The sequence below is a fragment of the Paenarthrobacter sp. C1 genome (assembly GCF_049315185.1).
Lineage (GTDB): Bacteria > Actinomycetota > Actinomycetes > Actinomycetales > Micrococcaceae > Arthrobacter > Arthrobacter nicotinovorans.
Genome location: NZ_CP186052.1, coordinates 3,891,957 through 3,948,874, shown reverse-complemented (window position 1 = coordinate 3,948,874; position 56,918 = coordinate 3,891,957). Strand labels below are relative to the sequence as shown.

The following is a 56,918-nucleotide window of genomic DNA, read 5'->3' as shown; positions in this document are numbered from 1 at the left end:
CCTCGGGGCGGCCCTGTGAAAGCCGGGACTCGTTAAGCACGTTGGTGACGTACTGCTGCGTCAGCGTGGAGGCCCCCTGCTTGGTTCCTTTGGTCAGGTTGGAGGTCAGCGCCCGCATGATTCCGTGCGCATCCACACCCGGATGCTCGTAGAAACGGCTGTCTTCGATGGCTACGATTGCTTCGCGGATGAACGGCGACATGTCCTCGAGAGGAACCTTGACCCTGTTCTCGGCGAAAAACGTGGCGATGAGTTGGCCGTCAGCGGTGACCACCTTGCTGGAAAGGGAAGGTGACTCCACGTCGAGCTGGCTGGGAAGACTCTCGTAGAAACCTATGGACCCACCCACGGTTGTGCTGGTGAGGGCAACCACCGGGACCACGAAGCCGGAGATCAACACCCCGCAGAGCAGGCTCACGAAGAAGAACCCGAAGATCCTTAACAGGACCTTGCCCAGACCCAGTGGTCCTCTGTTGTTCCGCGCCATTTTCGTGCCAATCCGTAGGGATGCCAGGCTGAAAAGTAGCTACAGAATACGTCCGGAACGTCAGTTGTTCCATGGCTCAGGTACCCAATAAAGGTCCCAAATCGGACTCAATCCAGCGGCAGTGTCACCCGGACACTGGTGCCCCGCCCAACCGCGGAGTCGATGTCGACTGTCCCGCCGGCGTCGTGAACGGCGATCGACATCAACAGCAATCCAAAACCATGCCTGCGGCCGCTGGGCGCAGCGTGGATCTCGAAGCCGTCGCCGTCGTCCGTGATGGTGAGCTGGATGCCATGGTAGACAGCGTTGAGGCGGATGGTGAGTTCACTGGCGTTGGCGTAGTTCAACGTGTTGCTGAACGCTTCCTGCGCCACGTGGTACAGGAGCCCTGCGGCGGAGGATGAGATCTCGATGCCGTGGTGGGGAGTATGCCAGTGGACCGTGACACCGGCGCGGCGAAGCGGCGCGGCAAGGCGGTCGATGCACCCTGCGACACCCAACGCGTAGAAATCCACGGGGTTCTGGTCCTGGATGATGCCCTTCACGGCCACCACCTCGTCGACTGCTGCTGACTGTTCCACTGGTTCCCCCACATCGTTGTGCTTCATACCGGAAATTCGTTGTCGGAATGCCTTTGTATTGGTATTCCGGCTGATTCCAGCGTGGCGCCGCTACATCAAGGAACCTTTTCGATTGGCTCAAGTTCGCATCAAGTTTGCGGGCGAGGCTTGCGGCGGGGACGCGCCTCGTGCAGTCACAACCTGACGGCGGCCCTTGCGGACCGCCGTCAGGTTGTGACTGGCGTGTGGTCAGCTGTCCTTCGGCAGCAAGGTGAGCAACAGCCGGCAGGCGCTGGGCACCGGCTGGATGATGGCGACGGAGGTGGACTCGGCAAGTCGCCGGGCGGTGGCACTGAGTGGGCCACCGGCGATGATCACAGCGTCCGCACCATCCATTTCCGATGCCGCAGACACAGCATGGGCCAGTTCCCGGTACTGTCTTTCGGGGTCGGCCGCCAGGACCAGGGGCTCGGACTCCGTCAAGCGAACACCGGCAAAGGACCCTTGGAACCCGTGGGCTGCTACCAGTTTGCCCAGTGCCTCCACCAGCAACGGTGTGCTCGTTGCCATGGCGAAACGGCGAAGGTGCCCGTCGGGGTGGTGGGCGGCGGCATGGAGGGAACCCTGCCCGATCCCGACCACGGGAATCTCCAGCTCCCGGTCCAGTTGCTCACGCCCGGGATCGCCGATTGCCGCCACGATCACTGCGGCGACCCTGCCGCCGTCGGGTCCTGAAAGGTAGCCGTGGGCTGCGTCCCTGACGTGTTCCGCTGACTCGGCCAGACTCTTCGGGTCCACGATCATGGAGGGGCCGGCGGCTGCGGTGATTCCGGTGACCCGGAGGCCGTGTGACGCGAGAGCCTCCGCGGCGAGGTCCACCATCATGGCGGTGGTGTTGCTGTTGGTGTTCGGATTGATCAGCAGGACTGTTTTGTCCCTCGGTGCGTGACTGTCAGTGCCCATAGATGGCAGACTCCTCGTCCTCGTTCGGTTCGGCGTCTTCTTCCAGGGGCTTGCCGAAGGTTTCCGGTGGGAACTGGACCACGACGGCCAGGACAATGAACAACACTGCCAGTGTGGTGAACATCCCCGGCAGTCCGGCCGAATCGAAGACAGCCCCTGAAATGAGCGGGAACAAGCCGCCGGAAAGGGAACCCGCGGCCAGGATGATGGACGTTCCGAACCCGCGGGTGCGGGTGGGGTAGAGCTCCGGAGCGAACAGCCAAATAGTGGTGTTCAGGATGATCACGGAGAAGTTGAAGAGCACCCCGAAGATCACAATGAGCACGATGTCGCTGGCCAGGAAAGCCATGGACAGCCCGGACAGGCAGCCCAGGATCGCAGCCGATGTCAGGACCCTTTTTCGGGGCAGCCGGCTGGCGAGGTATGCGGCAGTGCAGGCGCCCAGCAAGGAACCTGATTGCATGATCAGCGTGAACCACAGGCTGGTGTTCACGGCGTAACCCCGGGACACCAGGATGGTTGGCATGAGCGTCAGCATGGAGATCTGGGCGGCGTAGGACATGCAGACGGCGACGCACAGCAGGACCGTACGCTTGAGGAGCTTGCCGCGGAGTGCGTCCTTCCAATGTCCGGACGTCTTCACCACCACGGGGTCGGGGACTGCGGTGATATAGGTTTCGGGATCGGTGACGGGGCCGGAGAGCTTGTTGCGTGCCAGCCGGGTGATGACCAGGTTCGCTTCGTCGATCTTTCCTTGCGAGGCCAGGAAGCGGGGCGTTTCCGGAACGTAGCGACGGAAGAACATCACCAGCAGTGCGGGGATGAACAGAAGGCCGAAGACCCAGCGCCACTTGTCCGGGCCGTCGAAGAGGGTGAAGACGAGGATGCCGAAGGCCGGTGCCAGCATGTTGCCTAAGCCTGCAGCGGTGACGTTGATCAGGCCAACCGCCGTGCCACGGTGTTTGGCAGCGAAGAACTCCGCCATCATGATCACGGCTACCGCGATTTCGCCGCCCAATCCGAAGCCGACGATGAAGCGTCCGACCGCCAGGATGGGATAGTTGGGGGCCACAGCGCAGAGCAACGAGCCTCCGGCGAAGATGATGAGGTTGATAACCAGCATGTGGCGCCGGCCGTATTTGTCGACGATCAGGCCCGTCGCCAGCCGTCCGAGTGCGGTTGCCGTAAACGTCATTGTGTTCAGCAAGCCGATTTCGGTGGCGCCCAATCCCCAGGACTGGCGAAGGATGGGGCCGGTGATGCCTACGGCATTTTGTTCAAGGGCGTCGAAGAAGACACCCAGCAGGATCATGAAGACGATCTGGCGGTGCGCGCCGGTCACCCCGATCCGCTGATACGCGCCTTCGATTTGTTGTGCCAGGGATCCGGTCCGCGGTGTTGCAGCCTCCTGGGCGAGGTCTTTTTCCACAGTGCGCTCCTTACTGAGCTCTGAAGGGGTTCCGTCATACGGAATGCGAATATCGCATGAGGGAATGTGATGGAGATTACACTTTGGGATACCAGAAGGCCATAGCTGCTGTGTAAACAAAATGTGACCGGATCCTCAGCGCGGGCTTTGATGTGTGGACCATTGACCCCCGTTGGATGACCCGCACATCAAATTCATCCAAAAAGGGTTGATTTAGGGACCTCCAGTGGTCGAAAGAGAGCAGTAAGGCTCACTCCGGACGCTACTCAGGCTCACCAAGGGGCTGTCCTGATCCGAGGACCGATCACAGCGTTGTATGCCATCGCGGACCAGTAGCCCGACTCAGTGCGTCCCGTTTTCTGCTGGATCATTCGCTTGTTCCCTCTGAAGATCCCCGGATTACCGGGGACCGCGTCGGGGCGATGACGAATGATCCAGCAGAATTGCACCTGCCACGAAGCTCAGCGGCGGCCGCCACCACCGCCGCCGGGACCTTGCGCCTGGGTGTACTGGCCCGCGGTCACGGTGCCCTGTTGCTTGGCGCCGTCGATGGATCCCGTCGTGAGGCCGGCTGTGGCATCGGCGGTGCCGCCCGTGTACACCGTGTACGTGGCACCGTCGGCGATCGCGGAAGAGGAGAACACCAGGGATGCGATGGTCTTGGTGGTCACGAACGTCGCCACCACGGCTCCCGACGAGTCGACGATGTGAACCGGGGTGCCCGCAGATACGGAGGAACTGAACGTGATCTGCACGCCGGACTGTGTGGAGGAGGTCCCGGGGGTTACGGCCATCCCGGCGCTTCCCGCAGCAGCCACGGTGCCTCCGGAAACGGCAAGCTCGCCGTTGACATCAAGTGCTCCGTTGCCGTCGTTGGTGGGCCCGTTGACCATGACGGTCCCGCCGGAAATGCTGGCGTTTCCGTTCGAGTCCAAACCGTCACCCTGCGCATTGATGGTCAGTGTCCCGCCGGAGACGTCAACGCTGTAATCGCCGACGGTCTCGCCGCCGCCCATCCCGCCACCCATGCCGCCGCCGTCGGCAGTGCTGGAGGAGGCTCCGCCCGAGGCGTTCACGCCGTCATCGTTGGAAGTGACTGTCACGTCCCCGCCGGAGATGGCGATGTGCTGCGCCTCCAGCCCTTCTTCGGACTTGGCTACGTTCACTGTGCCGCCGGAAACAGTCAAGGTGTTGAACGCCTTCACGCCGTCATCTCCCGCGGTCACGGAGAGGGAACCACCGCTGACCAGCAGCCAGCCCCGCCCCTCGTCCGTCTCGTTGTCGGCCTTCACCCCGTCGCCGCCCGCGGTCACCTGGTAGGCGCCGTCCAGGAGCACGGTGTAGTCCTTCCCCCGGATGCCGTCGTCTGCTGCCTCGACGGTGACTTTGCCCGATGCCAGGACCAGGCCGTCCTTGGAGACGATGCCGTCGTTGTACTTTCCGGTGACCTTCAGGGAACCGGGCCCGGCAATAGTCAGGTCCGCCATGGAGAAGAGGGCCGCGTTGGGTGCGTCGTCGCCTTGGTCCGCGTAGCTTGCGGCATCCGTTACGGTGTTGGTGCTGCCGTCCTCCAGGTACAGGATCGCTTCATCGGCGCTTTGCACCACGAGCGGGGAACCGCTGGAGTTACCAAGCTGCACCCCGTCCAGGATGATCCTCACCGTGTCTGAATCGCCCGCGGCCACCATGATCTTTCCGTCAGTCAGCGAGCCGCTGAGGCGGTAGGTTCCGGCGGCACTGATGGTGACGGTATTGCCGTCCACCGCCACGCCGGTGGAGGACGACGACGTCACTTTGCTGCCGCCGTCGGCCAGGCTGATTGCCACCTCCGTTGAGGCGTCCCAGCTGAGGTCGTCGCCGTCGTAGTGGGTGTCTTCTTCGATGGTGGCGGCGGTGACTGCCTGCTGGGTGGTGGTTGTTGTGGCCGTGCCGGAGGTGCCTGAGGACGTGGAACCGGTGGTTGCGGCGGAGCAGCCGGCCAGGGAGATCGCCAGCGCGACGGCGGCAATGGACAGGGAGGTGCGGAATGAGCGCATGGTTGATTCCTTAGCTTTGGGGGAGTTGGTTGAGGGGGCGCAGCGGCATCCTGCGCCGAAGGGTTTGATTCCACCGGTTTGCGGGCAGTTCCGGGTGGAGTGCGGCCATGCCGGTGGCGAACTTGGAGATGCGGCACGGCCGGACGCCGTTGGCCCAGAGGTGCCGGTCCAAGGGGCCCGGGGCGGAGCCGGACTTGGTCTCCACCACCACCGCGTCGTCCAGGACCCAGGGCTGCCCGTCCGGCCGCTGCCAGGTGACGTCGGAATCGATGGTGGCGCGGCTTCCCGACTCAGGCAGGAACAGCGTGGTGCGGTTGTACTGCGTGGACAGGACAGGGGACAAGGGGCCGAACGTGACGTCCCCGATGGCCGCGGAAAGGGTCTCGTTGACATAGAGAAGGCCTTCGTCAGTCAGCCGGTCGCGGTCGCTAAGTTCGTACGGGATGCGTTCCTTGACGGTGGCTTCACGTGCTCCTTCGGTCTTGACTTCAAGGAAGCTGACGGCGCTGTCCACGTAGGTCCGGGTGCGGATCTTGAAGCGCCGGCGCCGCCCGTGGGCTGCCAGCATGTAGCTGTCCAGTGCCGGGGTGTCGAAGTACACGGAGTCGTAGGCGAAGGTCCGGGCCTCGTCCATTTCCAGGACACGGGCGTGGGTGGTGAAAGTGGAGAGGACGCGTCGGGCTGCTGCCGAGGGAACCAGGTACTTGCGGTCAACACGGGTCAGCAGCGCGGCTTCAGCAGTGAGTTCTTCAAGCCCGACGGCGGGAAGCCGGCCCAGGTGGGGCATGACCCCTGGAGCTTCGGGCCGGCTCATGCGACACCCGCAGAGGTGGGCATGGACGGCTGGGGCGACGGCTGGGCAGGCAGTTCCTGCGGCGCCTCTGTCAGCGCGCCCGCTGGATGGTTGACGGTGAGCCGGGCGGGGCGGACCGCGTAGCGGACATCCACGATCGTCTTGTCATTCACCAGGTCCAGCTCCTGGATGGTGGCCGAGTGGACGGTACCGTTGAGGACTTCTTCCAGCCGGACGTAGAGTTCGGCTTCGTCGTTGATGGCCCGGTCCAGCACCACCGTCTGGTGGCGGTAGGAGGGCAGGACCTTCGGGTTGTCACCAATGAACATCACCAGCAGGACCAACGACATGAGGGACAACGTCAACCACAGAGGCTCGACGCCGATGCCCGAGATCAGGCCCAGCGCCAGTGCCGAGAAGTAGTAGGCAACCTCGTGCTGGGCAAGTTCGGTGGAGCGGAGCCGGATGATCGAGAGCACACCGAACAGCCCCAGGCCCAAACCGACGCCGGCAGCAGAACCGGACAGTGCGGTGGCGACTGCGAGGACTCCCACGTTCATGCCGAGGTAGGACACCACCAGGTCACGGCGCCTGTGGCGGCGGAGGTACAGGGCCAGCGTGAGGATGGAAATGGCAGCGAGGTCTGCCGCTATGAGGATGAGGGTGTTCATCGGTTACTCCGGAATCTCTGGGGGAATTGATGTCCACTTTTCAGGGCCACGCTGTGCTGGAACTGTGCCGGGACCAAGGGTGGGGTATGCGTTTCCTTCTGCGCGGCACGGCCTTTGCGGGTGAACAGGAAACGGTGCTGCACTACGAAACTGATGCCCAGCAGCGCGGCCTCCGTGAGGATCTTTGCGGGCAGGTCCGGGACGGAAACGGACGTCAGCGCCAGGATCGAGGCGTAGTTGGCCGCCAGCAACACCAGCACCAAGGCCACATAGCCGGCCGCGGCCACCCGCAGTGGCCGGTCTTTGCCGTGCTCGAACACCAGGCGCCGGTTGACCAGGAAGTTCACTGTGGCGCTGACCAGCCGGGCACCTAGCACGGCAATGAGCAGGGAATCAGTGACGCCGATGAGCACCAGGAACATCACCATGTCCACCACGAAAGCGGAAAGGGACGAGCCCAGGAACTTCAGCAGGGGGGCGTAGATCCTGATCGAGTCTGCGACAGGCCGGAAGTGCGAGCCTGCGTTGTCGTTCAGATACACGGTGGCGATCCCCACGCTGCTGATGCCGTAGCCCGCATGCTTCGCTTCGAGCAGCAGGTTCAGTTCGTACTCGTACCGCTGTCCGCGGACCGTCAGCAACCAAGGGAGCATGTCCGCTTTGTAGCCCCGCAGGCCCGTCTGGGTGTCCGTGATCCGCTGGCCCGTCGCTAGCCTGAACAGGCCGCGGGTCACGGTGTTGCCGAACCGGCTCCGGGCCGGGACATTCCCGGTGAAGTTCCGGGAGCCCAGGACCATGGCCGCGGTGACGTGCCGGACCCGGTCGGCGACGGCCAGGATATCCGCCACGCCATGCTGCCCATCGCTGTCGGCGCACACCACGTCATGTCCCGGAAAACGCTCAGCGATGAAGGCGAAGCCGCTCTTGAGGGCGTGACCTTTCCCGCCGTTCACGGCGTAACCAAGCACATGGCACCCAAGCTGGGCGGCGGCGTCGAACGTGTCCTTGTACTCGGGGCCGGAACCGTCGTCCACCACCACGATGCTGATCCACGGCTCTGCTTCCTGGAGGTTTCGGACAAGGGTGATGAGCTGGTGGTCCGGCTCGTAGGCCGGTATCAGGATGATCATGACCGGGCGATGTAGAGGATGTCCGAGGTGCCGCGCTCTTTGTTCTCGCCGAGCGGGTTGTTCACCAGGGATCCGTTGAAGTACATGGTGGAGGAGCCGCCGCCGTCGATGTTGTACGCGGTGGTGGCGCCCAGGTCCTTCATGATCTGCGCCAGGCCCGTCATGGTGACGCCGGCGGAGTAGCCGGGGCTGCGCCCATCCACCACCACGAACACCAGATGGTTCTGGTCGATGACGCCCACCGCCGTGCGCGGCTGTTCGCCCTGGATGGAGTGGTTACCGAAATTTGTATCAACTTCCACGTCCTCGATGCCCGAGGCAATCTCGCCGTTGTCCAGCAGCGACGGGCCAAACGAGAGGGTGTTCCAAACGCCATCCGCGATGAGTTGGTCAGCGGTGGTGGTGGTCTCGTCGTACACCTTGACGGTGCCGTCCTTGTAGAAGGCCAGGCCCTGCCGTGCGCCCTTATCCCGATACACCACACCGTTGCGGATCACGATGCCGGTGTCCCGGAAACCGTAGTAGTCGCCGTTGACGGCGAAGATCGCGTTGTGGTCCTGGGCGATCGCGGAGGTGTTTTCAGTGATGTTGCCGCCGTACGTGTCCTCCGCGAATGCCGACTTCAGCGTGGTGGCCGCATCAAGCACGACGTCGGCAACGTAGTAGGTGACGGTGTCGTCGCCGCTGCCGGTAGTTACCTTGCTGATGCTGATACCGGTGTCACCCGAGGTGTAGCCAGTATCAGTGACCACAGCGCTCGCGGAGGAATCAGCGGCGCTGCTGTCCGTCGTCGTGGTTTCGGTGGTGCCGGCCTGGCTGGCTTCGTATTCCGAGACGTTGGTGATTTCGGCGTGCGGAATGACGAAGCGGTCCAGGGCCCAGGCTGTTGCACCCCCGGCAGAGAGAGTGACCGCCAGGACGGCGGAGACGATCGCTCGCCGTGTCCGGCGGCCTTTGCGGTTTTCGGTCTGTGGAGGAGTCATGCCTCATTTCTACGGAGGCAGGCTACGCCTGAGGTTTGCCTCGCATATGCGGCGGCTGTGAAGGTCTCCCCGTGGCTGTGAAAGTCAGCGCCCGTCGGCTTCCAACGCTGCCTGTTCTATGCGCCGGCGGTGTGCGGCCAGTTCTTCTGCGGTCCGTTGAGGGATGTTGGGATCATTCGCGCGCTGGCCGGCTTGGCCGTCGATGAGTTCCCGGATGATGTCCGCATGGCCTGCGTGGCGGGCCGTTTCGACGCACATGTGGACCAGGATCTGGTGCAGGGTGACGTTCTTTTTCTCTTCGGACCACCACGGCACTACGCCCGGCGCGTCCAGGGGGAGGGACTCGATGGTTTCGTCGCTGTGTTTGGCGGAGAAGTGGTGCAACTCGATGATCTCTTCGCGGCTCTGGGTGGCAGGCACCCACATGTCGGCGTCGGGTTCGGCGGTGGCCTCGTACCAGGGGAGTTCCCGTCCGTTCGGTCGCCCGAACGTTTCGCCGAAGTATCCCAGCTCCACACCGGCAACGTGTTTCACAAGGCCCAGCAGGTTGGTTCCGGTGGGGGTCATGGGCCTGCGGACATCGTATTCGCCGAGGCCGTCCAGTTTGTCCAGCAGGTCCTGCCGGCGGGTACGGAGATAGTTGAGCAACGTTGCTTTGTCATCCATGGTGAGCACTCTACCGAAGGGGTGCTGCAGCGAGATCGCCGCGAACCCGGGGCAGTCCGCGACAGTCGGGACGAAGCTCTCTTCATCAGTACCATTCTGGTACCATTGATGCATGGCCATGAACCTGCGCGTACCTGAAGACCTGGATCGACGGCTGGAGAAGTTGGCCGCCGAGGAACACACATCCAAGTCCGCGCTCCTGCTACAGGGGGCAGAGCTGGTTCTGCAGCGCCATGCGCGCCGACGCGAAATCAGCGAGGGCCTTGATTTCGTCATGAGTCATGATGCTGAGCTCCTGACGCGCCTTGAAGACGCGTGACAGCATACCTGGACATCGAGGATGCCCTTCAAGTCGTTGATCGGTACGGCTTCCATATCCGCGATGTCGGCCTGCTCGCCTCGGCTTTGGCCAGGCCGGCTACAACCGTCTTGGGCACAGATGCCTATCCCGACCTTGCACTGAAGGCGGCTGCGCTGTTGGAGTCCGTCGCCCGGTTCCACCCACTCATTGATGGCAACAAGCGAACCGCATGGACACTCATGGTGCTGCTGCTTTGGGTCAACGGATATCAGCATGACTTCACCACAGATAAGGGCTTCAAGCTTGTCGTCGGTGTCGCCAGCGGCACCATCGAACTGCGGGATTCTGCCGCCGAAATCTCCCAACACCTGGTGCCACGTTAGTCGTACCGGGAATCAGCCGCCCGTACAGTCTCCTAAGCGACGCTCCGTAGGCAAAGCAGTGCAGAAAGCCCAACTGTTCGCCGCAGCCGGGGCCCGGGAGGTCTCGACGGCGGTCCCGCACGTTTCCGGCGACGTGACGTGACCAGGTACTGCTTTATTCCTCTCTTCGGCATCGCGTTGACTTCAACCCAAGCCAGTGGCGGACCCGGCGAAGGACGCCGGACCCCGTCCCGCCACGAGTGTTAGGAGCAACTCCTTGTCACTTCAATTCCCCCGCAGGACCCTGCTCCAGGGTGCCGGCGCACTTTCCCTGGCGGCAGTGGTCAGCTCGATGTTCGCGCAGAACGCCTGGGCCGAGGCAGAACCGGGCGCCGCGGAGTTCGCAGCGCTGCGAAACCGTTGGGTGGACCAAATCACGGGCCGCAACGTCATCCAGGCCGGCGACCCCGATTTCGCCAAAGCCATCACCGCACTGAACAACAAAGCCGCAGACTCTCTGGCCAAGCTCAACACGTCGTCGGGCCGAACCTCGGTGTTCACGGACCTGTCCTTGGCCAAGGACGCAGAAATGGTCACCACCTACACCCGCCTGTCCCAACTGGCCACGGCCTGGGCCACCCCCACAGCGGCCGTGTTCGGGGACGCCGCGGTCCTTGCCGCCATCAAGGCCGGCCTGGCTGATGCCAACACCCTTTGCTACAACGACAGAAAGGAAGAGGTAGGAAACTGGTGGTCCTGGGAGATCGGCGTGCCCCGGGCACTCGCCGACGCCATGGTGCTCCTGCATGCCGAATTGTCGGCCGCGGAACGCACTGCCTACTGCGCGGCCATCGACCATTTCGTGCCCGACCCGTGGCTGCAGTTCCCGCCCAAGCGCGGCAAGATCACCTCCGTTGGCGCCAACCGCGTGGACCTGTGCCAGGGCATCATCATCCGTTCCCTGGCAGGAGAGGACCCGGCCAAACTCAACCATGCTGTGGCCGGACTCAGCCAGGTGTGGCAGTACGTCACCAGCGGAGACGGCATTTTCCGCGACGGCTCGTTCATCCAACACAGCACTACTCCGTACACCGGTTCCTACGGGGTTGTCCTGCTCACCGGGCTGTCCAAATTGTTCTCCTTGCTGGGAGGTACGGCGTTCGAGGTTTCCGACCCAACGCGCAGCATCTTCTTCGACGCCGTGGAGGGCTCGTTTGCGCCCGTCATGATCAACGGGGCCATGGCCGATGCCGTCCGCGGCAGGAGCATCAGCCGTGAGGCCAACACCGGCTATGACCTGGGGGCGTCGGCGATCGAGGCCATCCTGCTCCTGGCACGGGCCATGGATCCAGCGACGGCGGCCCGATGGCGGGGTTTGTGCGCTGGCTGGATTGCGCGCAATACCTATCGACCGATCCTCAACAGTGCGAGCGTGCCCAGGACGGCACTGGTCAAGGAGCTCCAAGCTACTGGTGTTGCCCCCGTGGCAGAAGCTACCGGCCACAAGCTCTTCCCCGCTATGGACCGCACCATGCACCGCGGACCCGGCTGGGCATTGTCGCTCGCCCTGTCCAGCAACCGCATTGCTTGGTACGAATGCGGCAACGGCGAGAACAACCGCGGCTATCACACTGGCTCCGGCATGACCTACTTCTACACGTCCGACCTCGGCCAGTACGACGACGCGTTCTGGGCCACGGCCAACTACAACCGCCTCCCCGGCATCACGGTGGACACAACCCCCTTGCCGGACAAGGTGGAGGGGGAGTGGGGCGCTGCCGTTCCCGCGAATGAGTGGAGCGGAGCCACCGCGCTGGGCGACGTGGCCGCCGTCGGACAGCATCTGGTGGGGCCGGGCCGCACGGGCCTGACCGCGCGGAAGTCCTGGTTTGTCAGCGGCGACGTCACCGTTTGCCTCGGCGCGGACATCAGCACTGCTTCGGGCGCCAGGGTGGAAACCATCGTCGACCACCGAAACCTCCACCAAGGCAGCAATACACTCACGACGGCGGCGGGCACCATCGCTGGAACGGCAGGCAACGTTGAGGTGCTGGGCGATGGGCGCTGGGTGCACCTGGAGGGATTCGGCGGGTACGCGATGCTCGATGATTCACCGCTCCACGTGTTGCGGGAAACCCGGTCCGGCAGCTGGTCCGGGGTCAACATCAACGGCAGCGCCACGGTGCAGCAGCGCAATTTCGCCACCCTCTACGTGGACCACGGGGTCCGGCCTGTCGCCGGCAGTTATGCGTATATTGTGGCGCCGGGAGCATCGGTGGACCTGACCCGGAAACTGTTGCAGGGAAACAAGTACAGCGTGATCCGCAACGATGCTACGGCCCAGTCCGTGGAGTTCATGACCGCGAAGACCACGGCCGCAACGTTCTGGAAGCCCGGAATGGCGGGGGATCTTGGCGCATCGGGTCCTGCCTGCGTGGTGTTCTCCAGGCATGGGAATGAGCTGAGCCTGGCCGTCAGTGAGCCGACGCAGAAGGCTGCCGGCCTCACGCTGACCTTGCCGGAGGGAACGTGGTCCAGCGTCCTGGAGGGCGCGGGCACCCTGGGGACGGACGCCGACGGGCGGAGCACCCTGACGCTTGACACCACTGGGCTCAGCGGCCAGACAAAGCTCATCAAGCTCCGCCGCTAGAGCCTCGTTGTGAGGCCCGCTCTGCGCGCCATTTAGCCCCCGGAGACCGCAGAGCGGGCCTCACAACGCTTCGCCCCGCAGGAGTCACGGACCACAATGCGTGGCCGCAACCGGATCTGGTAGAGCGGACAGGCGTCGCCTTCGGTGAGCCGACGCAGCAGGACATCGGCGGCCATGACGCCCAGCCTGTGCTTGGCCGGCGAAACCGCCGTGAGCGGTATCCGGGCGAGGTCAGCCATTTCGTCGTCATAGGAGACGAGGGCGAGGTCCTCGGGAACCCGAACCCCGTGCCTGGACGCGGCGCCTTCCAGCAGAGCGGCTTCCCGGTCTCCGAAGACCAACGCCGCCGTGGCACCACTGCCAGCCAGCAGCCCGAACATGTGCTCGGCCTGGTCGGCTTCCCACTCCGGCTTGGTTGCGCTGAACGCCATGTGCCCATCGTTCTCCAACCCCAACGCCGTGATGGCAGCCGTATACCCTGCGATGACCGCAGCCTGCGTGGGATTACTGCTGCGAGCGGCCTCGTTCGCGCGCGTGAGTAGCCCGATCTTTCGGTGACCCAAGCGGTGGAGGTGCATGACGGCGTCGTACGCTCCGCCTTGGTGATCCGAGCAGACGTGTTCCGTGCGGTCGCCGGGCCCCAGATCGTCCAGGCTCCGCTCCAGGAGGACAACCGGCACGGGAAGGGCCATGAGCTCGGCGACGCGCTGCTGGGGATCGGCCAAGCCGGTCAGCGTCGGCACCAGGATGAGGCCGTCCACTCCGGCATCCAGAAGGAACTGGATGCCGGCGTTCTCGCGCGTGAAGTCGTAGTGGTACGTGGACAATTGCAGGCTCGCGCCCCGGGCCGAGAGGTGTTCCTCGATCCCCTGGAGGACGCGCGGGTAGTACAGCTGCGTGTCCGGGAGCAGGACGCCGATGACGAACCTCGAGCGTTTCTGCGTGCGCTGGGGGGCAGCGACGAAGCTGCCGGCGCCCTGCCGCCTGACCACCAGCCCTTTGCCTACAAGGTCCTCGAAGGCCCTCCGCACCGTGGTCAGGGAAAGGCCGGTCTCTGCCGCGAGTTGCTGCTCGGTGGGGAGCTTGGTCCCCACGGCCCACGTCCCGGCGAGGATGTCCCTGCGGAGGTCGTCGCTCAAGTCCTGGAACTTCAAGTTGGCCTTTGCAGTGTCGCGAAGGGGTGCGCCACCGGAGTCCGGTTCCTGTTTCCTCTTTGGCATGATCCATCTCCAGCTGTGGACAGACGATTTCTCTCATCATGCACCACAATTTAGAGAGTATTTGAGGAGTAATTGTCAGATCCCCGGAGTATTTTCACGCCAACCGGGAATGCTCATTGATTCCTTGCCTTGAGGCTCAGTAGCAATGGGAGGGTGTCCAACAAGAAGCCAAACATCCTTTTCATCCTCAGCGACGACCAAGGCGCCTGGGCGCTGGGTTGCGCCGGAAACCCCGAAATCCACACGCCAAATCTGGACGGCCTCGCTGCCCGCGGCACGCGGCTGGAGAACTTCTTCTGCGCCTCACCGGTCTGCTCCCCGGCGCGCGCCAGCCTGATGACCGGGAACATCCCGTCGCGCCACGGCGTCCACGATTACCTGGCGGGCGTCGAAACCGGACCCCAGGCCATCGACTACCTGCAGGGGCAGCGGTTGTTCACGGATGACCTCGCCGATGCCGGCTACCGCCTGGGCCTGTCCGGCAAATGGCACCTTGGCGCCAACGATGCTCCCCGGAAGGGCTTCAGCCACTGGTTCGCCCTGGAAGGAGGCGGCAGCCCGTATGACCGCTCGGTCATGTACAGGTTCGACGGCGGCACCAGCCACCGGGAAACGGTCACCGAGTATTTGACGGACGCGATCACCGGGGATGCCCTGGACTTCATCAACGGTGCCTCGCAAGAGCCCGAACCCTTCTTCCTGGCCCTCAACTACACAGCTCCCCACAAGCCCTGGAAGGGGCAACATCCGCCGGAATTTGAGGATCTCTACAGCGACTGCGGATTTTCCAGCTGCCCGCAGGAAGCCATGCACCCGTGGACTCCCACCGTGGACGGGGTGCCGATCGGCGGCGAGGCGGACGTCCACGCTGCGCTGGTGGGGTACTTTGCCGCCGTCAGTGCCATGGACGCCGGGATCGGGACGGTCCTCAGCCGGCTGGAGGAACTCGGCATCCAAGACAACACCTTGGTGGTCTTCAGCAGCGACAACGGTTTCAATTGCGGCCACCACGGCATTTGGGGGAAGGGCAACGGGACGTTTCCGCAGAACGTCTACGATTCCTCCGTCAAAGTGCCGGCGATCTTCGCGCTCCCGGGCAGGATCCGGCAGGGCGCGGTAGTGACGGAACTGTTGTCCGCCTACGACGTGGCGGCCACCATCCTGGAGCTGGCGGGGGTAAACCACTGCCCCTTCGAAGACGGGCCGGGACAGTCTTTCGCGGAGCTTTTAGGCGGGCTGCCACCGGCGGCCGGGGACCGCGCCGTCGTGGTCTTTGACGAATACGGTCCCGTCCGGATGATCCGCAGCACCGACTGGAAGTACGTGCACCGCTATCCGCACGGTCCGCATGAACTCTACGATCTCCTGGCCGACCCGGACGAGCGAGTCAACCTCGTGGACCAGCCGGCGCACGCGGCACGGGTGTCCGCCATGCGTTCCCGGCTTCAGGAATGGTTCCAGCTGCACGCCGTCTCTGGCCTCGACGGGAGTTGGCTTCCCGTGGCCGGGGCGGGCCAGACTGCGTCCGTGCTGGATGATCCCCTGGGGGCATTCACCCCACCCAACTGGGATGGCACGGACGCAGCCGGAGGGTCGTCCTAACCGGCGTCCGTGAGGGCGAGTCCGGTACTGAGCTCCTGGGCACTGAGCTCTTGGGCACTGAGCTCCTGGGTACTGTCCAGGAGAACCACGGCCTGGCCGCTTCCAGCAGCCGCGTAGGAAGCCAGGACAACCTCCACGATGTGGCGGGCGTGCTCAACACTGACTTTGGGGACACCGCCGTCGAGCACTGTGATGAAATCCTGCAATTGCAGGAAGAAACCCTCCTGGATGTCCTCGGGCCGCGGTTCCCATACCGTGCGTGTCACGCCGTCGCGCCGGACCAAGGTTCCATGGTGGGGGCTGCAGGACAGGGTGCCGTACTCACACACGATCAGGACCTCGTCCAAGCGCTGCACGGCGTCGGACACCACGGAGATGCTGACATGCACCCCGTTCCTGAGGGTCAACGCAATGGCACCGTCGGTTTCCACGGGAACGCCGAAGCGCTTGAGGGTAGAGGCGCTCACGGACTCAACGGGTGCGCCACCGAACCAGATGGAGCGGTCAAGGCAATGGCCGCCGATGTTCATCAGTGCACCCCCGCCTGCCATGGCCTCGCTGAAGAACCAATCCGGCCGCGTTCCCGGACGGTAATCGGTGGTCCGGTAGTCGCGGATCATCAGGACCCGTCCGAGTTCGCCGCTTGCCAGTACGTCCTCGGCGGCCAGTTTCTCCGGAAGGAAATGCTGGATCTGCCCGATCACCAAGGACACCCCGGCCTTCCGGCACGCTTGAATCATGCGATCGCAGTCGGCCACGGTGGTGGCCATGGGCTTTTCCACCAGCACGTGCAATCCGTGGTCGGCTGCGGCCAGCACCATCTCCAGGTGCAGGGCGTGCGGGGTATTGATGATGACGGCGTTCAAGCCGGCCTCGCGGTACATGGCCAGGTAGTCCCCAAAGACGGAAGCCCCCCATGGCGATGCGACCCTCTCTGCGGCTTCAGGCCGCAGGTCGCAGACGGCGGCCAACTCCACGTTGCTGATCCGCGCTGCGGATGCTGCATGGAAATGTGCCACGGCGCCCGCGCCAATGATTCCAAGTCGTATCAATGTCCCTCTTTAGCTCGGAGCCGGAGCGCGGGCTCGTTCGATCGGAACGCCGCGCAGGTCTCCTCGATTGTTGGGCAGCCGGAAAAGAGGAATAAATGCCTAATTGGGTCCCACCGCCCACGGGCTGCCAGGCAGGTGGAGAAACTTTCCAAAATACTCATTGAATCCTGCTTTCCGAGGCTGTGAGAGTCGTCTCACTGAACCGCATCCGGCTGGTTCCCCCTCACTCGAAAGGTGATTCCCATGGGCAAAACAGCCCGTCATCTTCGCCCGCTGGCCGCCCTGTTGGGTGCAGCGCTTGCCTTGTCCACCACTGCCTGCGGCGGAGCCACCGATGCCTCCCCGGCCGCCGAAGCCGTGGATATTTCCGGGTCCATTTCCGGCCAGACCATCAACTATTGGTCGATGTGGAAGGACGGCGAACCTCAGCAAAAGGTCATCGCCACTGCCATCGCGGACTTCGAAAAAGAAACCGGCGCCAAAGTCAGCGTCCAATGGCAGGGACGCAGCAACACCGAAAAGCTCGTCCCTGCGCTGAACACCAACAACGTCCCGGACCTGGTGGACGGAACGCTCGCCAAGCTCGCTCCGGTGATCGGCGAAACCGGGCAGGCAAGCCCCCTGACGTCCGTCTACGCGTACGAGCTGGACGGGAAGACCGTCAGTTCAGTGATTCCGGAGAAGTTCACCAGCAACGGCGTCTTCAAGGGAGAGGACGGACAGCCTTGGATGGTGCCCTACAGCATCAGCTCGGACGGCATCTGGTTCGATGCTGCCAAGCACCCGGAGCTCAAAGCAAAGCCGCCAGCCACCTGGGATGAATTCATTGCAGTCCTGGACAAGCTGAAGGCCGGCGGAACAGCCCCCATTGCCGCCGACGGTGATATCGCAGGCTATAACTCCACCTGGTTCGTTACCTCGCTGCTCCGGCTCAAAGGCGCCGGCAGCTTCAAAGCCCTCGCAGAAGACAAATCAGGCGCAGGATGGGATGACCCTGCCGTCCTTGAAGCAGCACAAAAGGTGGAAACCCTGGTCAAGGGCGGATACCTCAACAGTGGCTACAACGCCAGCAAGTTCCCCGCCCAACAGCAGCTCTGGGCAAACGGTGACGCCGCCCTGATCCTCAACGGCTCGTGGACACCCACCGAAACCGGTTCATACGCCGCCCCGGGCTTCGAATACTCCTCGTTCCAGTTCCCGGCCATCGGCGACAAGCCGGCCAGCGCCCGCGTGGACTTCATCGGCTTCGCTGTTCCGGCAAAATCCAAGAACCAGGTTCCTGCCCAGCGGCTTGCGGCGTACCTGCTGGGCGCCAAGTACCAGGACGCCCTCGGAACGGACGCCAAGGTGCTGCCGGTGAGGCAGGACGCACCGGTGGATCCCGCCGTCGCAAGCGTCAAAGCCGCTATCGACGCCGCTCCGGCCACGCACCTGCAGAACGACGGCGTGACGTTCCCCGGCTACACAGAGAAAGTCTTCTTCCCCAGGGACGATGAACTGTTCCTTGGAAAGACCACAGCCGCAGAGTTCGTGGCCAAGATGAAGGAAGCCCAGATCCAGTACTGGAAGGACAACGGCTGATGTCCGTCGGCCTGAAAGAACCCCGCGCCGGTAAAGCGGCACTGCAGAATCCCGAGTCCCGGAAACCGGTGACCAGGAAGGCCTCAGCTCAGGGCCGCCAACCGGGAAGCTCCATCGATGTGCAGCGCAAGAAGCTGCTGGTTCCCTTCGTCGGGCCGGCGTTCGTCCTGTACACGGTCCTGTTCATCGTTCCCGCCCTTGGTGCAGTGTGGATCAGCCTCCACAAATGGGCCGGCTCCGGACCCATGAAATTCGTGGGCCTGGACAACTACGGCCGGATCTTCCGGGACCCGCTGTTCCTGTCATCGTTCGGCAACACCCTGCTGCTGCTGTTCGTGGTGGGAGCCGCAATCTTCATTCTCGCTTTCGCCATGACGCTCGTACTCCGGGACATGGCAGGGAAGAAGGTGGTCCGTAACGTCATCTTCTTCCCGCACCTCATCAACGCGCTCGTTTTCGGTGTCCTGGCCGGCTTCATCTTCAACCCCGGCGGAATGGTCAACAGCCTCCTTGCGCCCCTTGGAGTGACAGACCCGCCCAAGTGGCTGGCACAGGACAACATCTTCCCACTCATCATGGTCACCCTGGTCTGCACAACCACCGGTTACTTCACCACCATCCTGATGGCCGGCGTCGACCGTATTCCGCCCTACTACTACGAGGACTGTGCGCTGGCAGGAGCCTCCGCGTTCCAGCGGCTGCGGTACGTCATCCTCCCGCTGACCTGGGATGTCTTCGGCACTTGTGCCGTGCTGTGGACCATCTCGTCGGTGAAGATCTTCGAAATCGTGTGGGTATTCGGCGGTAGCTCCGGGGCAGGGGTGCCGCCCACCCAAAGCTGGACGGCAGCCGTCTACACCTACGTCAACGCCTTCTCCGGACAGTCAACGCCTGCCTATGGAGCAGCAACGGCTTCCGCCGTGTTGTCGCTGGCCCTGATCTCCGTCCTGGTTGTCCTGCTGCGCCGCGCCATGCGTCGCGACGCCGTCGAGTTCTAAAGGAAATGACATGAGCGAATACAAACTGCTGGCTCCCTTGACCGCCCGCAGGCGGGGACGCCGCGGTGTAAGTCCCGCCCTGCGCGGGGAACGCAGCGTAGTCCGGGGCATCGGTGTGGGGTTGCTGTGGCTGGTGGTTGCGATCAGTATCGCGGCGCTGGTGTGGATGGTGGCGCAGGCCTTCCGGGATACACGGGCCATTCTTGACGACCCCTGGGGCGTGCCGGCCTCCCTGGACTTCGGCAACTTCGTTCGGGCCTGGACCGTGGGAGACTTCGCGGTGGCCACGTGGAACAGCCTGCTGACCACAGTGGTGTCGTCGGTCCTTACCGTCGCCATCGCCGCGCCGTGCGCCTACTACCTGAGCCGGGTGGACAACAGGCTCACCCGCGGCCTGAGCCTGTACTTCATCCTGGGCCTCGGCATCCCGGCGCAGGTCATCCTGATTCCGTTGTTCGTGATGCTGAACAAGGTGTACCTCACGGACAGCATCATCGGATTGAACCTCGTCTACATTGGGGTTTCCATGCCGTTCACGGTCTTCCTGCTGACCGCCTTCTTCCGTTCCCTTCCCCTGGAAATGGAGGAAGCCGCAGCCCTCGACGGGACCACGGCCTTCGGAACCTTCTGGCGCATCACCCTGCCTTTGGCCAAGGGAGGCATCCTCACCGCCTTCATCCTCCAGGTCATCTCGCACTGGAACGAGACCCTTCTGGCCTTGACCCTGCTGCAATCCACTGAGAAGTACACGCTCCCGGTAGCGCTGATTTCGTTCGTCCAACAGCAGACCTACTCCGGCGCTGACTGGGGTGGACTGTTCGCAGGCTTGGTGATGGTGGTGTTGCCCATGCTGGTCATCTACGTGTGGCTGGGCCGGCGGCTTACCGAGGGACTCACGCTCGGGATGGGCAAATAGACCCTCGACGCCGGCGCTACCGCAGCCGGCCCAGCCTAACTGCGGGTTGCCCGCGATGTCTTGTCCTCGGAGGATCGCCAATGCCACAGTGAACCATGGCCACCGAAGAGGACGTCAGGAGGATCTGCCTGGAGATGCCGGGTGTCAGCGAACGCTTGAGCTGGGGTCAACCCGCTTGGTTCGCCAAGACGCTTATGGCACGTATCTGGGAAGACGGGGTTGTCACGGTCAAGACCGATGAACGTGAAGCGCTCGCAGCCATGGAACCGGACACCTATTTCTGGACACCTCATCACGACCAATCCCCGAAGCTGCTCCTGGTCCGACTGGAGGGGATCGACGTGGACGAGCTCGACGAACTGCTGCAGGAGTCGTACAGGATCGCCGGCGGCCGGGCAGGTTAGACTCGGCCGCATGGGGGACAACAACACGCCTGGGGAACACCACTCACCGCAGCCCGCCCGGAAACTGGCGGTCGTCGTCGTGCCTTTGCTGGGCCTGGTTGCCGCGATCGTTGGGCTGATCGTGGCGTGGAACGGAACCAACGAACCGATTGGTTGGTTTGCCTACGCGCCGCTGAGCGACAACGTCTTCCAACCGAGCGGGGGGAGCTTTGTCAGCCGCGGAAGCCAGCTGGGGCTGGCCGTGGCGGGGGTTGGCCTGCTGGTCCTCGCGTTCTGCGCCGGGCTGGCCATCGGCCGCCGCCAAGTTCGCCGCTGACTTCGCCGCAAGAACGCGAAATCGCCGCAGGAACGCGAAATCGCCGGACAGCTCCAGCGAACTGGCAGCTTTCCGGCGATCTCGGCGCAAGGAGAAGACTAGGTGAGCTTCACCTGGCGGTTCATGTCCTTGTACAGCAGGTAGCGGAACTCGCCCGGTCCACCGGCGTAGCAAGCCTGCGGGCAGAACGCGCGCAGCCACATGAAGTCGCCGGCTTCCACCTCAACCCAGTCGTTGTTGAGCAAGTACATGGCCTTGCCTTCCAGGACGTACAGGCCGTGCTCCATGACGTGGGTTTCCGGGAAGGGGATCACGCCGCCGGGCTGGAAGGTCACGATGTTGACCTGCATGTCGTGGGCGAGGTCGCTGGAGTCCGTGAAGCGAGTGGTCTTCCAGACGTCGTTGGTGTCCGGCATGGAGGTGGGCTCCACGTCCTTCTCGTTGGTGACGAAGGACTTGGCCTCGAAGCCTTCAAGGCGCTCGTAGGCTTTGCGGATCCAGTGGAAGGAGACGATGTCGTCCGAGACGTTCTCCAGGCCCCACTCAGAGCCGGCAGCCAGGTAGGCGTAGCCGCCCTCCTCGAGGTGGTGCAGTTCGCCGTCGAGCGTCAGGTTGACCTGGCCCTTGGTCACGAAGATGACGCCTTCAACGCCGGCCTCGAACTCTGCCTTGGGTGCCCCGCCGCCCGGTGCGATCTCGACGATCAGCTGGGAGAACGTGGTGGCGAAGCCGGAAATCGGCCGCGCGATGATCCAGGAACGCGTGTTGGAGAAGCCCGGGAGGTTGCTGGTGACGATGTCCGTCATCACGCCCTTGGGGATCACCGTGTAAGCCTCGGTGACGATCGCCCGTTCCGTGGTCAGATGTGTCTGGGGCGGCAGTCCGCCCTGCGGGTAGTAGTAGTTGCCCATGCGGGAAGCTCCTATCAGTGGGAAGTCGGTTGTGCGAGCCGCGGGTGCGCAAGCGCGGTCAGCTGTGAAAGTTCGACGCCGGCAAGCGCCTTGACCTCGTCGGTCCCCACTGCGCCGCACTGGACGCCGCGGAGGACGAAGCCTGCGAGGGCACGGGCCGTGGCCGGCTCGTCCATGACGCCGCCTTCGGTGCGTTCCACGTAGTTGCGCAGGCGCAGTGCCGCGGCGGGAAGGCCTTCGCGGTAGAACGCATACGACGCCGAGAAGCGGCTGGGCAGCTGGGCGGCGTGGAGATCCCAGCCTTGGTAGTAGCCGTTCTCCAGGGAACGGCGGACCAGCCGGCCGTGCAGCTTCCAGGCATCTTCCACGGCGTCACCGACGGGGATGATGTTGGTGGAACCGTCGGAGAGACGGATTCCCGTGCCGGCAACAGCGAGCTGCATGACTTCCTTGGCGAAGTCGGCCACGGGGTGCTCCATGGACTGGTACTCGGCGGAGATACCCAGCGAGGCGCTGTAGTCGTAGGTCCCGTAGTGCAGGGCGCTGATACGGCCCGGAACAACGTGGGGGAGCTGGGCTACTGGAGAGGTCCCGTCGGCACCGATGATGAGCTGCGGCGTTTCCACCTGCACCTCGAAGCGGAGCCGGCCTGCGGGGAGTCCGTGCACCTCTTCCAACCGCGACACTGCGAAGTCCATGGCCTGCACCTGTGCCACCGTGGTGACCTTGGGCAGGGTGAGGATCAGCCCGGCAGGGAGTTCCCCGGCCTGGGCCAGGGTGGAGACGAACAGGTCCAGGGTCTTCAGGCCGCGGGCACGCGTCGGTGCTTCGAAGCACTTGAAGCGGATGCCGATGAACGGCGGGGCCGTTCCGGCGGCAACTGCTGCGGCAACTGCGTTGGCGGCAGCAACGGCGTCGGCGTCTTCTGCCTCATCGCCGCGGTCGCCGTAGCCGTCCTCGAAGTCCAGACGGAGGTCCTCGATCGGCTCGGAAGCGAGCTTCGCGGCGACGCGCTCGGCAACAGCGGCAGCCAGGTGCGGTTCCTGGCCCAACAGCTGACCGAGCTTTTCGAGGCCACCGTGGGCTTCCGCCGTCGCCAGTGCCTGGGCGCCCCAATCTGCCACGAAGGTGGGCGTGAAGCGGTCGGCGGGGATGTAGACGGTGTGGATGGGCTGGCGTGAGCCGTCGTCGCCGGGGTAGTTGCGGTCAAGCAACTGGTCCGTTGCCTCCAGCTGCGACTCAATGTGTGCCAGGTCGGATGCAGAGAATGAACCCATCTCAGCCCACCAGCTCATACGCGGGCGTGGTGAGGAAGTCCGTGTAATCGTCGGAGAGACAGATGTCCTCGATCAGCTTGGACGCCGGCTCGTAGTACTTGGTGAAGTTCTCGTCGCCGAACTCGATCCGCAGGCGCTCGGTCTCTTCGCCCAGGATGCGGGTGACCAGTTCGCGGGTCACGGTGTTGCCCGTGTCCGCGAGGACGGACTTGTTGCGGATCTGCTGCCACACCTGCGAGCGGGAGATTTCCGCGGTCGCGGCGTCTTCCATGAGGTTGTGGATGGCTACCGCGCCGCTGCCGGAGATCCAGACGCCCGTGTAGGCGACGGCGACGTACAGATTCAGCCGCAGGCCGGCTTCCGTGACGGTTCCGCCGGCGGACGCGACGTCGATCAGCTGCTCAGCGGTGACGTTCACCTCCGGGCGCTGCTTGTCCAACTGGTTCTTCTTACCGCCGTTGGCAGGGTCACCGAGCACGGAGTCGAAGACTTCGCGGCAGGTGGGAACGAGGTCCGGGTGGGCAACCCATGAACCGTCGAAGCCGTCGTTCGCCTCACGGGTCTTGTCGGCGCGGACCTTGTCGAAGGCGGCGGCGGTGACGTCGGGCTGCTTGCGGTTGGGGATGACGGCGGCCATGCCACCCATGGCGAAAGCGCCGCGCTTGTGGCAGGTCTTGACCAGGAGTTCGGTGTAGGCGCGCATGAACGGAGCCGTCATGGCAACGGTGGCGCGGTCCGGGAGGACGAACTCTTCGCCTGCATCACGGAAGTACTTGATGATGCTGAAGAGGTAGTCCCAGCGGCCGGCGTTCAGGCCAGAGGCGTGGTCACGGAGTTCGTAGAGGATCTCGTCCATTTCGAACGCGGCCGGGATGGTCTCGATCAGCACGGTGGCGCGGACGCTGCCCTGCGGGATGCCGAGGAAGTCCTGGGCGAAGACAAAGACTTCGTTCCAGAGGCGTGCCTCCAGGTGGCTCTCCATCTTGGGCAGGTAGTAGTACGGGCCGTGGCCGTTGAGCAGAAGCTGCTTGGCGATGTGGAAGAAGTGCAGGCCGAAGTCCACCAGCGCACCCACGGCGGGTTCGCCATCGATCAGCAGGTGGCTCTCTTCCATGTGCCAGCCGCGGGGACGGGCAACCACAACGGCCAGGGGAGCGTCCGTGCGGAGACGGTATTCCTTGCCTTCGGGGGAGGTGTAGCTCAGGGTTCCCTGGGCGGCGTCGCGGAGGTTGAGGATGGCGTCGATGACGTTGGGCCAGGTGGGCGTGCTGGCGTCTTCGAGGTCAGCCAACCACACCTTGGCGCCGGAGTTGAGGGCGTTGATGGCCATCTTGGCCGGGGTCGCGGGGCCGGTCATCTCAACGCGGCGGTCCTGCAAAGCTGCGGGTGCCTCGGCAACCTTCCAGTCGCCGTCGCGGATTTCGCGGGTCTCCGGAAGGAAGTCCAGGCGGCTGGTTTCGGCGACCTTTTGGCGCTTGGCCTTGCGGGCCTCCAGGAGTTCGTTGCGGGTGCCTGCGAAGCGCTGGTGCAGTTCCTCGATGAAGGCCAAGGCCTTGGGGGTGAGGATTTCCTCGGCGCGATCGATCGGCTGGGGATCTGTGACTGTGATAGCCATGTGAGCGGATTCCTTTTTCTAGAGTGCGCTGGCGGCGTTGGCGTGCGCAGCGTTGGCTACGGCGGTCGCTACATCGGCGGCAACATGGGGATCGAAGACGCTGGGGATAATGTAACTCGCGTTCAGCTCCTCGTCAGCTACCCGGTTGGCGATTGCCTCGGCTGCGGCTACCAGCATGTTCGGCGTGATGTCCGACGCTCCGGCATCCAGCAGGCCCCGGAAGAACCCGGGGAAGGCCAGCACGTTGTTGATCTGGTTCGGGAAGTCGCTGCGGCCCGTGGCCACTACTGCTGCGTGCTGGGAAGCAATCACGGGATCGATTTCCGGCGTCGGGTTGGCCATGGCGAACACGATCGCGTCCTCGGCCATGGAAGCAACCTGCTCCTCGCCGATCACGTGCGGGGCGCTGACGCCGATGAAGACGTCCGCTCCCTTGAGGGCGTCGTGCAGGGTTCCGGAGAAGCCTTCTTCGTTGGTGTTCGCGGCGATCCAGCTGCGGTGCTCGTCGTCGTACTTTTCGCCGGAGTGGATGGCTCCGGAGCGGCCGGCGGCGATGATGTGCTGCGCGCCCTGGGCCTTGAGGAGCTGGATGATGGCCGAGCCGGCAGCGCCGACGCCCGAGACCACAATCTTGACTTCGGAGAGCTTCTTGTCCACCACACGCAGGGCGTTGACCAAGGCAGCGAGCGTGACGATCGCGGTGCCGTGCTGGTCATCGTGGAAGACCGGGATGTCGAGTTCTTCGCGGAGGCGGTTCTCGATTTCGAAGCAGCGCGGCGCGGCGATGTCTTCGAGGTTGATGCCGCCGTATACCGGTGCCATGGCCTTGGCGATCATGATGATCTCTTCGGTGTCCTGCGTGTCGAGGCAGACCGGCCAGGCATCCACGTTGGCGAACTGCTTGAAGAGCGCAGCCTTGCCTTCCATCACGGGAAGGGCGGCTGCGGGGCCGATGTTGCCGAGGCCCAGGACTGCGGAACCGTCGGTGAGGACGGCGATGGTGTTGCGCTTGACCGTCAGGTTGCGGGCAGCGGCCGGGTCTTCCGCGATCGCCATGCAGACACGGGCGACGCCGGGAGTGTAGGCGCGCGACAGGTCGTCGCGGTTGCGCAGGGCTACTTTGGGGACAACTTCGAGCTTGCCGCCCAGGTGCATGAGGAAGGTGCGGTCCGAGACGTGCTGGACGGTGACGCCGTCGAGGGCGTTCAGGGCGTCCTTGACGCGGGCTGCGTGGTCGTCGTCGGTGGTGTTGCAGGTGACGTCAACGACGATCGTCTCGTGGTGGGATTCCGTGACGTCCAGCGCGGTGATTGCTGCACCGGCTGCGCCGACGGCTGCTGCCAGTTCGCTGGTAGCGGTGAAGCTCGACGGTGCGGCGACGCGCAGGGTGATCGAGTTTCCGGGGCTCGGATTCGCCATTGAAATTCCTCCTGTAAGGCCCGTTCCCGGGCCGCCGTTCCAAACTGAATGTTTTCGTATTATGGATATTATTATCTACAAAGTGGAAACACAAGCCCTTGCTTGGTCATGTTCGGTGTCATCGCAGAGGTGCGCCTCGTGCTGTATCTTGGGTGTTCTAAGCAATTCTTTTCACGATGCGGATAAGAGTTGTCGGAATCTGAGTCATTGGAGACAAGGGAATGGCTGAAAAAGCCTCCGGAGGCGTGCAGTCCGTTGAGCGCGTCTTTGAACTGTTGGAACTGATCACGGACGCGGGCGGCGATGTCACCCTGAGTGAGCTCTCGTCGTCCACTGACCTGCCCCTGCCCACCATCCACCGGCTGCTGCGCACGCTGGTGTCGCTGGGCTACATCCGGCAGCTGCCCAATCGCCGTTACGCCCTGGGCCCGCGGCTGATCCGGCTGGGGGAGGGCGCCAGCAAGCAGCTTGGCGCCGTGGCTCGTCCGCAGTTGAAGACCCTGGTGGAACGCCTCGGGGAGACTTCCAACATGGCAGTCCTCGATTCCGACATGGTGATCTACGTGGCGCAGGTCCCGTCCATGCACTCCATGCGCATGTTCACCGAGGTGGGCCGCCGCGCCCACACGCACGATACCGGCGTCGGCAAAGCCATCCTGGCCCAGCTGGACGATGAGCAGGTCCGCGGAATCGTTGCACGCACCGGCATGCCTACTCCCACGGCCAAGAGCATCGGCGATATCGACTCCCTGCTGGCTGACCTGAAGCTCATCCGTGAACGCGGCTACTCCATTGACGAGGAAGAGCAGGAACTCGGCGTCCGCTGCTTCGCCATGGCCGTTCCCGACGCTCCCACGCCCACGGCGATCTCCGTCTCCGGCCCCATCACCCGCGTGGACCAGAGCTTCGCCGACCGCGCCGTGCCCATGTTGCGTGAAGCAGCCCTGGCCATCTCCGCGGAGCTGAACCAGAACTAACGCCCGGTTGGCATTTGATGGCAATGTTCCGCCGGAACATTGCCATCTTTTGTCGTCCCGCCGGGACGAAAAGAAGGCGGCAGTGTCCCCCAAGGAAACACTGCCGCCTTTTGTCATCTGCGGACCGGAGCTAGTGCTCTGACGCGCTGGATGTCTTGAGCGGAACTTCGTTGCCGTCCGCGTCGATCAGCTTGCCGTTTTCGAAGCGGTCGCCTTCGCTGAGGCACTTGATGTCCTCTTCGCTGACGATCCGGTCCGTGCCCGCGACGAACACCGACTGGTTGTCCGAGTTGCCGGCCTTGAAGTGGTTGAAGAGGATGTTCAGGATGATCGCCATGACCGCAGCGGAGCTGATGCCGGAGTGGAAGATCGTGGAGAACCAGGAGGGGAACTGGTCGTAGAACTTCGGTGCCGCAATGGGGATCATGCCGAAGCCAATGGAAGCGGCAACGATGATCAGGTTCATGTTGTTCTTGTACTCGACCTTGGCCAGGGTACGGATACCGCTGGCTGCCACCGTACCGAACAGCACGACGCCGGCGCCGCCCAGGACGGGCGTCGGAACCGCTGCGACAACCCGGCCGAGGATCGGCAGGAGACCGAGGATGACCAGGATGAGGCCGCCGGCGCTGACCACGAAGCGGCTCTTGATGCCGGTGATGGCGACGAGTCCCACGTTCTGGGCGAAGGCGCTCTGGGTGAAGGAGTTGAACAGCGGGGAGATCGCGCTGGAGAGCATGTCGGCGCGGAGGCCGTCGCCGATGCGGCGGGAGTCAACCTTGGTGTCGACGATTTCGCCCACTGCGATGATGTCTGCCGAGGTCTCGGTGAGGGTCACCAGGATGACGATGAGCATGGAGATGATCGCGGCAATTTCGAAGGTTGGAGCACCGAAGGCGAAAGGCGTGGGGAATGCCACGATGTCGCCCTGGCCCACCTTGGAGAAGTCAGCCATGCCCGCAACGAGCGCGATGATGGTTCCGATCACCATGGCCAGGAGGATCGAGAGCCGGGAAATGGCGGCGTTGCCCACCTTGCTCAGCAGCAGGACGATGCCCATGGTGGCCGCCGCGAGCCCGATGTTGGAGACGCTGCCGTAGTTCTCGGCCTTGGCGTTGCCGCCCATGGCCCAGTTCGCGGCCACGGGCATCAGCGTCAGGCCGATGGTGGTGATCACCGTGCCCGTCACCACGGGCGGGAAGAATTTGATGATCTTGGAGAATAGGGGAGTGATCGCCAGGCCAATCAGTGATGCCACGATCACCGAGCCGAAGACCGCCTGGATCCCGCCACCGCCTTGGACGATCGCCACCATGGTTGAGACGCCTGCGAAGGAAACGCCCTGTACCAGCGGCAACTGCGAGCCGAACCACGGGATGCCTACAGTCTGGAGGATGGTGGCCAGGCCGCCAACGAACAAACAGGCGGCAATAAGGAGGCCGATGTCCTGCGAGGACATGCCGGCGGCTGCACCGATGATCAGCGGCGGGGCGATGATTCCGCCGTACATGGTGAGGACGTGCTGGAAGCCGTAGGCGAAGGTGCTTCCGATGGAGAGCCTCTTGTCCTCGGGCCGTTCAGGACGGTGCGAGGCGGTGGTATTCGCGGGGCGGGATTTCTTCTTGATGTTCATGGCAGACTTCCTGGGTTCATGGCAGACGTCTTCGTCTGGCTAACTGTGTCTGGCTAACAAAATCTTTGGTGTTGCGGGGTTTTTGGGGTCGGGTTTGGGTGCAGGCCCGGCCCTTGCGGGGCGCTTCGGGGCCGGACCTGCACGCAAGTCCCTGGGGTGTTGCGGTTTAGCAGAAGCCGGCGATGCCGCTCCATGCAACGGGTGCAGCCTCGATGTTCTCGCGCTGGACAGTTGCTTCGATGAGGCCGTACGGGCGGTCGGCGGCGAAGAAGACCTCGTTGGGGTTGTCCAGGCCGAACGGGCTCAGGTCAACCAGGAAGTGGTGCTTGTTGGGCATGGAGAACTTGATTTCATCAACTTCGCTGTGTGCTTCCAGGACCTTCTTGCCCATGTCGAACAGCGTCTGCTGCAGGGCGTGGGAGTAGTTCTCGGTGAAGCCTTCCAGCAGGAGGGCCTTGATGTCGTCGTAGCTCTTGTTGAAGTCCGTGCCGGCGACGTCCAGGTTGGTGTTGTAGCGCCAGCGGGCGGATACGTCGGTGGCCAGGATGCGGTCGGTGGTCTCCGGCAGGGTGGTGTACTTGTCGCGCGGGTAGCCGACAAAACCGGACTGCGTGGTCTTGAGGACGGTCAGGTCCTTGAGGCCGGAAATCACGTGCGTGGTTGCGCCATCACGGACGACGACGGCGGTACGCACCTCCTGGCCGTTGCCGACGAAGCTGTGGTCGTGTCCCTCGCCGTGTGCCTGGATGCGGTCCCAGCTGTAGGCCTCGGCTTCCCAACGGCCGCCGGTGACCCAGTCGAATCCCCCGGTGAAGTGGTCCGCGAGGCGCAGGAGGAAGGATTCGGGCGAGCCGATGCCTTCACGGGCAAACGCGTAGACAGTGTTCTTCTGGGTGTCCGTGGCAACGACGTGGCCGTTGTCGCCCTGAAGGTGTGCGGCCTGGAAGTCGCCGCGCAGCTGCGAGGTGACGTTCAGGTCTTCGATGTGGTGGCGGTCCGTATCCCGAGTGACCTTGACGACGCGGACTTCTGCTTTGCCGTACTGGTTTTCGCCGAGGACGATGTTGTTGCTCATGGTCATATCCCAACTTCTGTGAGGTGGAACCTACGTTCCATCAATGAAATTAAGCGCGTGTTTCCACTGCGTTTCTGGTGGAGCCGACCCAACAAAAAAGAGCCGGCATCCATGGATGCCAGCTCATTACGACCCTGCCTGCTGCTCTCAGGTTACGTGACCTACGCCACGAACTGATTCGAGAGTAGCGCATGTTTTCGGGTTGTGTATATGGCTTCCCGGTGATCGTTATGAACTACCCGAATGTGACCGGGGCAACTTAATTCGGCTTCTCCGGGGGTCTTGACGGACGACTCGCCCGCTGCCTACACTTTCCACATAACAATAAAAGTTTTCCGAAGAGCGGAAACTGGGCACGAGAAAGAGGAGGAACAGATGGACTCGAAGGATACGAACAGCGTCGTGGAATTCCCGGCGCCGGGCCAGGAACTGTACCTGCCCTTTGGTGCGACAGATCCGGACTTCTACATTCCGGCCGACTGTGATCGCAAGGCCGGCGGGTTCTCCCGTTGGCTGCGTGCGCTTCCTGTGTTCGGCCGGCAGCGCCCCTGATCTGCAACAGGGGCGCGGACTCTGCGCAACAGAGCCAACGGCGGGCGGCACCTGGGGAGGTGTCGCCCGCTTTGTTGTGCCCGGACGCGCTTGGTTCTCCCGCTGCTTCGATGCTTCGCTCCACAGTGTGCCGTGCGCAGCATCGAGTGTGCAGCGGACCCCCGAACCGGGTTCAACTCCGTTGCCGCAGCGCACGAAGGACCCGCATTTTGAACTCCTGTTCCCGGTGCAAGTCCCGCCAGCGGACGCGGATGAACGTCCAGCCGAGCTCCATCAAGGCCTTCTCGCGCAGCCGTTCCTTGTACAGCACCTCGGCCGTGGGCGCGTAGTCGAAGTACTTGACCTTGCCATCAAACTCCAAGGCCACCCGCTTTTTCCGCCAGGCAAAGTCCAAGCGATGATCTCCCTCGGCTGATGAGACCCTGACCTGCAGCTCAGGCATCTCGATCCCGAGGCGTTGCAGGAGCTCGCGCGTCAATGTTTCGCCGGGGGATTCCGACCTCGCGTCCGCGTTCTCCAGGGCTCTGCGTAACGAGAGGACTCCATGGCGTCCCTTGAGGAGGGCGCACCTTCGCCGGATTTCCCCGGCGTCAGCGCCGTTTCGTAGGGCGTGGTCCATCAGCACCAGGGATTGCTTGTCATTGAGTATGAGGCAGCTATCCACCACAGTTCGTTCCAGTGAGGTGCAGGGCATGCCCCTTACCGTCTGGACGTCGCCCGCCGCCAAGGCGCGGGTATGCGGCACGACGTCAGCTCCGTGGGACGTGGAAGAAGCTCTGGTTGGGGTGGTGATGTGCACCCGGTCATCAACGTTAAGGAGAAACAAGCCATGAAGTCGCGCCGCCGAAGTGTGGCTGTAGACGAAGCCGCCTGCCGACGTCGTTAGTGTTCCGTGGGCGTGTGCGGCAATCAGCTGCAGGCTCCTTACGCCGGGTTTTTGAGCTGCCCACGTACTGCCCCTGAGATAGCACCCCCTGCGAAGCCTCACCAACTCCCCGCTCCGCACCAGGGAAGCAATTCTCCTGTCGTCGAAGCCGGCCTGGTGGAGTTCGTTGGTTCGCCATAAATCCATGCCTTCCGGTAACTGCCGGGATTTCGTCGTCATCAAAACAGCCTCGATTGCGAGGGCTCCCACGAATAGTCGCCGGTTGTCCTATGTGGAAAACCCGTTTCGTTGCCCGGCTGCAGCCTGTGCCGTGCGCGCGGCACGTTGTGCGGCGGGGCATCGAACCGGTCGGATGTGGGTGCGTCACATTCAGTTCAGATGTGGCCTGCGTCACGTAAGCTGGGCTGGCGGCCGCCCTCCGGGTTCTTAAAAGGCCGTCGCGACCCCACGAAGGGCCGCACATGCGGGCTCGATGACGCCGGACAGAAGTCCGCACGCGTCGCATTGCCGCAGGTCGGGCAAGGACAGGCGCTCGTCATCGGGCTGAGCCGGGACACGGATTCCCGGCCGATAATCCCTGCGCTGCAGGAGACAAAAGAGAAGCCGGGAGTGGGGATCCGGCGCCACGGCAGTCCGGTTGCGGCTGCTACCCAAAGGAAAACAATGTCATGAAACCCACTATCATCACGCTCGGGGCTGTGCTCGCGTTGGCCCTCGCCGGCTGCACGGACCCCGGCGCGCCCCTGCCCACGGAAAGCCCGACGGTCACGTCGACGGCGGAACCCACCTCAACTGCGACGGCGGAACCTACGTCAGAGCCGACGTCGACGGCGTCGCCCACGTCAGAGCCAACGTCGACGCCCACCCCGACCCCAACAGTGACGGCCACGCCCACGCCGACGCCAACACCCACCCCAACCCCAACACCAACCCCCACGCCAACCCCAACGCCAACCCCAACGCCGACCCCAACAGTGACGGCCACGCCCACGCCGACGTCGACGCCGACCCCAACAGTGACGGCCACGCCCACCCCGACCCCAACCCCCACGCCAACGCCAACCCCAACCCCCACCACGCCCCCGGGCACCGGCAGCCTCGCCAACCTGCCCAGGGTCCCGTGGGACGGCGGCCCGGATTACTGGAAGCAGTTCCCGAAGTCCGATGCGGCCGGCTGGGATGATCCGGCGTTCCTGCCCATCGTCGTCTGGTACGGCTCGCCCGGAAGCGACGCGCAGCTGAAGTACGACAAAGCGCTCGGGATCAACACCTACGCCCAGGGCAACCCGGCGACTCCGTCCGCGGGCATCACGGCCAACGGCATGTTCACGTTGTTCTCGCCTAACGACGCCCCCGCGGATTGGGCCAGTCAGGTGGGAACGCTCCTGGACGATGAAGTGGATGGCCGGTTCGACACCGCCTCGGGCCTGGCGCACATGCGTTCACTGGCCGCCCAGTTCGACCCCGCCAAGACAGGCCGGTTTACCTACTCGAACTGGACTTCGGGGATCGTTACCTATGACCGGTCGATGGCGTTCAGCGCGGACTATTACAACACGGCCAATGTGAACTCAGTGGACCAGTACTTCTACGCAGTACCGCAATGCGACTGGGGCGACAACCAGCTCCGTTGGCGTACACCGGTGGGACAGACCCCGATCGTGACATCGAACTGCCGTACGGCGTCGAGCTACGGGAAGATCATTTCCCTGCAGAACGAGGTGAACGCGGCCCGCAATGTGCAGGCTCCCATTTGGGCCCTGCCAACCGTGGTGTCCACGGGCGGCTCCACCGGGGGTTACAGGCAGCTCACTCCGGAGCAGACCAAGGCCCAGGTGTGGGCCTCGATCATTCATGAGGCCCGGGGCATTGTCTGGTTCAGCCAGTCGCCGGACCAGCAAAACATCAATGACTGCATCAGTGGTGACGCCTTCGCGGACGCACGGCTCAGGGGCACCGCATGCCTCAAGGACCAGGTAGCTGCAGCCGGTGCGGTGAACAACCAGATCAAGGCCCTGGCGCCCGTGATCAATACCCAGTCCTATGTATGGGACTTCGGTGACGGCATTGATTCGATGCTGAAGGTCAAGGATGGATCCGCGTACATCTTTGCCATGGGCGAGGACGGCACTACAGGTTCCAGGACCTTTGCGCTTCCCTCAGGGATCACCGGCACGCAGGTGGAGGTTGTGGGCGAGAACCGGAGCATCGCGGTGCAGGGCGGGAAGTTCACGGATTCCTTCGCCAATGAGTACACGCACCACGTCTACAAGATCACGGTCTAGCCAAGGCCCTTCGCGTCATCGCTGGAGAATGACGCGCGGGAACATCGGGTGAACCCGTTTCGTTGGCTTACTGCGCACTGTGCCGCACGCACGGCACAGTGCGCAGCGAAGCCACGAATCGGGCCACCGGAGAGGCCGTAAAGCTAACCGGCTACGAGCTTCCGCGCCGCAGCCGAGTGTTCGGCGATCAGCCCGGCCACGTCAAGGTCGGGTATCGCCCCGTCCACTACGCGCCACTGACCGCCAACCATCACGCGGTCTGCCCTGTCCGCGCCGCAGAGCAGCAAGGCGGCAACGGGATCGTGGCTGCCGGAGAACCGCAGCTCATCAGGCTTGAACAAGGCCAGGTCGGCCTGGAGCCCGGGAGCCAGCTGCCCGATGTCGGAGCGACCCAGAACAGCTGCGGATCCCCGTGTCGCCCAGCCCAAGGCACGCTCCACGGGCACGGAGGCGCCGTAGCGCAGGCGCTGCAAGTACAGTGCTTGCCGCGCTTCGAGGATCATGTTGGAGGCATCGTTCGACGCCGATCCATCCACGCCCAGCCCCACCGGCACACCCGCCGCCTCGAGTTCCAGGACGCGTGCTGTCCCGGATGCCAGCCTCATGTTGGAGGTGGGGCAATGCGCGACGGCGGTTCCGGCGGCCCCCAGCCTGGCGATCTCCTCGTCATTGAAGTGGATGCCGTGTCCCAGCCACGTTCGGGATCCCAACCAGCCCACCGATTCCAGATAATCCACGGTCCGCAGGCCGAACATGGACCGGCAGAAGTCCTCCTCATCGATGGTTTCCGCGAGGTGTGTATGGAGCCGGACGTCGAAGCGTTCGGCCATGGCGGCGCTTTCGGCCATGATTTCCTTGGTCACGGAGAAGGGAGAGCACGGTGCAAGCGCGATCTGCACCACGGCTCCATCGCCGGTCTCGTGGTACTGGCGGATCAGTCGTTCGCTGTCCGCAAGGATCGCCTCAGGTGACTGGACCGTGGTCCTGGGCGGAAGCCCGCCGTCGTCCTCTCCCAGTGTCATGGACCCGCGGGTGAGTGTCGCCCGCATGCCCATGGAACGGACGGCCGCGACCTCGATATCAATGGCGTCTTCCATACCGTCGGGGAAGAGGTAGTGGTGGTCGGCGGCCGTGGTGCAGCCGGAGAGCAGCAGCTCCGCCAACGCGACCTGCACCGCGAGTTCCAGGCTGCGGGGCGTCAGCCGTGCCCACACCGGGTAGAGATTTTGCAGCCATGGGAACAGAGGCGCATTGGCCACTGGACCCCAGGCACGCGTGAGGGTTTGGTAGAAGTGGTGATGGGTGTTGATGAGGCCGGGAAGGACCACGTGTCCGGAAGCGTCAAAGACGGCGGCAGGGGAAGAAGGTTGGCCGCCCGAGGGCACCAACTCCACGATTTTCCCGTCGGAAACCACCAGGCCGCCGCCGGCGTCGAGGTCGTTTGCGGTGAAGATGCCCAGCGGATTCCTGATCCACAGCCGGGAGGGGGATTGCGACATAAGGGGTTCCTTGTCTGGTCGGCGTGTTCGCGTTCCAGCTCAGTTAGGCCCTGTCTGCTGATCCAGGTTACGCGCCACCAAGGGCGTCGTTCAGAAAAGCGTAGAAGCCCCGACGGCGGCAGTCAACGCCCGCGGGCAGTCACATTTGGCCTGCACCCACCCGGATTAAGTAATTTCGTATGACGAAATTAAGTTTTCAAAAAACTATGGCGCGGCTCACAAACGTGGTGCTACGCTCTAACTGCCAAAGGCGGGCACCCGGACTTCGGGAAGCTATCTACCAGGCGCAACTTAACCTTCATCGCACATGCTGAAGCCTGGTAACCGAGCTGACTGGAGCTCTTTTTGCAGCGCCCCCAAACGGTCACCCGGCTTCCACAGCACTAAGGAAGTCGCAACATGAGTACAACCGTCACGGCCGAGCAATTCCTGGCCACATCCATTGAGCTGGCTACAGCCAATGTCCTCAACAGTGGGGGCCCGTTCGGGGCCGTCATTGTCACCGCGGACGGACGAGCCTTTGAAGGCGTCAACCGCGTTACCGCCTCGAACGATCCCACCGCACACGCAGAAGTCACGGCCATCCGCAACGCCTGCCGCGAACTGGGAACCTTCGATCTGAGCGGAGCAACCCTCTACACCAGCTGCGAGCCATGCCCCATGTGCCTGGCTTCCGCGCTCTGGGCACGCGTTGACCGCGTGTTCTTTGCCGCAGACCGTCACGACGCCGCATCCGTCGGCTTCGATGACGCCGTCTTCTACGAGTACTTCGAGAACGACAACCGGGACGCGCTGATGCCGGTAGCCAAGCTGGAACTGGGCGACCCCCAGGCTCCGGAGGCCCTCCAGCCGTTCAACACATGGAACACGCTTGATTCCAGGATTGATTACTAGGGCCCGGTGGCTGACATGAACATCCTGGACAACGCAGAAATGCAGACAGCAGCTGAAAAGCAGGCTGCGCTCTTCCCGGAGGGAAGCAAAGGCGCAGAGCCCACAGCCGCAAAGCACACGGCAACCGGACAGGCCAGCGGCAACAGCAAGCCCCCGGTGTCGAACTCCTTCCTGGACAAGTTTTTCCAGATCTCCAAGCGTGGATCCACGCTGGCCCGTGAATTCCGGGGCGGCCTGGTCACCTTCTTCACCATGGCGTACATCGTCATCCTGAACCCGCTCATCCTGGGCGGTTTCTCCGCAGAAAACGCCCCGACGGACGTGGCCGGCGGTTGGCTTTCGGCCGCCCAGGTCGGTGCCGTCACCGGCTTGACCGCAGGGGTCATGACCATTGTTTTCGGTCTGATCGCCAACCTGCCGTTCGGTCTGGCAGCAGGCCTGGGCATCAACTCCTTCCTGGCGGTAGCAGTCATCCAGGAAGTCACGTGGCCGGAAGCCATGGGCCTGGTGGTCATCAACGGCATCCTGATCGTCCTCTTCGGTGCCACTGGTGCCCGGACCGCGATCTTCAAGGCGGTCCCCAAGGAACTCAAGGCCGCCATCACCGTTGGCATCGGCCTGTTCATCGCCTTCATCGGCTTTGTCGACTCCGGTTTTGTCCGTCCCACCGCGGGCGGCCCGCCGGTCCAGCTGGGCAACGATGGATCCATCACCTCCATCCCCACCCTCGTCTTTATTGTTGGATTGCTGGCCATGGGCATCCTCGTGGCACGCAAAATCCAGGGCGGCCTGCTGATCGGCATCGTCGCCACCACGGTCCTTGCCGCTGTTGTCGAGGCCATCTTCCACATCGGACCCGGCACCGCGGACAACCCCGGCGGTTGGCATCTCAACGTGCCCATCCTGTCCAGCCAGCTGGTGTCCGTTCCGGACCTCAGCCTGGTAGGCCAGTTCGACCTCTTCGGTTCGTTTGCCCGGATTGGCGGTCTCGCCGCCACCATGCTGGTCTTCACCTTGGTGTTCACCAATTTCTTCGACGCCATGGGCACCATGACCGGCCTGGCCAAGAGCGCCGGCGTGGCACACAAGGACGGCACGTTCCCCAAGCTGAAGTCGGCCTTCATCGTTGAAGGCATGGGTGCAGTGGTGGGCGGGGCAACCTCGGGTTCATCCAACACCGTGTACATCGACTCCGCAGCCGGCATCGGCGAAGGCGCACGCACCGGCCTGGCCTCCGTGGTCACCGGCCTGCTGTTCCTGGGCTCGATGTTCTTCACACCGCTTACCTCGGTTGTCCCGTTGGAAGTGGCTGCTGCGGCACTGGTGGTGGTGGGCGCGATGATGATGGCGCAGATCCGCGAGATCAAGTTCACCAAGTTCTCCATCGCGCTCCCTGCGTTCCTCACCATCGTGACCATGCCGCTGACGTACTCCATCGCCAACGGCATCGGGGTCGGGTTCATCTCCTTCGCGGTGATCAGCGCGGCCTCGGGCAAAGCCAAGAAGGTCCATCCGCTCATGTGGGTGGTCACGGTTGGCTTCATCATCTACTTTGCCCGCGGACCCATCAACGCCCTGATGGGCGTCTGACCGGGACCGCACCCCGCGCCGGCGGGTCCCTTCCGGCACTCCGATCGACGGTCCGTCGGTAGCCACCGCATGAATAGGCGTCCGTCGTCGTGGTCCCTCTCACCAGGCACGACGACGGGCGGCGGCCGGGCGCCGACGCTCCGTCAGGGAACGGGGGCAGGGAGATGAAGCCCTTGCCCCCGTTCCTATGAACACTGACCGATTGAACTCTTACTGAAAAACCGCGACTACCCCTCAACATCCTCCGGAAATGAGAATATGGGGCAAGATCGCGCACTGCTCCGGCTGGGCCATCCCGGCCGGGACACCTGGAAAAAGGACGTGTTGCCATGCTGGATCTGATGCCTTCACTGGGCAGCTGGCGGCCTGCGGTCTCCGGCCAACGACTGGCCGTGGCCACGATCGTAGGGAGCGGCGGTTCCGTGCCGCGGCCCTTGGGGACCTCCATGATGGTCTCCGAAAACGGCGAAATCCTGGGCAGCTTGTCCGGTGGTTGCGTTGAAGGCGCCGTCGTGGAGGCGGCGCTGGAAGCCATGCGCGACGGCGGTCCGCGCCTTGAGTCCTACGGCTTCAGTGCCGAGGACGCGTTCGCCGTCGGACTTACCTGCGGCGGCGAGCTGGAAGTCCACATCCAGCCTTTCGGGGCCGGCGCGCCGGAACTGTCGTTGTTCGCCGGACCGCAACGCCCGGCAGCCCTGATTCGCCGGCTCGATGCCAAGGGCGGAGTCATGTTGGTGGATGACCCTGTCCGGTTCCGGGCCATGGAGTCGCAGGAACTTGCCGTACTGCTGGGCGACCACCCCTCCACGCTTTTTGCCGCAGCTGCCCAGGTGGAGCCACTGCTCCAGGGCGGCCGGGCGGGTTTGGTCCGGCTGGCCCCGCCGGAAGGATGCATCGACGGATGGGTCACCACCGAAAGGCTGGCCGCCCCGCCCCGGGAAGAAGAAGAGCCACAGCCCATCACGTTGTTCGTGGAAAGCCGCTTGCCGGCGGCACGGATGATTGTCTTCGGAGCCAACGACTTCGGCGCCGCCCTGTTGCCGGCCGGGCAGCTCCTTGGCTACAACGTCACCCTCTGTGATGCCCGGCCTGCCTTCGCCTCCCAGCAGCGTTTTTCCGGTGCAGACCAGGTTGTCACCGACTGGCCGCACCGTTACCTCGAGTCCGAGGCAGCCGGTGGGCGACTCGATTCCCGCACCGTGGTGTGCGTCCTGACCCACGATCCCAAGTTCGACATCCCCTTGATCCAGGCCGCGCTCCGGCTGAACCTGTCCTACGTCGGTGCGATGGGTTCGCGCCGCAGCCACCGCCAACGGGTGGACGCACTCCTGCAGGCCGGAACACCTTCCGAAGACCTGGACCGCTTGCATTCGCCCATCGGGCTGGACCTCGGCGCCGTGACTCCGGCCGAAGTAGCCGTCTCCATCGCAGCCGAAATCATCGCCGGGCGCGGGACCAGCCACCACAGGGACAGCTTCCCTTCCCTCAAAGACAGCACCGGTCCGATCCACCCGGCCCCTCGACACCTCACTCAGGAGGACCCATGGACATGAACACCATCGAGGCCGTGGTCCCCACCACGGACCCCGCGCAATGGCGTGAAGGCGATGCCTGGCTCGCCGGAGGCACTGTCCTCTTCTCCTACGGAAGCACCGTACTCACGCGGCTGCTGGACCTTGGCCAAGCCGGCTGGCCGGCCATCACCGTCACCGATGACGGGATTGAACTGGCCGCTACCTGCACCGTTGCGGAGCTCTATGCCCTGCCGCTTTCCGCCGGTACCGCGGACCGCGAGTGGCCGGGACTGGCACTGATCCGGCCGTGCTGCGACTCGTTCGTGGCGTCGTTCAAGATCTGGAACATGTCCACGGTTGGCGGGAACATCTGCACCGGGCTGCCTGCCGGGCCCATGACGTCCCTCTGCGCAGGACTGGATGGTACGGCAACCATCCTCAGCCCTGACGGAAGCAGTCGGACCGTTCCGGTGGCAGACGTTGTGGTGGGCGATATGCAGACAGTGCTGGAGCCGGGGGAGTTGCTCCGCAGCATCCACCTCCCCGCCGAAGCGCTCTCCGCCCGGGTGGCTTTCCGGCGTTTGTCCCTGAGCAACCTGGGGCGCTCCGGAGTGCTGCTTATCGGCAGGCTCGACCCCGTTTTTGGCCTGGTCATCACCGTCACCGCAGCCACCAAAAGGCCCGTACAACTCAGGTTCCCCGTCGGCCAGGTTCCCGACGCAGCAGCGCTGGCCCACGCCGTCGGGCGTTCCATTCCCTGGCCGCTGTACCACGACGACATCCACGGGCTCCCGGCATGGCGCCGCGACATGACCCTCAAGCTGGCCGAAGAGATCCGGGCCGAGCTGCTGGATGAGTCGATGACGGTGTCCGGCGATTTCTGGCCGCCGCATGCCACTTCGCCCCAGCCGTCCACGCAACCCGAAACGTCAGGCACCCACAAGGAGGCCTCCCATGGCAATTGAGATCAACGGCACCGCCGCGCAGGACGCCCCCCGCCCCGGCCAGTGCCTTCGCACGTTCCTCCGGGAGCAAGGCAACTTCGGCGTCAAGAAGGGCTGCGACGGCGGTGACTGCGGTGCCTGCACAGTGCACGTCGACGGCACGCCCGTACACAGCTGCATCTACCCGGCGGTCCGTGCCGAGGGCAAAGCAGTCACCACCATCGAGGGCCTGGCCACGGCCGATGGCCTGCACCCTGTGCAGGAACAGTTCCTGGAGGCGCAGGGTTTCCAATGCGGTTTCTGCACCGCCGGGATGATGATGACGGCAGCCACGTTCGACGACGAGCAACGCGCCAACCTGCCCCGCAACCTCAAGGGCAACCTGTGCCGCTGCACCGGCTACCGCGCCATCGCGGACGCGGTCTGCGGCCACGGCGGCGTTCCCGCCACCGCAGCTCCCGTTCCCGCCACGCCCGGCCAGCTCGGGGACAACGTCCCCGCACCCGCCGGCCAGGCCGTGGTGACAGGCACTGCCCGCTACGCCCTGGATGTCCCGGCTGAACAATTGCCGGGCCTGCTGCACATGAAACTGCTGAGGTCCCCGCACCCCCACGCGCGGATCGTGTCCATCAACAAGGCCCCCGCGCTGGCGGTTCCGGGCGTGGTGGCTGTCTTCACCCACGAGGATGCCCCGCAGCAGCTCTTTTCCACGGCGCAGCACGAGAACTTCACGGACGATCCCGACGACACCCGAGTCCTGGACGACGTGGTGCGGTTCATCGGGCAGCGGGTGGCCGCTGTGGTCGCCGAATCCGTGGGCGCGGCTGAGGCCGGGGCCCGTGCGCTGGAGGTGCAGTACGAACTCCTGGAGCCGGTTTTCACTCCCCAGGAAGCCATCCTCCCCGGCGCGCCGGCCATCCACGGTGAGAAGGACGGCGAAGCGTCACGCATCTCCCGGCCGCTGCAGAACGTGGTGGCCGAGGTCCATGCTGAACTTGGCAGCGTGGCTGATGGTTTCGCTGCCGCCGATTTCATCCACGAACACACTTACCAGACCCAACGCGTCCAGCACGTGGCCATGGAAACGCACGCCTCCATTGCCTGGCTGGATGACGATGGCCGGCTGATGGTCCGTTCCTCCACGCAGGTTCCGTTCCTGGTGAAGCGGACGCTGAGCCGTCTGTTCAACCTGCCGCCGGAGACCATCCGCGTGGTGGCCGGTCGTGTCGGTGGCGGGTTCGGCGGCAAGCAGGAGGTGCTCACCGAGGACCTCGTTGCCCTTGCAGCCCTCACGTTGAAGCGGCCCGTCCAGCTGGAGTTCACCCGGACCGAACAGTTCACCGCAACCACTACGCGCCACCCCTTCACGATTCACCTGAAGGCCGGCGCCAACAGGGACGGATACCTCACCGCGCTGCAACTGAACGTCCTCACGAACACCGGCGCCTATGGAAACCACGCTCCCGGCGTGATGTTCCACGGTTGCGGCGAATCGTTGGCCGTGTACAAGTGCGTGAACAAGAAAGTGGATGCCCACGCCGTCTACACCAACACCGTTCCTGCCGGGGCTTTCCGTGGTTACGGGCTGAGCCAGATGATCTTCGCGATCGAGTCGGCCATTGATGAACTCGCAGTGGGCATCGGCATGGATCCCCTGGAGTTCCGGCTCAAGAACATGGTCCGGCCCGGCGATCACATGCTGTCCACTACGCCCGAGCCGGAAGAAGACGTCCACTACGGGAGCTACGGCCTTGACCAGTGCGTGGCGTTGGTGCGCGACGCCCTGGACCGGGGGAAGGAACGCTACCGTGCGGCAGGGCTGGACAACCTCGGGCCGGAATGGATGGTCGGGGAAGGCTCGGCGTTGTCCATGATCGACACCGTGCCGCCGCGTGGCCACTTCGCCCACACCCGGGTGAGCCTGGAAGCGGACGGAAGGTTCGCCGTCGACGTCGGAACTGCGGAATTCGGGAACGGCACCACAACTGTCCATGCGCAGCTGGCTGCCACCGCGCTGGCAACCTCGGCGTCAAAGGTGACGGTGCGACAGTCGGATACCGACCTGGTGGAGCACGACACCGGCGCGTTCGGTTCAGCCGGAACGGTGGTGGCCGGGAAAGCGACGCTGGGCGCTGCGCTCGAACTCGCCACCCGCATCCAAACAGTTGCGTCCTCGCTGACCGGTGCGCCCCTGGGCGATTGCCGTCTGGTGGACGGAGCCGTGGAGTGCGGCGACCGCTCGGTGCCGCTGAAGGACATCGCCGACGCCGCCCGGCTGCAAGGCGTTCGGCTCGCCACGGATGGGAACTGGGGAGGGACGCCGCGTTCGGTGGCGTTCAACGTCCATGGTTTCCGCGTCGCCGTGAACAGGGGAACGGGGGAGCTGCGGATCCTGCAAAGCGTGCAGGCAGCCGACGCCGGAGTGGTGGTGAATCCGCGGCAATGCCGGGGACAGATCGAGGGCGGGATCGCGCAGGCGCTCGGCGCGGTGCTGTACGAGGAAGTGAAAGTGGACGACGCCGGACGGGTCACCACGGACATTTTGCGGCAGTACCACATCCCGTCGTTCGCGGACGTGCCCCGGAGCGAGGTGTACTTCGCCGCCACCAACGACTCCACCGGTCCGCTGGGTGCCAAGTCCATGAGTGAGAGCCCGTTCAACCCGGTGGCACCCGCACTGGCCAACGCCATCCGCAACGCAACGGGCGTCCGCTTCGGTGAGCTGCCCATCGCGCGGGACAAGATCTACCTGGCCCTCCGCGACCGGACCACTGCGCCCGTCTAACGAGGCTGCCCGCCAACCCAAGCAACCCGCTAAGCCAGGCAGGGGACAGCAAACGTCGGTATGAGCCTTCATTACGACGATTGTTGTCCCCTACTTGGGTGAAACGGGGAGTTCCATGAACACGCTGTGGGGGTCCAGGGTGTAGTCGCCGAACGGCGGGCATTCGGTGAAGCCATGCCGTGCATACAGGCGGCGGGCCGGGGCGAAGTAATCCTCCGTGCCGGTCTCGAGGCTGAGCAGTTCAAAGCCCCGGCGCCCGGCCTCGGCCACGATGTGTTCAAGCAACCGGGTTGCCACACCCCGGCCACGGGCCTGGGCCGTTGTCCGCATGGACTTGATCTCTGCACGCCCGGCGGACAACGCCTTCAACGCGCCGCATCCCAACAGCACGCCGTCCTCGCGGGCCGTCCAGAACGTGATCGATTCGTGGGACAACGCGGAGTGATCCAGCGCGTGGACGCTCTCGGCCGGCGACGTGGCGAACATGTCGGCCAGGTGCTCGCTCAGGAGGGCATGGACGTCAGGGCGTGCGGGATCGTCAGGTTCGATGCGGATCATGGAACCAATTTACCCGTCCAGAAGATGCAGATGGTCCTTCGTATCCAGGTCCTCGCCCGAGCAGAGATCGCTGCAGTCCACCAGGTCCACCAACCCCGGATGGGCTTTGAGGAAGGAACGCGCCCCCGTGTCACCATGGGCGGCTGCGGCCGCCTCGGAGCGGAGGCCGACGTCGAAAATCACCGGGTGCCTGCGTTTCAGATGGCCTGATGCATCCGGGTAGGCGGCTGCGGTGACCCGGCCGGGACGATGGCTGCCCAGCAGCCTGCTCACCGCCGTCGGGGTCAACCCGGGCTGGTCGACCAGGGCTACCATGATGTTGTTGCCGGAGGTGGCGGCGTCGATGCCGGCGCGGAAGGATCCGGCCATTCCCTTGGCCCAGTCGGGGTTATCCACCACCGTATGCGGGCCCAGCTCCGTGGCGCTGCGGACGCGGTCGGCCTCTGCGCCGAGGACCACCACTACCTCGCTGCAGCCGCCGTCGAACAGTGTGTCGGCCAGGACTTCCACCAGCGTGCGGGCGCGGAAAGGCAGCAGCGCCTTGGGGCCACGCCCCAGGCGGGTGCCGGCGCCGGCGGCGAGCAGGACACCGGTGGTGGGTGTCGTGCCGGATGGAGTCATATCCTCACCATACGCGCGGGGGTTCATGCGGTCTCTAGCTCCTGGGTGGCTTTCCATTTGATCTACCGATATCGGTTTCAAACTACTGCTGAGTAGGGCTGTTGGCCCCGTGAATTGGCTATTAGGGTCGATGACGGAGTTATGAGGTCAGCTCGGTTACGCAACGACGCGTGAGGACAGGGGAAAATGGCGGGCAGTTTCGAGATTCTCAAAGCAGGTACCAATTCATTCCGTTTCAGGCTCACAGCCGAGGACGGCACAGTTGTGGCAGTGTCGCCGCAGTTTCCCAATTTGAAGGCCGTGGTGGCCGGTATCAACGCAGTCCGCGAGAACGCGGCAACGGGCTTTGTGGTCGACCGGCGGAACCTGGGCACCTGAGCCCGGTCCGGCGAAACCAGCACAACGACAGTTGGCGGCAGTGTTCTTCACGAACACTGCCGCCAACTGTCGTTAGTGCGGGTTGTCAGGCGTCGCCGCCTGCTCCGCCGGTGGTACCGGCGTTGACGTCGAGCAGTTTGTAGCGGTCAATGGCGTACGACGGCGCGCCCTCCTCGACTTCACCCCTCGCCGCCAGCAACTGGAGGGTTTTGGCGACGATGGAGTGGGTGTCGTTTTTGAAGTAGCGGCGTGCGGCTTGGCGGGTGTCGGAGAAGCCGAAGCCGTCTGCTCCGAGGGAGGCGAAGTCGTTGGGGATGAATTGTCGGATTTGGTCGGGGACGGCTTTCATGTAGTCGGAGACTGCGATGACTGGTCCGGTGTGGCCGTGGAGTTGTTCGGTGATGAAGGGTGTGCGGGTGGGTTGGCCGGGGTTGAGGAAGGCGTGTTCTTCGGCGTCGAGTCCGTCGCGTCGGAGTTCGTTCCAGGAGGTCACGGACCAGACGGTCGCGGCGACGCCCCAGTCGTCGTTGAGGATTTTTTGGGCTTCGAGGGCCCAGGGGACGGACACGCCGGAGGCGAGGATGTTCGCGGTGGGGCGGTTTCCGTTTCCGGTGGTGCTCTCGGGGGCGTCGGCGAGTTGGTAGATGCCTTTGAGGAGCCCGTTGGTGTCGAGGTTTTCGGGTTCGGCGGGTTGGGTGATGGGCTCGTTGTAGACGGTGAGGTAGTACATGACGTTTTTATCGTCACTGGCCTCGCCGTACATTTGTTCGAGGCCGTGGCGGATGATGTGGCCGATTTCGTAGCCGTAGGCGGGGTCGTAGGTGCGGACGGCGGGGTTGGTGGAGGCCAGGATGGGGGAGTGCCCGTCGGCGTGTTGGAGTCCTTCGCCGGTGAGGGTGGTTCGTCCTGCGGTCGCGCCGATGATGAAGCCGCGGGTCATTTGGTCCGCGGCGGCCCAGAAGGAATCTCCGGTGCGTTGGAAGCCGAACATGGAGTAGAACACGTAGATCGGGACCAGGGGTTCGCCGTGGGTGGCGTAGGCGGTGCCGGCGGCGGTGAATGCTGCGACGGCGCCGGCTTCGTTGATGCCGGGGTGGATCAGTTGGCCTGCGGGTGATTCTTTGTAGGCCAGGACGAGGTCGCGGTCCACGGAGAGGTAGTTCTGGCCTTTGGGGTTGTAGATTTTCGCGGTCGGGAAGAACGCGTCCATGCCGAAGGTGCGGGATTCGTCCGGGACCACGGGCACGAACCGGGCGCCGAAGTTTTTGTCGCGCATGAGGTCTTTGAGGAGCCGGACGAAGGCCATGGTGGTCGCGGCTTGTTGTTTGCCGGATCCGCGTTTGGCGACGTCGTAGGATTTGGCTTCGGGCAGGGTGACCGGGGTGTGGGTGCGGCGCCGTTCGGGCACGAACCCGCCGAGTTCGGCGCGGCGGTCCATGAGGTATTTGATTTCCGGGGCGTCCATGCCGGGGTGGTAGTACGGGGGCCGGTAAAGGTCGGCGTCGAGCTGGTCATCGCTGATCGGGATGCGCAGGTGGTCACGGAAGGCTTTGAGGTCTTCCATGGTGAGCTTCTTCATTTGGTGGGTCGCGTTGCGGCCCTCGAAGTGCGGGCCCAGGCCGTAGCCCTTGACCGTTTTGGCCAGGATCACGGTGGGTTTGCCCTTGAACTCGGTCGCTGCCTTGTACGCGGCGTAGACCTTGCGGTAGTCGTGACCGCCGCGTTTGAGGCCCCAGATCTGCTCATCGTCCAGGTCCGCGACCATGTCCTTGGTCTGCGGGGACTTACCGAAGAAGTGCTCACGGACGAACCCGCCGGACTCGGCCTTGTAGGTCTGGTAGTCACCATCGGGGGTTTCGTTCATGATTTTCACCAACGCCCCGTCCTTGTCCGCTTCCAGCAGGGAGTCCCATTCCCGGCCCCAGACGACCTTGATCACGTTCCAGCCCGCACCGCGGAAGAACGCTTCGAGTTCCTGCATGATCTTGCCGTTGCCACGCACCGGCCCGTCCAGGCGCTGAAGGTTGCAGTTGATCACGAAGTTCAGGTTGTCCAGGTTCTCGTTCGCTGCCAGCTGCAGCAGACCACGGGACTCGGGCTCGTCCATTTCCCCGTCACCAAGGAACGCCCAGACCTGCTGGTCCGAGGTGTCCTTGATCCCACGGTTCTGCAGGTACCGGTTGGACTGGGCCTGGTAAATCGCGTTCATCGGGCCGATACCCATCGACACGGTCGGGAATTCCCAGAAATCAGGCATCAACCGCGGGTGCGGGTACGAGGACAACGCGTGCCCGGCCTTGGACTTCTCCTGACGGAACCCGTCCAGGTCTTCTTCGCTCAACCGGCCTTCCATGAACGCCCTGGCGTACATCCCCGGAGACGCGTGACCCTGGAAAAACACCTGGTCCCCGCCACTGGGGTGGTCCTTGCCGCGGAAGAAATGGTTGAAGCCCACCTCATACAACGTCGCAGCACCGGCATAAGTGGAAATATGCCCACCCACACCAATATCGGAGCGCTGCGCACGATGGACCATCACCGCAGCGTTCCACCGCATATACGCCCGGTACCGGCGCTCGAACTCCTCGTTCCCCGGGAACGGCGCTTCCTGATCCACCGGGATCGTGTTCACATAATCAGTGGTCGTCACCATCGGCACACCCACCGACCGGGCACCAGCACGCTGCAACAACGAACGCATAATGTACTGAGCCCGCTCGGTACCCTGCTCAGCGATCAACGCATCAAGGGACTCAATCCACTCCGCGGTCTCTTCCGGATCACGATCAGGCAGCTGGGCAGTCAACCCGCTGAGGATGTGTGAGGTCTCTTCTCCTGCAGCCACGTCCAACCTCTCTTCATTGAATGTCTGGGCGCTTGCTCTGTGGGGGGCGCTCAAGGAATTTCGTATTGTGAGAATAAAATTCTGCAATTCGAGATTACGTCCGCCGATGGGCAGCGTCAACACGGATTACGTATCCGAAACAATCAACCCGCAAACCTGGCGGCAAACAACCAAATGTGACCCTGCATACAGCGTGAAGCCTTGACCGGGCGTGACCTGCGTCATAGAGTTCTTTCACTATTCAATAACTCGATTCCATAATGTGGAATCAGTACGAAGTGGAGATCCACGATGCAGACGACTTCATCAGTCGGCGTCAATGAGACTCCGGAAGACGCAAAGACGGGTGCCCCCAACCACCCGGTCGTGGGAAACACGGATCTTTGCGCGATTGCTTCCGAAGCCGCAGGCCGTACCATCAGTCCCAGTCTTTACAACATCGACCTCGCCCCCACCAAGGCCAAGGGCCGCAAGTGGACCAGCTACAGCATCTTTACCCTCTGGGCCAACGACGTCCACAGCCTGGGTAACTATGCCTTCGCCATCGGGCTGTTTTCCCTGGGCCTGGGAGGATGGCAGATCCTGGTAGCCCTGGGCATCGGCGCCGTCCTTCTGTTCGCCCTCCTGAATTTCTCAGGTTTCATGGGCCAGAAGACAGGTGTCCCGTTCCCGGTCATGAGCCGCATCAGCTTCGGCATCAGGGGAGCCCAGATCGCCAGCCTCGTCCGCGGTGCCGTTGCCGTTGCCTGGTTCGGCATCCAGACGTACCTGGCGTCGGTGGTCCTCCGGGTCCTGCTGGTAGCCGTGGCTCCCGGACTGAAGGACCTGGACAGCAACTCCATCCTCGGCCTTTCAACCCTTGGCTGGTTCTCCTTCGTGGCGCTGTGGATCGTGCAGCTGGTGATCGTCAGCTTCGGCATGGAAATGATCCGTAAGTACGAGGCCTTCGCCGGCCCCATCATCCTGGTGACGATGGCGGCCATTGCAGTGTGGGTCTTCATCGAAGCCGGCGGTGCCATCCAGTGGAGCGGCATCAAGGGCCTTGAGGGCACCGAAATGTGGCTCACCATTTTCGCCGGCGGCGCCCTGTGGGTATCCATCTACGGAACGTTCGTGCTGAACTTCTGCGACTTCACCCGCTCTTCAACGTCCAGGAAGTCCATCGTCAAGGGCAACTTCTGGGGCATCCCCATCAACATGCTTGTCTTTGGTGCGATCGTCGTCGTCATGGCCGGCGGCCAGTACAAGATCAACGGCACTGTCATCCAGAGCCCGTCGGACATCGTGCAGAGCATCCCGAATACGCTCCTGCTGGTCCTGGCCTGCCTTGCCCTGTTGATCCTGACCATCGCGGTGAACCTGATGGCCAATTTCGTGGCCCCGGTTTATGCACTGACGAACCTTTTCCCGCGGCACTTGAATTTCCGCAAGGCAGCCTGGGTGAGCGGCACCATCGGCCTGGTCATCCTGCCCTGGAACCTCTACAACAACCCCATCGTGATCGTGTACTTCCTCGGTGGCCTGGGCGCCTTGCTCGGCCCGCTGTTCGGTGTGGTCATGGCTGACTACTGGCTGGTCCGGCGCGGCAAGGTCAATGTTCCGGAGCTGTACTCGGAAGACCCCAAGGGCGCGTACTTCTACAAGCGCGGCGTCAACCCCAAGGCCATTATCGCCATGCTTCCGGCCGCTGCCATGGCCATCGCCATCGCGTTCATTCCCGCTTTGGCGGCCGCAGCTCCGTTCGCCTGGTTCATCGGAGCAGGCGTCGCTGCGCTCACGTACTTCGCCGTGGCAGACAAGAAGCAGGTCCACGAGGACGTTTCCGGCGAGCCAATCGCCGTCGCCAGCACGCACTGAGCGCCGTCAACCAAAGATATAAAGGACATTCCATGCGCATCCTTGTCGCGAACGTCAACACCACCCAATCCATGACCGATTCCATTGCAGCCCAGGCCCGCGCGGTGGCGGCGCCCGGCACCGAGATCATCGGAATCACACCCCGCTTCGGCGCCGATTCCTGCGAAGGCAACTTCGAAAGCTACCTGGCCGCGATTGCCGTCATGGACGCCGTGGTCAACTATCCGGAACCGTTCGACGCCGTCATCCAAGCCGGCTACGGCGAGCACGGCCGCGAAGGCCTCCAGGAACTGCTGGACGTGCCGGTCGTGGACATCACCGAGGCCGCAGCCAGCACGGCGATGTTCCTGGGCCACAAGTACTCCGTGGTGACCACGCTCGACCGCGCGGTTCCCCTCATCGAGGACCGGCTCAAGCTCGCCGGGCTGGAAGCGCGTTGTGCCTCCGTCCGTGCCAGTGGCATGGCTGTGCTGGAACTCGAGGAGTATCCGGAACGTGCGGTCGCGGCGATCGTCGGCCAGGCGGAGCAAGCGGTGCAGAATGACAAGGCCGAAGTGATCGTCCTTGGCTGCGGCGGCATGGCCGGACTGGATGAGCAGATCCGCCAACGCACCGGGGTTCCCGTGGTGGACGGGGTTGCTGCTGCGGTCACGATCGCCGAGTCCTTGGTCCGCCTTGGCCTGTCCACGTCCAAGGTGCGAACGTATGCCACGCCCCGCCCGAAGACTGTCATAGGCTGGCCGATAACCGCAGCCCAGGCCGCCGAAGCCGCGCGCTGAGCCAAAGCGCTGAACGCACCACCCGAGAGGCAACCACATGACTGACTCCAGCCTGCCCGCCGACCTGAGGGTCGCCGTCGTTACCGGGGCCGGTTCCGGTATCGGGCGGGCCGTCGCCAGGCTCATGCTGGCCGATGGCTACAAGGTAGCGCTGGCCGGGCGGCGGGAGGCGCAATTGCTTGAAACCGCCGACGGCCATCCGGATGCCCTGGCGGTTCCCTGCGACGTAACCGTGCCCGACGACGTCGCGCGCCTTTTCGCGGAGGTGCGCCAACGCTGGGGCCGGGTGGATGTGCTGTTCAACAACGCCGGGGTCTTCGGACCGGCCGGAGACGTGGGGGAGATTGGCGTTGACGAGTGGGAAGCAACCCTGCGTGTCAACGTCACGGGGTCCATGTTGTGCGCTGCGGAGGCTGTCCGGACCATGAAGGACCAGCAACCGCACGGTGGGCGCATCATCAACAATGGTTCCATCTCGGCCCATTCGCCCAGGCCCAGGTCCGTGGCTTACACGGTCACCAAGCATGCGATGACGGGCCTGACCAAGAGCATCGAGCTTGATGGCCGGGCGTTCGGGATCACGTGCGGGCAGATCGATATCGGCAATACCCGTACGGAGATCATGGACACCATCGGCGTGGGCTCAGGGGCCTTGCAAGCCGACGGCAGCCGCAAGGTGGAACCCATGTTTCCGGTGGAAGATGCTGCCCGCGCCGTGCTCATGATGGCCAACATGCCGGCCACGGCCAGTGTTGGATCCTTGGTGGTCACGGCCGCCGGAATGCCGTTCGTAGGCCGCGGCTAGCGAGTTTTTGTACACTTACCGCCCTTAAATCGGGCCCTTTAGGGCATCTGCTGTACAAAAACTCGCGGCCGAGCGGGCGGACCTGTGGATAACGTCCCGCCGGCTCCTTCGTTGTGACTCAATAGGGCATGCGTCCTTTGTCGCCTCTTCCCCCTGCCCTCTCTAGTCGCGCCTTTACCATCAAGGAGGCCGCGGAATATGGCGTCGCTCCCAAGCGACTCCGGGCAACGGACCTGGTGGTGCCCAGCCGCGGACTCCGCATTCCGCAGAAACCGCAGACGCTACTGGACATCGCCCGGCCCCATCTTGAACTTCGTCAGGGCGATTTCCTCAGCCACATCAGTGCCGCTGAGGTACTGGGACTGCCGTTGCCTCCTTGGGCGCATTTCAAACCCGACGACGGCGGGCCGGTGACCGCAGTTGCGGAACCTGTTCCTTGGGGTCCCAAGAGCGGCCCCCACTTTCGCGAACCGGGGAGATTTATCCACCTGTCACGGTCACGGGGTGGTTCTTTGCCGCGGCGAAGAGGGGTGGCCGGTCACAGGCTGACGTTGCGGGAAGGCGACCTCGCTGATCTGGACGGCGTTGTGCTCACGTCCGTGGCGCGTACATGGGTGGACCTGGCCACCATGCTGCCGATTGAAGACTTGGTGGTGGCCGGCGACGCCATTGTCAGCGAACATACCCGCACGTTCGGTCCGGCAAGGGTAGCGATGGTTTCCTTGTCCGAACTACGCGCGTTCGTTGCGCGGGCCAACGGTGTCCATGGTGTTCGCAAAGCCCGCTTGGCGCTCGACGACTTGAGGGTGGGTGTCGACTCCCCGCCGGAAACCAAGCTGAGACTCATGCTGGAGGACGCCCGCTTGCCGGCGTTTATGCCCAACTGTCCAGTGATGGATGCCCTGGGGCGGCCTGTGTGGACGGACTTGGGATGCCCTGAGTATCGCACTTGCCTGGAGTATGAAGGCCTTCATCATCTGTCTCCCGAACAGCAGGCGCTTGACGCCTATCGGGACCAGCGGGTTGCAGACGCCGGTTGGCGGCAGGTCAAGATCAACAGGATCGACATGCGGCAAGGGCAGAGGTGGGTGGTTGCCCGGGTGGCGCAGGCCCTCCGCAAGCAGGGCTGGGCAGCGTAGTTTTTGTACAGCTCCCGCCCCTAAACACCCCTCATGCGGGCATCACCTGTACAAAAAACCAATTGTGACTTCCACAATATGGAAATCGAATTTCCCCTTGCGGAATGGTGTGACCGGGCTTACATTGAAAACATCCCCCCAAAACGAGGGGCTGTTCCCAAACTGATTGGTTCAGATCAATGAAGATCCCAGACCCCGCGGCGCTGAAGGCGAGTTCGGCCCCGCAGAAGAAAAAGCGGCTGTACCAGTCGCTCTTTTTTCAAATCCTGATCGCCGTCGTCGCAGGTGTGCTCATCGGTCATTTCTGGCCGAACATCGGGTCCGCACTCCGGCCACTGGGTGATGGATTCATTCAACTCATCAAAATGATCATCGCCCCGCTGATTTTCCTCGTGATCGTCACAGGCATCTCGGCAGTGGGCGACGTCAAGGCGGTCGGAAGGGTCGGGGTCAAAGCCCTCCTGTACTTCACCGGCGCCACTCTCTTCGCCTTGGTCTTCGGGCTCATCGTCGGCAACATTGTTCAGCCGGGTGCCGGCCTGAACATTGACCCCTCAACGCTTTCCCAGGACGCACTGAACGCCAAGACCGGCAACGCGCCTCCCAAGGACGCCGCAGCGTTCATCCTGGATGTCATTCCCGTCAGCGTGATCGGCGCTTTCGCCAGCAACAGCCTGCTCCAGGTGCTCTTCTTCTCGGTCTTCTTCGGCGCCGCGATCGTGGTCATCGGCCGGGACCGTTGCCTCCCGGTCATCAGCCTCATGGAGACTGTCCTGGAGCTGATCTTCAAGATCATGTCCTGGATCATGAAGGTGGCCCCCATCGGTGCTTTCGGTGCCATGGCGTTCATTATCGGCCAGTACGGCGTGGGCACCCTTGGAACGTATGCCCTGTTGATAGCGTCCTGCTACGGCGCCGCGATCGTCTTCATCGGCCTGCTGTTCCTCGTGGCCTGGGGCTTCGCCCGTGTTCCGCTGTGGCAGTTCCTGAAGTACACCCGGGAGGAGTTCCTGCTGGCTCTCGGCACTGCTTCCACCGAAGCTGTCATGCCACGCATCATGACCAAGCTGACCAACGCCGGCTGCTCCCGTGCCACCACCGGTCTTGTGGTTCCGACCGGCTACTCGTTCAACCTCGACGGCGCAGCGATCTACCTTTCCATCTCCCTGTTGTTCCTGGCCCAGGCGTTCGGGCACAACCTGGACCTCGGCCAGCAACTGGCGGCGCTGGGTGTGCTGCTCCTGACTTCCAAGGGCATGGCCGGCGTTCCCGGTTCGTCCTTCCTGGCACTCTCCGCCACCGCGGCCGCACTGGGCATTTTCCCGGTAGCCGGCGTGGCACTCCTCCTCGGAGCCGACCGCCTCATGGACTCCATGCGCGTCGTGGTGAACCTGCTGGGCAACTGCGTAGCGACCTTCGTCGTCGCAAAGTGGGAAGGCCAGTTCGACCGCAGCGTCATGGTCCGCGCCTTCAACGGCGAGATCACCAACGAGGACACGGCCATCATGCTCGGCAAGGAAGAGGTCTACGCACAGCAGGAGCTGGAGCGCATCAGCACCGGCCAGCAGCCCTCCCCGAAGTTCCGCGGCGGACCTGCAGCGGACGACATCCCCCAGTTCGAGATGAGCAAGCCCGGGCAACCGTCCACCCCGGTCTGCCCTGACTGACCTGGCGGGTTTTTGTACAGCTGATGCCCCTAAGACGTGGTCTTAGGGGCATCAGCTGTACAAAAACTCGTTTAGAGGGGCAGCAGTTCAGAAAGATCGGCGCGCAAACCGGAGGCGGTCACCTTGTGGGCCGAAACGGCGTCGGCCCAGGTGATGCTGCCGGTCACCAAACCAAGCCAGGTGTCGGCGTCGGTCTCTATGACGTTCGGGGGAGTGCCGCGCGTGTGCCGGGGCCCCTCCACGCATTGGGTGACGCCGAACGGCGGGACGCGGACCTCCACTGAATTGCCGGGCGCACGCGCGGTGACTTCTTCCAGCGTGTAGCGGACCGCCGTCGCTATCACAGCGCGCGACGGCGTGGTCCCGGCAGCGGTGCCAGGCTCACCGGCGGCTTCACCACTGGAAGGCCCGACGGCGGTTTGCCAGGCGGCCAGCGCAGCCCGGCCCTCGGAGATGTCGACGCGGCGTCGTGCAACAGCCATGGGTTCTTTCCTTCTTAACTACTAGTCCAGCAGGGCAGAGACTGCGTGGCCCAGCCGGATCCTGCCCACTTCATGACCGCCACCCAGAACAGGCTCCACCACCCGTTCAAGGACGTTGGATACGGCCGGGATGTCCACCGCCCCGCTCACGGCGAGCAGGGTCAGTCCCACAAGGGTGGTGGCGCGGAGGTTGCCGTCCAGAACCTTGACTGCCACCGTGGCGCCAGTGGGGGTGGCCAGGACCAGGACGCCTTCGGCGCCGATCTTGGCCAGAACCTCCAGCTCTTCCATGACGACGGTGTTCGACTCACCCTTGCCCTGGACGGCCCACGGGTAATCCAGCATGGACGTGGCGATGGTGGCTGCGCGGGCGTTGGAGGATTTATCGCCCGGGGACTTGGCCAGGCGGGAGTAGGCACGGGCCAACCCGGTCAGCGAGAGCGCGGCAACAGGAGCGCCGCAGCCGTCGATGCCCAGGTGTGAGATGGTTTCGTCGCTGTATTCCTCGATCACGGAACGCACCCTTTGCTGGAGGGGGTGGTTCGGTTCGAGGTAGCTGCGGAGGTCCCAGCCGTTTTCGGTGCACGCCCACAGGAAGGCTGCGTGCTTGCCGGAGCAGTTGAAGGCGAGCTTGGACTGCCCGCGCTCGGACCGGACCAGCCAGTTCCGGGCTGTCTCGTCCTGGGGCCAGGCGGTGGGGCACTGCAGGTGTTCCTCCCGAACGCCGGCCGCTTTGAGCATTCCCTCCACCACGTCCATGTGGTCCAGGGATCCGGTGTGGCTTCCGCACGCCACGGCCACCTGGGCGCCGCGCAGCGGAACTCCGGACTGCATGGAGGCGAGGGCCTGGAAGGGCTTGAGGGTTGACCGGGCGAAGACGGGAGCATCGATGTCGCCGAGGCGGGTGACAACGGAACCGTCACCCGCGAGGACCACGGCCGCACCTATGTGCCGGGACTCGATGAAGCCACTGCGTTCGATCACTGCCAGTTCGACGGCGGTCTCAACGTTGAACGTTTCATGCGAACTCATGGGCATGAAGCAAGTCTAGGCGTGGCGGGGTGGTTCCCGGGCCAGGCGGGTGCGCGCCGGGTCCGCTGCGTGACACAGCTTAGGCCGAGCGCTCCACACAAAGTACCCTTGAAGACTGTGAAGGTACTCGTCATTGGCCCAGGCGGCCGCGAACACGCCATTGTCCGCTCTCTGCTTGAAGACCCCAACGTTTCCGAGGTCCACGCGGCCCCCGGCAACGCGGGCATCAGCAAACTCGTGCCCACGCACGCTATTGACGGGAACAACCCGGAAGCCGTCTCCGCCCTCGCCTCCAAGCTGGGCGTGGACCTGGTAGTCGTTGGCCCGGAAGCGCCGCTGGCAGCCGGTGTCTCCGATGCCGTGCGCGAGGCCGGCATTCCGGTGTTCGGCCCCAGCAAGGAAGCCGCCCAGCTGGAAGCCTCCAAGGCGTTCGCCAAGCAGATCATGGCTGAAGCGAACGTTCCCACGGCCATGGCCCGTGTGGCCGAAAACGCCGAGGAAGCCGCAGACGCCCTGGATACCTTCGGCGCTCCCTACGTCGTCAAGGACGACGGACTGGCCGCAGGCAAGGGCGTCGTTGTCACCAAGGACCGCGCGGAGGCCCTGGCGCACGCGCAGACCTGCTTCGACGCCGGTGGAACCGTGGTGATCGAGGAATTCCTTGACGGCCCCGAAGTTTCCCTGTTTGTCCTCTGCGACGGCCGGACCACGGTCCCGCTGTCCCCGGCACAGGACTTCAAGCGCATCTTCGACAACGACGAAGGCCCCAACACCGGCGGCATGGGTGCCTACACTCCGCTGGAGTGGGCCCCCGAAGGCTTGGTCCAGGAAGTCATAGACCGTGTCGCCCAGCCCACCGTTGACGAGATGGCCCGCCGCGGCACGCCCTTCATCGGCGTCCTGTACTGCGGTTTGGCCCTCACCTCGCGCGGCACGCGCGTCATCGAATTCAATGTCCGTTTCGGCGATCCGGAGACCCAGGCTGTCCTGGCCCGCCTCAAGACGCCGCTCGGTGCGCTGCTGCTGGCAGCCGCCAAGGGCGAACTGGACACCGCCGAAGAGCTGCGCTGGTCCAAGGACACGGCAGTCGCCGTCGTCGTTGCTGCCGAGAACTACCCTGACGCACCCCGCACAGGCGACCGCATCCGTGGCCTGAAGAAGGTCGACGAACTGGACGGTGTCCACGTGGTCCATGCCGGTACCAAGCTGGACGACGAAGGCAAGGTTGTCTCCGCCGGCGGCCGCGTCCTGGCGGTTGTGGCGCTCGGTTCGGATCTGGTGGAGGCTCGCGAGAAAGCGTACGACGGCGTCGAGCTGGTTCAGCTTGAAGGCTCGCAGTTTCGTACGGACATCGCAGGCAAGGCCGCCCGCGGCGAAATCCGGGTGCCGTACGCGGCCACCGGCACCATCCCGAAAGTGCAGGCCTGAGCATGACTGAATCCCTCCCCGCAGGCGGTTTCAAGACCGAGGCCCTGGATCTCCCGGGCTGGACCCACGTCTACTCCGGCAAGGTCCGTGACCTCTACGTCCCCGCCGATGAAGCGATCACGGAGAAGATCGGCCAGGAATGCGTTCTGGTTGTCGCCAGCGACCGCATCAGCGCCTACGATCACGTCCTCGGCAGTGAGATCCCGGACAAGGGCCGCGTCCTGACCCAGCTGAGCCTGTGGTGGTTCGAGCAGTTGGACGTTGAGCACCACGTTCTGGCCTCAACAGTCGAAGGCGGAGTGCCTGCCGAGGTCGAGGGCCGGGCCATGATCTGCAAGAAGCTGGACATGT

Annotated in this window: 50 protein-coding genes (2 of these 50 cut by a window edge); 25 read left to right on the top strand and 25 right to left on the bottom strand. The window is 63.9% G+C overall.

Going from position 1 to position 56,918, the window contains the following annotated elements; all coding sequences use genetic code 11:
- The 10 genes from ACNAOU_RS18390 to ACNAOU_RS18345 all read right to left on the bottom strand — a co-directional run.
- Positions 1 to 487, bottom strand: the 5' portion of a protein-coding gene (locus ACNAOU_RS18390; RefSeq protein ID WP_064722695.1) for a transglycosylase domain-containing protein. It extends 1,697 nt beyond the left edge of the window; 487 of the gene's 2,184 nt are visible here — the first part of the coding sequence; it begins with the start codon at positions 485 to 487; its stop codon lies beyond the left edge, outside the window.
- A 107-nt stretch (positions 488 to 594) separates the two neighbouring features.
- A complete protein-coding gene (locus ACNAOU_RS18385; protein ID WP_018778828.1) occupies positions 595 to 1,095 on the bottom strand; it encodes a sensor histidine kinase in 501 nt (166 codons plus the stop codon).
- Positions 1,096 to 1,296: 201 nt separating this feature from the next.
- Positions 1,297 to 2,010, bottom strand: coding sequence for an aspartate/glutamate racemase family protein (locus ACNAOU_RS18380; protein WP_422757447.1), 714 nt, complete (start codon positions 2,008 to 2,010; stop codon positions 1,297 to 1,299).
- The gene (locus ACNAOU_RS18375) at positions 2,000 to 3,439 is read right to left on the bottom strand and encodes an MFS transporter (RefSeq protein WP_422757446.1); all 1,440 of its coding nucleotides are present in this window, start codon (positions 3,437 to 3,439) and stop codon (positions 2,000 to 2,002) included. Before ACNAOU_RS18375 ends, ACNAOU_RS18380 begins: the two co-directional genes overlap by 11 nt.
- Positions 3,440 to 3,900: 461 nt before the next feature.
- Positions 3,901 to 5,475, bottom strand: coding sequence for a carbohydrate-binding domain-containing protein (locus tag ACNAOU_RS18370; RefSeq protein ID WP_422757445.1), 1,575 nt, complete (start codon positions 5,473 to 5,475; stop codon positions 3,901 to 3,903).
- Positions 5,476 to 5,485: 10 nt separating this feature from the next.
- Complete coding sequence (locus tag ACNAOU_RS18365; protein ID WP_422757444.1) at positions 5,486 to 6,289, bottom strand: polyphosphate polymerase domain-containing protein; 804 nt, start codon at positions 6,287 to 6,289, stop codon at positions 5,486 to 5,488.
- Positions 6,286 to 6,939 (bottom strand): DUF4956 domain-containing protein, encoded by a 654-nt coding sequence (locus ACNAOU_RS18360; RefSeq protein WP_055972406.1) that lies wholly within the window; start codon positions 6,937 to 6,939, stop codon positions 6,286 to 6,288. Before ACNAOU_RS18360 ends, ACNAOU_RS18365 begins: the two co-directional genes overlap by 4 nt.
- Positions 6,936 to 8,069, bottom strand: a complete 1,134-nt coding sequence (locus tag ACNAOU_RS18355; RefSeq protein WP_110505623.1) for a GtrA family protein — start codon at positions 8,067 to 8,069, stop codon at positions 6,936 to 6,938. Before ACNAOU_RS18355 ends, ACNAOU_RS18360 begins: the two co-directional genes overlap by 4 nt.
- Positions 8,066 to 9,052, bottom strand: a complete 987-nt coding sequence (locus tag ACNAOU_RS18350) for a phosphodiester glycosidase family protein (protein ID WP_422757443.1) — start codon at positions 9,050 to 9,052, stop codon at positions 8,066 to 8,068. The genes ACNAOU_RS18355 and ACNAOU_RS18350 overlap by 4 nt, the downstream gene beginning before the upstream one ends.
- Positions 9,053 to 9,136: 84 nt before the next feature.
- On the bottom strand, positions 9,137 to 9,718 hold the full coding sequence (locus ACNAOU_RS18345) for a DinB family protein (protein WP_039242981.1): 582 nt from the start codon (positions 9,716 to 9,718) through the stop codon (positions 9,137 to 9,139).
- Between the two features lie 112 nt (positions 9,719 to 9,830).
- Here ACNAOU_RS18345 and ACNAOU_RS18340 point away from each other — a divergent pair, with 112 nt between their 5' ends.
- The 3 genes from ACNAOU_RS18340 (at position 9,831) to ACNAOU_RS18330 (ending at position 13,031) form a co-directional block, all read left to right on the top strand.
- Positions 9,831 to 10,037, top strand: coding sequence for a ribbon-helix-helix protein, CopG family (locus ACNAOU_RS18340; RefSeq protein ID WP_223941739.1), 207 nt, complete (start codon positions 9,831 to 9,833; stop codon positions 10,035 to 10,037).
- Positions 10,034 to 10,402, top strand: coding sequence for a type II toxin-antitoxin system death-on-curing family toxin (locus ACNAOU_RS18335; RefSeq protein WP_018778838.1), 369 nt, complete (start codon positions 10,034 to 10,036; stop codon positions 10,400 to 10,402). The genes ACNAOU_RS18340 and ACNAOU_RS18335 overlap by 4 nt, the downstream gene beginning before the upstream one ends.
- A gap of 256 nt (positions 10,403 to 10,658) precedes the next feature.
- Positions 10,659 to 13,031, top strand: coding sequence for a polysaccharide lyase 8 family protein (locus ACNAOU_RS18330; protein ID WP_422757441.1), 2,373 nt, complete (start codon positions 10,659 to 10,661; stop codon positions 13,029 to 13,031).
- Positions 13,032 to 13,063: 32 nt separating this feature from the next.
- On the opposite strand, the gene ACNAOU_RS18325 is transcribed toward ACNAOU_RS18330, so the two are convergent.
- A complete protein-coding gene (locus ACNAOU_RS18325; protein ID WP_055972395.1) occupies positions 13,064 to 14,251 on the bottom strand; it encodes a substrate-binding domain-containing protein in 1,188 nt (395 codons plus the stop codon).
- A gap of 153 nt (positions 14,252 to 14,404) precedes the next feature.
- Here ACNAOU_RS18325 and ACNAOU_RS18320 point away from each other — a divergent pair, with 153 nt between their 5' ends.
- Entirely contained in the window at positions 14,405 to 15,853 is a 1,449-nt protein-coding gene (locus ACNAOU_RS18320) for a sulfatase-like hydrolase/transferase (protein WP_422757439.1), read from the top strand.
- Here the strand turns inward: ACNAOU_RS18320 and ACNAOU_RS18315 are convergent.
- Positions 15,850 to 16,905: a Gfo/Idh/MocA family protein gene (locus ACNAOU_RS18315; RefSeq protein WP_422757438.1), complete on the bottom strand. Its 1,056-nt coding sequence runs from the start codon at positions 16,903 to 16,905 to the stop codon at positions 15,850 to 15,852. The genes ACNAOU_RS18320 and ACNAOU_RS18315 overlap by 4 nt on opposite strands.
- 243 nt (positions 16,906 to 17,148) lie before the next feature.
- Between ACNAOU_RS18315 and ACNAOU_RS18310 the strand changes: the two genes are divergently transcribed.
- The 5 genes from ACNAOU_RS18310 to ACNAOU_RS18290 all read left to right on the top strand — a co-directional run bounded on the left by ACNAOU_RS18310 (position 17,149) and on the right by ACNAOU_RS18290 (position 21,120).
- Positions 17,149 to 18,486, top strand: a complete 1,338-nt coding sequence (locus tag ACNAOU_RS18310; protein ID WP_064722781.1) for a sugar ABC transporter substrate-binding protein — start codon at positions 17,149 to 17,151, stop codon at positions 18,484 to 18,486.
- Positions 18,486 to 19,484, top strand: coding sequence for a carbohydrate ABC transporter permease (locus ACNAOU_RS18305; protein WP_018778844.1), 999 nt, complete (start codon positions 18,486 to 18,488; stop codon positions 19,482 to 19,484). Before ACNAOU_RS18310 ends, ACNAOU_RS18305 begins: the two co-directional genes overlap by 1 nt.
- Positions 19,485 to 19,494: 10 nt before the next feature.
- The gene (locus ACNAOU_RS18300; protein ID WP_018778845.1) at positions 19,495 to 20,400 is read left to right on the top strand and encodes a carbohydrate ABC transporter permease; all 906 of its coding nucleotides are present in this window, start codon (positions 19,495 to 19,497) and stop codon (positions 20,398 to 20,400) included.
- A 95-nt stretch (positions 20,401 to 20,495) separates the two neighbouring features.
- Positions 20,496 to 20,804: an MmcQ/YjbR family DNA-binding protein gene (locus ACNAOU_RS18295; protein ID WP_055972381.1), complete on the top strand. Its 309-nt coding sequence runs from the start codon at positions 20,496 to 20,498 to the stop codon at positions 20,802 to 20,804.
- A 10-nt stretch (positions 20,805 to 20,814) separates the two neighbouring features.
- Positions 20,815 to 21,120 (top strand): hypothetical protein, encoded by a 306-nt coding sequence (locus ACNAOU_RS18290; RefSeq protein WP_193589995.1) that lies wholly within the window; start codon positions 20,815 to 20,817, stop codon positions 21,118 to 21,120.
- Between the two features lie 98 nt (positions 21,121 to 21,218).
- Here the strand turns inward: ACNAOU_RS18290 and ACNAOU_RS18285 are convergent, their stop codons facing one another.
- The 4 genes from ACNAOU_RS18285 to ACNAOU_RS18270 are packed head-to-tail and all read right to left on the bottom strand — an operon-like array spanning position 21,219 to position 26,342.
- Positions 21,219 to 22,031: a bifunctional allantoicase/(S)-ureidoglycine aminohydrolase gene (locus ACNAOU_RS18285; protein WP_018778848.1), complete on the bottom strand. Its 813-nt coding sequence runs from the start codon at positions 22,029 to 22,031 to the stop codon at positions 21,219 to 21,221.
- Positions 22,032 to 22,045: 14 nt separating this feature from the next.
- Entirely contained in the window at positions 22,046 to 23,308 is a 1,263-nt protein-coding gene (locus ACNAOU_RS18280) for a DUF6986 family protein (protein ID WP_018778849.1), read from the bottom strand.
- Between the two features lies 1 nt (position 23,309).
- Entirely contained in the window at positions 23,310 to 24,923 is a 1,614-nt protein-coding gene (gene aceB / locus ACNAOU_RS18275) for a malate synthase A (protein ID WP_422757437.1), read from the bottom strand.
- 18 nt (positions 24,924 to 24,941) lie between these two features.
- Positions 24,942 to 26,342, bottom strand: coding sequence for an NAD-dependent malic enzyme (locus ACNAOU_RS18270; protein WP_422757436.1), 1,401 nt, complete (start codon positions 26,340 to 26,342; stop codon positions 24,942 to 24,944).
- 221 nt (positions 26,343 to 26,563) lie between these two features.
- On the opposite strand from ACNAOU_RS18270, the gene ACNAOU_RS18265 reads away from it, so the two are divergent.
- Positions 26,564 to 27,319, top strand: coding sequence for an IclR family transcriptional regulator (locus ACNAOU_RS18265; RefSeq protein ID WP_422757435.1), 756 nt, complete (start codon positions 26,564 to 26,566; stop codon positions 27,317 to 27,319).
- A gap of 130 nt (positions 27,320 to 27,449) precedes the next feature.
- Here the strand turns inward: ACNAOU_RS18265 and ACNAOU_RS18260 are convergent, their stop codons facing one another.
- Positions 27,450 to 28,952 carry a nucleobase:cation symporter-2 family protein gene (locus tag ACNAOU_RS18260; protein ID WP_018778853.1) on the bottom strand — a complete coding sequence of 501 codons (1,503 nt, stop codon included), beginning with the start codon at positions 28,950 to 28,952 and terminating at the stop codon, positions 27,450 to 27,452.
- Positions 28,953 to 29,118: 166 nt separating this feature from the next.
- A complete protein-coding gene (gene pucL, locus ACNAOU_RS18255) occupies positions 29,119 to 30,033 on the bottom strand; it encodes a factor-independent urate hydroxylase (protein WP_422757434.1) in 915 nt (304 codons plus the stop codon).
- A gap of 369 nt (positions 30,034 to 30,402) precedes the next feature.
- On the opposite strand from pucL, the gene ACNAOU_RS18250 reads away from it, so the two are divergent.
- Positions 30,403 to 30,579, top strand: a complete 177-nt coding sequence (locus tag ACNAOU_RS18250) for a hypothetical protein (protein ID WP_018778855.1) — start codon at positions 30,403 to 30,405, stop codon at positions 30,577 to 30,579.
- Between the two features lie 172 nt (positions 30,580 to 30,751).
- Here ACNAOU_RS18250 and ACNAOU_RS18245 read toward each other — a convergent pair whose 3' ends face one another.
- Positions 30,752 to 31,684: a type IV toxin-antitoxin system AbiEi family antitoxin domain-containing protein gene (locus ACNAOU_RS18245; RefSeq protein WP_422757433.1), complete on the bottom strand. Its 933-nt coding sequence runs from the start codon at positions 31,682 to 31,684 to the stop codon at positions 30,752 to 30,754.
- Between the two features lie 449 nt (positions 31,685 to 32,133).
- On the opposite strand from ACNAOU_RS18245, the gene ACNAOU_RS18240 reads away from it, so the two are divergent.
- Positions 32,134 to 33,750 (top strand): hypothetical protein, encoded by a 1,617-nt coding sequence (locus ACNAOU_RS18240; protein ID WP_422757432.1) that lies wholly within the window; start codon positions 32,134 to 32,136, stop codon positions 33,748 to 33,750.
- A gap of 143 nt (positions 33,751 to 33,893) precedes the next feature.
- On the opposite strand, the gene ACNAOU_RS18235 is transcribed toward ACNAOU_RS18240, so the two are convergent.
- Complete coding sequence (locus ACNAOU_RS18235; RefSeq protein WP_422757431.1) at positions 33,894 to 35,249, bottom strand: 8-oxoguanine deaminase; 1,356 nt, start codon at positions 35,247 to 35,249, stop codon at positions 33,894 to 33,896.
- A 399-nt stretch (positions 35,250 to 35,648) separates the two neighbouring features.
- Here ACNAOU_RS18235 and ACNAOU_RS18230 point away from each other — a divergent pair, with 399 nt between their 5' ends.
- The 5 genes from ACNAOU_RS18230 (at position 35,649) to ACNAOU_RS18210 (ending at position 42,976) form a co-directional block, all read left to right on the top strand.
- The gene (locus ACNAOU_RS18230) at positions 35,649 to 36,143 is read left to right on the top strand and encodes a nucleoside deaminase (protein WP_018778860.1); all 495 of its coding nucleotides are present in this window, start codon (positions 35,649 to 35,651) and stop codon (positions 36,141 to 36,143) included.
- Positions 36,144 to 36,149: 6 nt separating this feature from the next.
- Positions 36,150 to 37,733: an NCS2 family permease gene (locus tag ACNAOU_RS18225; RefSeq protein ID WP_018778861.1), complete on the top strand. Its 1,584-nt coding sequence runs from the start codon at positions 36,150 to 36,152 to the stop codon at positions 37,731 to 37,733.
- A gap of 329 nt (positions 37,734 to 38,062) precedes the next feature.
- On the top strand, positions 38,063 to 39,286 hold the full coding sequence (locus tag ACNAOU_RS18220) for an XdhC family protein (RefSeq protein ID WP_422757430.1): 1,224 nt from the start codon (positions 38,063 to 38,065) through the stop codon (positions 39,284 to 39,286).
- On the top strand, positions 39,277 to 40,212 hold the full coding sequence (locus tag ACNAOU_RS18215; RefSeq protein WP_422757429.1) for an FAD binding domain-containing protein: 936 nt from the start codon (positions 39,277 to 39,279) through the stop codon (positions 40,210 to 40,212). The genes ACNAOU_RS18220 and ACNAOU_RS18215 overlap by 10 nt, the downstream gene beginning before the upstream one ends.
- The gene (locus tag ACNAOU_RS18210; protein WP_422757428.1) at positions 40,202 to 42,976 is read left to right on the top strand and encodes a molybdopterin-dependent oxidoreductase; all 2,775 of its coding nucleotides are present in this window, start codon (positions 40,202 to 40,204) and stop codon (positions 42,974 to 42,976) included. Before ACNAOU_RS18215 ends, ACNAOU_RS18210 begins: the two co-directional genes overlap by 11 nt.
- Before the next feature lie 90 nt (positions 42,977 to 43,066).
- Here ACNAOU_RS18210 and ACNAOU_RS18205 read toward each other — a convergent pair whose 3' ends face one another.
- Positions 43,067 to 43,534 carry a GNAT family N-acetyltransferase gene (locus ACNAOU_RS18205; protein ID WP_422757427.1) on the bottom strand — a complete coding sequence of 156 codons (468 nt, stop codon included), beginning with the start codon at positions 43,532 to 43,534 and terminating at the stop codon, positions 43,067 to 43,069.
- 9 nt (positions 43,535 to 43,543) lie between these two features.
- Positions 43,544 to 44,182 carry a nicotine blue oxidoreductase gene (gene nboR, locus ACNAOU_RS18200; RefSeq protein WP_422757426.1) on the bottom strand — a complete coding sequence of 213 codons (639 nt, stop codon included), beginning with the start codon at positions 44,180 to 44,182 and terminating at the stop codon, positions 43,544 to 43,546.
- A gap of 159 nt (positions 44,183 to 44,341) precedes the next feature.
- Between nboR and ACNAOU_RS18195 the strand changes: the two genes are divergently transcribed.
- Positions 44,342 to 44,533, top strand: a complete 192-nt coding sequence (locus tag ACNAOU_RS18195; RefSeq protein WP_044569301.1) for a YegP family protein — start codon at positions 44,342 to 44,344, stop codon at positions 44,531 to 44,533.
- 85 nt (positions 44,534 to 44,618) lie between these two features.
- On the opposite strand, the gene aceE is transcribed toward ACNAOU_RS18195, so the two are convergent.
- Positions 44,619 to 47,378, bottom strand: a complete 2,760-nt coding sequence (aceE, locus tag ACNAOU_RS18190) for a pyruvate dehydrogenase (acetyl-transferring), homodimeric type (RefSeq protein ID WP_422757425.1) — start codon at positions 47,376 to 47,378, stop codon at positions 44,619 to 44,621.
- Positions 47,379 to 47,669: 291 nt separating this feature from the next.
- Between aceE and ACNAOU_RS18185 the strand changes: the two genes are divergently transcribed.
- From ACNAOU_RS18185 to ACNAOU_RS18165, 5 genes are all read left to right on the top strand, one after another.
- Positions 47,670 to 49,235: an NCS1 family nucleobase:cation symporter-1 gene (locus ACNAOU_RS18185; RefSeq protein WP_018777067.1), complete on the top strand. Its 1,566-nt coding sequence runs from the start codon at positions 47,670 to 47,672 to the stop codon at positions 49,233 to 49,235.
- Between the two features lie 32 nt (positions 49,236 to 49,267).
- Positions 49,268 to 50,014, top strand: coding sequence for an aspartate/glutamate racemase family protein (locus tag ACNAOU_RS18180; protein WP_110503670.1), 747 nt, complete (start codon positions 49,268 to 49,270; stop codon positions 50,012 to 50,014).
- A gap of 37 nt (positions 50,015 to 50,051) precedes the next feature.
- Positions 50,052 to 50,819 (top strand): SDR family oxidoreductase, encoded by a 768-nt coding sequence (locus tag ACNAOU_RS18175; RefSeq protein WP_306876496.1) that lies wholly within the window; start codon positions 50,052 to 50,054, stop codon positions 50,817 to 50,819.
- A 137-nt stretch (positions 50,820 to 50,956) separates the two neighbouring features.
- The gene (locus ACNAOU_RS18170) at positions 50,957 to 51,958 is read left to right on the top strand and encodes an endonuclease domain-containing protein (RefSeq protein WP_422757424.1); all 1,002 of its coding nucleotides are present in this window, start codon (positions 50,957 to 50,959) and stop codon (positions 51,956 to 51,958) included.
- Positions 51,959 to 52,137: 179 nt separating this feature from the next.
- Complete coding sequence (locus ACNAOU_RS18165; RefSeq protein WP_416428661.1) at positions 52,138 to 53,625, top strand: cation:dicarboxylate symporter family transporter; 1,488 nt, start codon at positions 52,138 to 52,140, stop codon at positions 53,623 to 53,625.
- A gap of 71 nt (positions 53,626 to 53,696) precedes the next feature.
- Here the strand turns inward: ACNAOU_RS18165 and ACNAOU_RS18160 are convergent, their stop codons facing one another.
- Entirely contained in the window at positions 53,697 to 54,107 is a 411-nt protein-coding gene (locus ACNAOU_RS18160) for a sterol carrier family protein (protein WP_189075425.1), read from the bottom strand.
- A 21-nt stretch (positions 54,108 to 54,128) separates the two neighbouring features.
- On the bottom strand, positions 54,129 to 55,145 hold the full coding sequence (locus ACNAOU_RS18155; protein ID WP_422757423.1) for an asparaginase: 1,017 nt from the start codon (positions 55,143 to 55,145) through the stop codon (positions 54,129 to 54,131).
- A 111-nt stretch (positions 55,146 to 55,256) separates the two neighbouring features.
- On the opposite strand from ACNAOU_RS18155, the gene purD reads away from it, so the two are divergent.
- Complete coding sequence (gene purD, locus ACNAOU_RS18150) at positions 55,257 to 56,567, top strand: phosphoribosylamine--glycine ligase (protein ID WP_079580980.1); 1,311 nt, start codon at positions 55,257 to 55,259, stop codon at positions 56,565 to 56,567.
- Positions 56,568 to 56,569: 2 nt separating this feature from the next.
- A protein-coding gene (locus tag ACNAOU_RS18145; RefSeq protein ID WP_422757421.1) for a phosphoribosylaminoimidazolesuccinocarboxamide synthase crosses the window boundary here: on the top strand, positions 56,570 to 56,918 show its start. 590 nt of this gene lie beyond the right edge of the window; the window shows 349 of its 939 coding nt (coding positions 1-349); it begins with the start codon at positions 56,570 to 56,572; the stop codon falls past the right edge of the window.

Excerpts from the sequence above, each read along its gene's own strand:
- ACNAOU_RS18290 (WP_193589995.1), top strand. The coding sequence starts at position 20,815 with ATGGGGGACAACAACACGCCTGGGGAACACCACTCACCGCAGCCCGCC.
- ACNAOU_RS18345 (WP_039242981.1), bottom strand. The coding sequence starts at position 9,718 with ATGGATGACAAAGCAACGTTGCTCAACTATCTCCGTACCCGCCGGCAG.
- pucL (WP_422757434.1), bottom strand. The coding sequence starts at position 30,033 with ATGACCATGAGCAACAACATCGTCCTCGGCGAAAACCAGTACGGCAAA.
- ACNAOU_RS18385 (WP_018778828.1), bottom strand. The coding sequence starts at position 1,095 with ATGAAGCACAACGATGTGGGGGAACCAGTGGAACAGTCAGCAGCAGTC.
- ACNAOU_RS18205 (WP_422757427.1), bottom strand. The coding sequence starts at position 43,534 with ATGATCCGCATCGAACCTGACGATCCCGCACGCCCTGACGTCCATGCC.
- ACNAOU_RS18230 (WP_018778860.1), top strand. The coding sequence starts at position 35,649 with ATGAGTACAACCGTCACGGCCGAGCAATTCCTGGCCACATCCATTGAG.
- ACNAOU_RS18270 (WP_422757436.1), bottom strand. The coding sequence starts at position 26,342 with ATGGCGAATCCGAGCCCCGGAAACTCGATCACCCTGCGCGTCGCCGCA.
- ACNAOU_RS18220 (WP_422757430.1), top strand. The coding sequence starts at position 38,063 with ATGCTGGATCTGATGCCTTCACTGGGCAGCTGGCGGCCTGCGGTCTCC.
- ACNAOU_RS18355 (WP_110505623.1), bottom strand. The coding sequence starts at position 8,069 with ATGATCATCCTGATACCGGCCTACGAGCCGGACCACCAGCTCATCACC.
- ACNAOU_RS18260 (WP_018778853.1), bottom strand. The coding sequence starts at position 28,952 with ATGAACATCAAGAAGAAATCCCGCCCCGCGAATACCACCGCCTCGCAC.
- ACNAOU_RS18350 (WP_422757443.1), bottom strand. The coding sequence starts at position 9,052 with ATGACTCCTCCACAGACCGAAAACCGCAAAGGCCGCCGGACACGGCGA.
- ACNAOU_RS18325 (WP_055972395.1), bottom strand. The coding sequence starts at position 14,251 with ATGCCAAAGAGGAAACAGGAACCGGACTCCGGTGGCGCACCCCTTCGC.
- ACNAOU_RS18265 (WP_422757435.1), top strand. The coding sequence starts at position 26,564 with ATGGCTGAAAAAGCCTCCGGAGGCGTGCAGTCCGTTGAGCGCGTCTTT.
- ACNAOU_RS18210 (WP_422757428.1), top strand. The coding sequence starts at position 40,202 with ATGGCAATTGAGATCAACGGCACCGCCGCGCAGGACGCCCCCCGCCCC.
- ACNAOU_RS18295 (WP_055972381.1), top strand. The coding sequence starts at position 20,496 with ATGGCCACCGAAGAGGACGTCAGGAGGATCTGCCTGGAGATGCCGGGT.
- ACNAOU_RS18160 (WP_189075425.1), bottom strand. The coding sequence starts at position 54,107 with ATGGCTGTTGCACGACGCCGCGTCGACATCTCCGAGGGCCGGGCTGCG.
- ACNAOU_RS18240 (WP_422757432.1), top strand. The coding sequence starts at position 32,134 with ATGAAACCCACTATCATCACGCTCGGGGCTGTGCTCGCGTTGGCCCTC.
- ACNAOU_RS18155 (WP_422757423.1), bottom strand. The coding sequence starts at position 55,145 with ATGCCCATGAGTTCGCATGAAACGTTCAACGTTGAGACCGCCGTCGAA.
- ACNAOU_RS18380 (WP_422757447.1), bottom strand. The coding sequence starts at position 2,010 with ATGGGCACTGACAGTCACGCACCGAGGGACAAAACAGTCCTGCTGATC.
- ACNAOU_RS18175 (WP_306876496.1), top strand. The coding sequence starts at position 50,052 with ATGACTGACTCCAGCCTGCCCGCCGACCTGAGGGTCGCCGTCGTTACC.
- ACNAOU_RS18245 (WP_422757433.1), bottom strand. The coding sequence starts at position 31,684 with ATGACGACGAAATCCCGGCAGTTACCGGAAGGCATGGATTTATGGCGA.
- ACNAOU_RS18370 (WP_422757445.1), bottom strand. The coding sequence starts at position 5,475 with ATGCGCTCATTCCGCACCTCCCTGTCCATTGCCGCCGTCGCGCTGGCG.
- nboR (WP_422757426.1), bottom strand. The coding sequence starts at position 44,182 with ATGAACCCCCGCGCGTATGGTGAGGATATGACTCCATCCGGCACGACA.
- ACNAOU_RS18215 (WP_422757429.1), top strand. The coding sequence starts at position 39,277 with ATGGACATGAACACCATCGAGGCCGTGGTCCCCACCACGGACCCCGCG.
- ACNAOU_RS18365 (WP_422757444.1), bottom strand. The coding sequence starts at position 6,289 with ATGAGCCGGCCCGAAGCTCCAGGGGTCATGCCCCACCTGGGCCGGCTT.
- ACNAOU_RS18310 (WP_064722781.1), top strand. The coding sequence starts at position 17,149 with ATGGGCAAAACAGCCCGTCATCTTCGCCCGCTGGCCGCCCTGTTGGGT.
- ACNAOU_RS18250 (WP_018778855.1), top strand. The coding sequence starts at position 30,403 with ATGGACTCGAAGGATACGAACAGCGTCGTGGAATTCCCGGCGCCGGGC.
- ACNAOU_RS18360 (WP_055972406.1), bottom strand. The coding sequence starts at position 6,939 with ATGAACACCCTCATCCTCATAGCGGCAGACCTCGCTGCCATTTCCATC.
- ACNAOU_RS18280 (WP_018778849.1), bottom strand. The coding sequence starts at position 23,308 with ATGGGTTCATTCTCTGCATCCGACCTGGCACACATTGAGTCGCAGCTG.
- ACNAOU_RS18285 (WP_018778848.1), bottom strand. The coding sequence starts at position 22,031 with ATGGGCAACTACTACTACCCGCAGGGCGGACTGCCGCCCCAGACACAT.
- ACNAOU_RS18235 (WP_422757431.1), bottom strand. The coding sequence starts at position 35,249 with ATGTCGCAATCCCCCTCCCGGCTGTGGATCAGGAATCCGCTGGGCATC.
- ACNAOU_RS18300 (WP_018778845.1), top strand. The coding sequence starts at position 19,495 with ATGAGCGAATACAAACTGCTGGCTCCCTTGACCGCCCGCAGGCGGGGA.
- ACNAOU_RS18165 (WP_416428661.1), top strand. The coding sequence starts at position 52,138 with ATGAAGATCCCAGACCCCGCGGCGCTGAAGGCGAGTTCGGCCCCGCAG.
- ACNAOU_RS18185 (WP_018777067.1), top strand. The coding sequence starts at position 47,670 with ATGCAGACGACTTCATCAGTCGGCGTCAATGAGACTCCGGAAGACGCA.
- ACNAOU_RS18305 (WP_018778844.1), top strand. The coding sequence starts at position 18,486 with ATGTCCGTCGGCCTGAAAGAACCCCGCGCCGGTAAAGCGGCACTGCAG.
- aceB (WP_422757437.1), bottom strand. The coding sequence starts at position 24,923 with ATGGCTATCACAGTCACAGATCCCCAGCCGATCGATCGCGCCGAGGAA.
- ACNAOU_RS18340 (WP_223941739.1), top strand. The coding sequence starts at position 9,831 with ATGGCCATGAACCTGCGCGTACCTGAAGACCTGGATCGACGGCTGGAG.
- ACNAOU_RS18195 (WP_044569301.1), top strand. The coding sequence starts at position 44,342 with ATGGCGGGCAGTTTCGAGATTCTCAAAGCAGGTACCAATTCATTCCGT.
- ACNAOU_RS18180 (WP_110503670.1), top strand. The coding sequence starts at position 49,268 with ATGCGCATCCTTGTCGCGAACGTCAACACCACCCAATCCATGACCGAT.